At 39.0% G+C, this 57,671-nt stretch carries 55 protein-coding genes, 1 riboswitch and 3 other annotated features (2 of these 59 only partly in view); of the genes, 46 read left to right on the top strand and 9 right to left on the bottom strand.

From position 1 onward, the window contains the following. The 4 genes from accA to J7E67_RS11080 all read left to right on the top strand — a co-directional run. Positions 1-299 carry the final stretch of an acetyl-CoA carboxylase carboxyl transferase subunit alpha gene (gene accA, locus J7E67_RS11095; protein ID WP_214731908.1) on the top strand. It extends 679 nt beyond the left edge of the window, so 299 of the gene's 978 nt are visible here — the last part of the coding sequence; its start codon lies beyond the left edge, outside the window; the stop codon is at positions 297-299. Positions 300-611: 312 nt separating this feature from the next. Then, a complete protein-coding gene (pfkA, locus tag J7E67_RS11090) occupies positions 612-1,571 on the top strand; it encodes a 6-phosphofructokinase (RefSeq protein WP_214731907.1) in 960 nt (319 codons plus the stop codon). Between the two features lie 59 nt (positions 1,572-1,630). After that, the gene (gene pyk, locus J7E67_RS11085) at positions 1,631-3,394 is read left to right on the top strand and encodes a pyruvate kinase (RefSeq protein WP_214731905.1); all 1,764 of its coding nucleotides are present in this window, start codon (positions 1,631-1,633) and stop codon (positions 3,392-3,394) included. Positions 3,395-3,506: 112 nt separating this feature from the next. Then, on the top strand, positions 3,507-3,893 hold the full coding sequence (locus J7E67_RS11080; protein WP_214731903.1) for an FxsA family protein: 387 nt from the start codon (positions 3,507-3,509) through the stop codon (positions 3,891-3,893). 46 nt (positions 3,894-3,939) lie between these two features. Here J7E67_RS11080 and ytvI read toward each other — a convergent pair whose 3' ends face one another. Next, complete coding sequence (gene ytvI, locus J7E67_RS11075; protein WP_214731901.1) at positions 3,940-5,055, bottom strand: sporulation integral membrane protein YtvI; 1,116 nt, start codon at positions 5,053-5,055, stop codon at positions 3,940-3,942. Between the two features lie 227 nt (positions 5,056-5,282). On the opposite strand from ytvI, the gene J7E67_RS11070 reads away from it, so the two are divergent. From J7E67_RS11070 to J7E67_RS11050, 5 genes are all read left to right on the top strand, one after another. Next, positions 5,283-5,744 (top strand): DUF441 domain-containing protein, encoded by a 462-nt coding sequence (locus J7E67_RS11070; protein WP_214731899.1) that lies wholly within the window; start codon positions 5,283-5,285, stop codon positions 5,742-5,744. 282 nt (positions 5,745-6,026) lie between these two features. Next, positions 6,027-7,145 (top strand): citrate synthase, encoded by a 1,119-nt coding sequence (citZ, locus tag J7E67_RS11065; RefSeq protein ID WP_214731897.1) that lies wholly within the window; start codon positions 6,027-6,029, stop codon positions 7,143-7,145. Positions 7,146-7,280: 135 nt separating this feature from the next. After that, entirely contained in the window at positions 7,281-8,549 is a 1,269-nt protein-coding gene (gene icd, locus J7E67_RS11060; RefSeq protein WP_088089225.1) for an NADP-dependent isocitrate dehydrogenase, read from the top strand. Positions 8,550-8,652: 103 nt separating this feature from the next. Beyond that, on the top strand, positions 8,653-9,591 hold the full coding sequence (gene mdh, locus J7E67_RS11055; protein ID WP_088089224.1) for a malate dehydrogenase: 939 nt from the start codon (positions 8,653-8,655) through the stop codon (positions 9,589-9,591). Between the two features lie 90 nt (positions 9,592-9,681). Then, entirely contained in the window at positions 9,682-10,158 is a 477-nt protein-coding gene (locus J7E67_RS11050) for a MaoC/PaaZ C-terminal domain-containing protein (RefSeq protein WP_214731895.1), read from the top strand. Positions 10,159-10,824: 666 nt separating this feature from the next. Here the strand turns inward: J7E67_RS11050 and J7E67_RS11045 are convergent. After that, entirely contained in the window at positions 10,825-10,968 is a 144-nt protein-coding gene (locus tag J7E67_RS11045) for a hypothetical protein (protein ID WP_214731893.1), read from the bottom strand. Between the two features lie 396 nt (positions 10,969-11,364). On the opposite strand from J7E67_RS11045, the gene J7E67_RS11040 reads away from it, so the two are divergent. The 18 genes from J7E67_RS11040 to J7E67_RS10955 all read left to right on the top strand — a co-directional run bounded on the left by J7E67_RS11040 (position 11,365) and on the right by J7E67_RS10955 (position 29,175). Beyond that, positions 11,365-12,081, top strand: coding sequence for a response regulator transcription factor (locus tag J7E67_RS11040; RefSeq protein ID WP_214731891.1), 717 nt, complete (start codon positions 11,365-11,367; stop codon positions 12,079-12,081). Further along, positions 12,078-13,496 (top strand): two-component system histidine kinase PnpS, encoded by a 1,419-nt coding sequence (gene pnpS, locus J7E67_RS11035; RefSeq protein ID WP_214731890.1) that lies wholly within the window; start codon positions 12,078-12,080, stop codon positions 13,494-13,496. The genes J7E67_RS11040 and pnpS overlap by 4 nt, the downstream gene beginning before the upstream one ends. Before the next feature lie 20 nt (positions 13,497-13,516). Then, positions 13,517-16,153: a DNA polymerase I gene (gene polA / locus J7E67_RS11030; RefSeq protein WP_214731888.1), complete on the top strand. Its 2,637-nt coding sequence runs from the start codon at positions 13,517-13,519 to the stop codon at positions 16,151-16,153. 18 nt (positions 16,154-16,171) lie between these two features. After that, the gene (mutM, locus tag J7E67_RS11025; protein WP_214731886.1) at positions 16,172-16,999 is read left to right on the top strand and encodes a DNA-formamidopyrimidine glycosylase; all 828 of its coding nucleotides are present in this window, start codon (positions 16,172-16,174) and stop codon (positions 16,997-16,999) included. A gap of 104 nt (positions 17,000-17,103) precedes the next feature. After that, a complete protein-coding gene (ytaF, locus tag J7E67_RS11020) occupies positions 17,104-17,739 on the top strand; it encodes a sporulation membrane protein YtaF (protein ID WP_214731884.1) in 636 nt (211 codons plus the stop codon). A gap of 19 nt (positions 17,740-17,758) precedes the next feature. Next, positions 17,759-18,373: a dephospho-CoA kinase gene (gene coaE / locus J7E67_RS11015; RefSeq protein WP_214731882.1), complete on the top strand. Its 615-nt coding sequence runs from the start codon at positions 17,759-17,761 to the stop codon at positions 18,371-18,373. 166 nt (positions 18,374-18,539) lie between these two features. Then, positions 18,540-19,571, top strand: a complete 1,032-nt coding sequence (locus J7E67_RS11010; RefSeq protein ID WP_214731880.1) for a glyceraldehyde-3-phosphate dehydrogenase — start codon at positions 18,540-18,542, stop codon at positions 19,569-19,571. A gap of 344 nt (positions 19,572-19,915) precedes the next feature. After that, entirely contained in the window at positions 19,916-20,290 is a 375-nt protein-coding gene (gene speD, locus J7E67_RS11005) for an adenosylmethionine decarboxylase (protein ID WP_088089215.1), read from the top strand. 110 nt (positions 20,291-20,400) lie between these two features. Continuing rightward, positions 20,401-20,796: a hypothetical protein gene (locus J7E67_RS11000; RefSeq protein WP_214731878.1), complete on the top strand. Its 396-nt coding sequence runs from the start codon at positions 20,401-20,403 to the stop codon at positions 20,794-20,796. Between the two features lie 90 nt (positions 20,797-20,886). Then, positions 20,887-21,348, top strand: coding sequence for a transcriptional regulator NrdR (gene nrdR, locus J7E67_RS10995; protein ID WP_026563356.1), 462 nt, complete (start codon positions 20,887-20,889; stop codon positions 21,346-21,348). Between the two features lie 55 nt (positions 21,349-21,403). Continuing rightward, a complete protein-coding gene (locus J7E67_RS10990) occupies positions 21,404-22,792 on the top strand; it encodes a replication initiation and membrane attachment family protein (protein ID WP_214731876.1) in 1,389 nt (462 codons plus the stop codon). A 13-nt stretch (positions 22,793-22,805) separates the two neighbouring features. After that, positions 22,806-23,735 (top strand): primosomal protein DnaI, encoded by a 930-nt coding sequence (gene dnaI, locus J7E67_RS10985; protein ID WP_214731875.1) that lies wholly within the window; start codon positions 22,806-22,808, stop codon positions 23,733-23,735. Positions 23,736-23,995: 260 nt separating this feature from the next. Further along, positions 23,996-24,874 (top strand): sporulation protein YtxC, encoded by an 879-nt coding sequence (gene ytxC / locus J7E67_RS10980; RefSeq protein WP_214731873.1) that lies wholly within the window; start codon positions 23,996-23,998, stop codon positions 24,872-24,874. A gap of 96 nt (positions 24,875-24,970) precedes the next feature. Continuing rightward, positions 24,971-25,218 (top strand) — a binding site (T-box leader). Positions 25,219-25,304: 86 nt separating this feature from the next. Beyond that, positions 25,305-27,239 carry a threonine--tRNA ligase gene (thrS, locus tag J7E67_RS10975; RefSeq protein ID WP_214731872.1) on the top strand — a complete coding sequence of 645 codons (1,935 nt, stop codon included), beginning with the start codon at positions 25,305-25,307 and terminating at the stop codon, positions 27,237-27,239. A gap of 174 nt (positions 27,240-27,413) precedes the next feature. Further along, positions 27,414-27,546 (top strand) — a sequence feature (ribosomal protein L20 leader region). 135 nt (positions 27,547-27,681) lie between these two features. After that, complete coding sequence (gene infC / locus J7E67_RS10970; RefSeq protein ID WP_166257371.1) at positions 27,682-28,200, top strand: translation initiation factor IF-3; 519 nt, start codon at positions 27,682-27,684, stop codon at positions 28,198-28,200. A 17-nt stretch (positions 28,201-28,217) separates the two neighbouring features. Further along, on the top strand, positions 28,218-28,418 hold the full coding sequence (gene rpmI / locus J7E67_RS10965) for a 50S ribosomal protein L35 (RefSeq protein WP_066258063.1): 201 nt from the start codon (positions 28,218-28,220) through the stop codon (positions 28,416-28,418). 38 nt (positions 28,419-28,456) lie between these two features. Beyond that, positions 28,457-28,816, top strand: a complete 360-nt coding sequence (rplT, locus tag J7E67_RS10960) for a 50S ribosomal protein L20 (protein WP_214731871.1) — start codon at positions 28,457-28,459, stop codon at positions 28,814-28,816. 98 nt (positions 28,817-28,914) lie between these two features. Next, positions 28,915-29,175 (top strand): DUF1294 domain-containing protein, encoded by a 261-nt coding sequence (locus J7E67_RS10955; protein ID WP_168245285.1) that lies wholly within the window; start codon positions 28,915-28,917, stop codon positions 29,173-29,175. 18 nt (positions 29,176-29,193) lie between these two features. Here J7E67_RS10955 and J7E67_RS10950 read toward each other — a convergent pair whose 3' ends face one another. After that, on the bottom strand, positions 29,194-29,571 hold the full coding sequence (locus J7E67_RS10950; RefSeq protein WP_214731870.1) for a sigma-w pathway protein ysdB: 378 nt from the start codon (positions 29,569-29,571) through the stop codon (positions 29,194-29,196). Positions 29,572-29,741: 170 nt separating this feature from the next. Here J7E67_RS10950 and dut point away from each other — a divergent pair, with 170 nt between their 5' ends. Beyond that, positions 29,742-30,176: a dUTP diphosphatase gene (dut, locus tag J7E67_RS10945; RefSeq protein ID WP_214731869.1), complete on the top strand. Its 435-nt coding sequence runs from the start codon at positions 29,742-29,744 to the stop codon at positions 30,174-30,176. 348 nt (positions 30,177-30,524) lie between these two features. Here dut and J7E67_RS10940 read toward each other — a convergent pair whose 3' ends face one another. Genes J7E67_RS10940 through J7E67_RS10930 form a run of 3 tightly spaced genes read right to left on the bottom strand, consistent with a single transcriptional unit; the run spans position 30,525 to position 34,395 of the window. Beyond that, positions 30,525-31,679 carry a Ger(x)C family spore germination protein gene (locus J7E67_RS10940; protein WP_214731868.1) on the bottom strand — a complete coding sequence of 385 codons (1,155 nt, stop codon included), beginning with the start codon at positions 31,677-31,679 and terminating at the stop codon, positions 30,525-30,527. A 27-nt stretch (positions 31,680-31,706) separates the two neighbouring features. Further along, entirely contained in the window at positions 31,707-33,266 is a 1,560-nt protein-coding gene (locus J7E67_RS10935; RefSeq protein WP_251026693.1) for a spore germination protein, read from the bottom strand. 31 nt (positions 33,267-33,297) lie between these two features. Next, a complete protein-coding gene (locus J7E67_RS10930) occupies positions 33,298-34,395 on the bottom strand; it encodes a GerAB/ArcD/ProY family transporter (RefSeq protein WP_214731867.1) in 1,098 nt (365 codons plus the stop codon). Positions 34,396-34,640: 245 nt separating this feature from the next. Between J7E67_RS10930 and J7E67_RS10925 the strand changes: the two genes are divergently transcribed. Further along, on the top strand, positions 34,641-35,726 hold the full coding sequence (locus J7E67_RS10925) for a M42 family metallopeptidase (RefSeq protein ID WP_214731866.1): 1,086 nt from the start codon (positions 34,641-34,643) through the stop codon (positions 35,724-35,726). Between the two features lie 141 nt (positions 35,727-35,867). Here J7E67_RS10925 and sspI read toward each other — a convergent pair whose 3' ends face one another. Then, the gene (gene sspI / locus J7E67_RS10920) at positions 35,868-36,074 is read right to left on the bottom strand and encodes a small acid-soluble spore protein SspI (RefSeq protein ID WP_088089203.1); all 207 of its coding nucleotides are present in this window, start codon (positions 36,072-36,074) and stop codon (positions 35,868-35,870) included. Positions 36,075-36,193: 119 nt separating this feature from the next. Here sspI and J7E67_RS10915 point away from each other — a divergent pair, with 119 nt between their 5' ends. The 4 genes from J7E67_RS10915 (at position 36,194) to J7E67_RS10900 (ending at position 42,071) form a co-directional block, all read left to right on the top strand. Further along, on the top strand, positions 36,194-36,943 hold the full coding sequence (locus J7E67_RS10915) for a TrmH family RNA methyltransferase (RefSeq protein ID WP_214731864.1): 750 nt from the start codon (positions 36,194-36,196) through the stop codon (positions 36,941-36,943). 61 nt (positions 36,944-37,004) lie between these two features. Next, positions 37,005-37,252, top strand: a binding site (T-box leader). Between the two features lie 74 nt (positions 37,253-37,326). Next, positions 37,327-38,364 (top strand): phenylalanine--tRNA ligase subunit alpha, encoded by a 1,038-nt coding sequence (gene pheS / locus J7E67_RS10910; RefSeq protein ID WP_168245278.1) that lies wholly within the window; start codon positions 37,327-37,329, stop codon positions 38,362-38,364. Between the two features lie 51 nt (positions 38,365-38,415). Next, positions 38,416-40,830, top strand: a complete 2,415-nt coding sequence (gene pheT / locus J7E67_RS10905) for a phenylalanine--tRNA ligase subunit beta (RefSeq protein WP_214731862.1) — start codon at positions 38,416-38,418, stop codon at positions 40,828-40,830. Between the two features lie 266 nt (positions 40,831-41,096). Continuing rightward, positions 41,097-42,071 carry a nuclease-related domain-containing protein gene (locus tag J7E67_RS10900; RefSeq protein ID WP_214731860.1) on the top strand — a complete coding sequence of 325 codons (975 nt, stop codon included), beginning with the start codon at positions 41,097-41,099 and terminating at the stop codon, positions 42,069-42,071. Between the two features lie 255 nt (positions 42,072-42,326). Here J7E67_RS10900 and J7E67_RS10895 read toward each other — a convergent pair whose 3' ends face one another. Further along, entirely contained in the window at positions 42,327-42,662 is a 336-nt protein-coding gene (locus tag J7E67_RS10895) for a 4a-hydroxytetrahydrobiopterin dehydratase (RefSeq protein ID WP_374197125.1), read from the bottom strand. A 62-nt stretch (positions 42,663-42,724) separates the two neighbouring features. Next, positions 42,725-43,672, bottom strand: a complete 948-nt coding sequence (rnhC, locus tag J7E67_RS10890; protein WP_214731858.1) for a ribonuclease HIII — start codon at positions 43,670-43,672, stop codon at positions 42,725-42,727. Between the two features lie 107 nt (positions 43,673-43,779). Here rnhC and zapA point away from each other — a divergent pair, with 107 nt between their 5' ends. From zapA to J7E67_RS10825, 13 genes are all read left to right on the top strand, one after another. Further along, the gene (zapA, locus tag J7E67_RS10885; RefSeq protein ID WP_214731856.1) at positions 43,780-44,040 is read left to right on the top strand and encodes a cell division protein ZapA; all 261 of its coding nucleotides are present in this window, start codon (positions 43,780-43,782) and stop codon (positions 44,038-44,040) included. A 5-nt stretch (positions 44,041-44,045) separates the two neighbouring features. Then, a complete protein-coding gene (locus J7E67_RS10880) occupies positions 44,046-44,600 on the top strand; it encodes a CvpA family protein (protein WP_088089195.1) in 555 nt (184 codons plus the stop codon). Between the two features lie 75 nt (positions 44,601-44,675). Continuing rightward, positions 44,676-46,394 (top strand): DNA polymerase/3'-5' exonuclease PolX, encoded by a 1,719-nt coding sequence (gene polX, locus J7E67_RS10875; RefSeq protein WP_214731854.1) that lies wholly within the window; start codon positions 44,676-44,678, stop codon positions 46,392-46,394. A gap of 13 nt (positions 46,395-46,407) precedes the next feature. Next, positions 46,408-48,765: an endonuclease MutS2 gene (locus J7E67_RS10870; RefSeq protein WP_214731852.1), complete on the top strand. Its 2,358-nt coding sequence runs from the start codon at positions 46,408-46,410 to the stop codon at positions 48,763-48,765. A gap of 18 nt (positions 48,766-48,783) precedes the next feature. Beyond that, positions 48,784-49,191, top strand: coding sequence for a DUF350 domain-containing protein (locus J7E67_RS10865; RefSeq protein ID WP_214731850.1), 408 nt, complete (start codon positions 48,784-48,786; stop codon positions 49,189-49,191). A gap of 267 nt (positions 49,192-49,458) precedes the next feature. Then, positions 49,459-51,165 (top strand): AMP-binding protein, encoded by a 1,707-nt coding sequence (locus J7E67_RS10860; RefSeq protein ID WP_214731848.1) that lies wholly within the window; start codon positions 49,459-49,461, stop codon positions 51,163-51,165. A gap of 196 nt (positions 51,166-51,361) precedes the next feature. Continuing rightward, on the top strand, positions 51,362-51,946 hold the full coding sequence (locus J7E67_RS10855; RefSeq protein ID WP_214731846.1) for a fatty acid metabolism transcriptional regulator FadR: 585 nt from the start codon (positions 51,362-51,364) through the stop codon (positions 51,944-51,946). A 24-nt stretch (positions 51,947-51,970) separates the two neighbouring features. After that, positions 51,971-52,744, top strand: coding sequence for an enoyl-CoA hydratase (locus J7E67_RS10850; RefSeq protein ID WP_214731844.1), 774 nt, complete (start codon positions 51,971-51,973; stop codon positions 52,742-52,744). A gap of 106 nt (positions 52,745-52,850) precedes the next feature. Further along, positions 52,851-53,624, top strand: coding sequence for an electron transfer flavoprotein subunit beta/FixA family protein (locus J7E67_RS10845; RefSeq protein WP_168245266.1), 774 nt, complete (start codon positions 52,851-52,853; stop codon positions 53,622-53,624). A gap of 38 nt (positions 53,625-53,662) precedes the next feature. Next, positions 53,663-54,640 (top strand): electron transfer flavoprotein subunit alpha/FixB family protein, encoded by a 978-nt coding sequence (locus J7E67_RS10840; protein ID WP_214731842.1) that lies wholly within the window; start codon positions 53,663-53,665, stop codon positions 54,638-54,640. A 156-nt stretch (positions 54,641-54,796) separates the two neighbouring features. Next, entirely contained in the window at positions 54,797-55,111 is a 315-nt protein-coding gene (gene trxA, locus J7E67_RS10835) for a thioredoxin (protein ID WP_088089186.1), read from the top strand. Between the two features lie 142 nt (positions 55,112-55,253). After that, positions 55,254-57,026: an excinuclease ABC subunit UvrC gene (uvrC, locus tag J7E67_RS10830; protein WP_214731840.1), complete on the top strand. Its 1,773-nt coding sequence runs from the start codon at positions 55,254-55,256 to the stop codon at positions 57,024-57,026. Positions 57,027-57,096: 70 nt separating this feature from the next. Continuing rightward, positions 57,097-57,274, top strand: a riboswitch (Lysine riboswitch). A 114-nt stretch (positions 57,275-57,388) separates the two neighbouring features. Continuing rightward, a protein-coding gene (locus tag J7E67_RS10825; protein ID WP_214731838.1) for an aspartate kinase crosses the window boundary here: on the top strand, positions 57,389-57,671 show its start. 935 nt of this gene lie beyond the right edge of the window; 283 of the gene's 1,218 nt are visible here — the first part of the coding sequence; the start codon lies at positions 57,389-57,391; its stop codon lies beyond the right edge, outside the window.

Below are 57,671 nucleotides of genomic sequence, written 5' to 3'. Positions count from 1 at the left end.
AGGGTGCTGCGGCAATATTATGGAAAGATGCAGCTCTGGCTAAAAATGCAGCCGAAACAATGAAAATAACCGCACCGGATTTAAAAGAACTAGGCGTCATTGATGGGATCATTCCCGAAATTAAGGGCGGTGCCCAAAGAGACGCAATCAAGCAAGCAGAAGAAATTGATAATGTACTTAAGACAGCGTTGCAGCAGCTGCTGAAGCTTTCAGAAGATGAATTAATTGCTGATCGTTACAACCGTTTCAGGACTATCGGTGAATTTGCAATTGTCAATGATTACATCGGGGTTAATTAATGAATTAAACGTGCTCATAATGATGGGCACTTTTTTTGTTGAATTCACCTAGTGTTCACGAGAAATCCATAAAATGTTTGTTGATGACGCTTACAAGAGTAAATAAAGCGTTTCCAGTTAATAGACTATTCTGCCTATTATAATTACTTATACCATAAGGTTGTTATAGTTATTTCTTCATGTTATTTTATAAATATTCGAGGGTTTTAAGTAAATAATAAAAGAAGTAATTTTTAATAAGATCGTAACTTTATTTTCTTTTTCAAATGAGGATATACATATTTTTTTAAATTAAAAATTGAGGTGGTAACCATGAAAAAAATAGGAGTACTTACAAGTGGTGGAGATTCCCCAGGGATGAATCCAGCCATTCGTGCTGTGGTTCGGAAAGCAATTTATCACAATCTTGAGGTTTATGGTATTTATGGTGGTTATACGGGATTAATTTCTGGAAATATTAAAAAGCTTGAACTTGGTTCTGTTGGAGATATTATTCAGCGCGGCGGGACAATGCTCCAATCGGCACGCTGCCCAGAATTTAAAACAAAAGAAGGACAGCAAAAAGGGATCGAGCAGCTAAAAGCACATGGAATTGAAGGCCTAGTGGTTATCGGTGGAGATGGTTCTTACCGTGGGGCAAAAGCGTTAACAGAACATGGCTATCCGTGCGTTGGGGTTCCGGGTACGATTGATAATGATATTCCTGGGACAGAACTTACGATTGGGTTTGACACAGCTTTAAATACAGTTATTGATTCATTAGATAAAATTCGTGACACTGCGACTTCTCATGAAAGAACTTTTATTATTGAAGTAATGGGGCGAAACGCTGGGGACATTGCTCTTTGGGCAGGACTTGCCGGCGGCGCAGAAACGATTTTAATACCTGAAGAAGGCTATGACATGAATGATATCGTTGAAAAACTTCGAAAAGGGCAGGAACGCGGGAAAAAGCATAGTATTATTGTTGTTGCTGAAGGTGTGTGCAGTGGTGTTGAGCTTGGGAAGCAAGTTCAGGAGGCAACGAACTTTGATACGAGAGTTTCTGTCTTAGGTCATATTCAACGCGGCGGCTCACCAACTGCTGCTGACAGAGTTCTTGCAAGCAGATTAGGTGCAAGAGCAGTTGAGCTTCTTATTGAAGGGAAAGGCGGCCGAGCAGTAGGGATTGAAAAGAATAAGCTTGTAGATTATGACATCATTGAAGCCCTTGGCCGACAACATACTTTAGATCATGATCTTTACAAACTTTCTATGGAATTATCGATTTAAGGATTTATGAATTTAAGAAATGGCAAAATTGCTTTTCTAATACGGGAGGAAAAATAAGAATGTTACGAAAAACAAAAATAGTTTGTACGATTGGTCCAGCTAGTGAAAGCGTTGAAAAATTAACACAATTAATCAATTCGGGTATGAACGTAGCTCGATTAAATTTTTCACATGGAGATTTTGTAGAACATGGTGCACGAATCCAAAATATTCGCGAAGCATCCAGACAAACTGGCAAAATCGTTGCCATCCTATTAGATACAAAAGGTCCTGAAATTCGGACAAACAACATGGAAAACGGTGCACTTGAGCTAACGGCTGGAGAAAATATTATCGTTTCCATGACTGAAGTAGAAGGAACACTTCAAAAGTTTTCAGTTACATATCCAGGGCTAATTGAAGATGTCCATGTAGGCTCAAAGATACTTTTAGATGATGGCTTAATTGGCTTAGAAGTAACGAATGTGGATAAATCGGCGAATGAAATCCATACCAAAATTTTAAATAGCGGTACATTGAAAAATAAAAAAGGCGTAAACGTTCCGGGTGTATCAGTGAACCTGCCTGGAATCACAGAAAAAGATACTCAAGATATTCTTTTCGGAATTGAACAAGGTGTTGATTTTATTGCTGCCTCTTTCGTTCGACGTGCAAAGGATGTTTTAGAAATCCGTCAGTTATTAGAAGAAAATAATGCTACACATATCCACATTATTCCTAAGATTGAAAACCAGGAAGGCGTCGATAACATTGACGAAATCTTAGAAATTTCTGATGGCTTAATGGTTGCTCGTGGAGATCTTGGCGTAGAAATCCCTGCTGAAGAGGTTCCACTTGTCCAAAAGATGTTAATTAAGAAATGTAATGCACAGGGCAAACCAGTTATTACTGCGACTCAAATGCTTGATTCCATGCAGAGAAATCCTAGACCAACTCGTGCAGAAGCTAGTGATGTAGCGAATGCGATATTTGATGGAACTGACGCAATCATGCTTTCTGGTGAAACTGCTGCAGGACAATATCCTGTGGAAGCAGTCCAAACGATGCACAATATTGCTTCCAGAGCAGAATCAGCTTTAGATCATAAAGAAATACTCTCAAGCCGCAGTAAAGATACAGAACATAATCTTACAGATGCGATTGGACAATCTGTCGCACATACTGCTTTAAATCTTGATGTAAAATCGATTATTACTCCAACGGAAAGCGGTCATACTGCTAGAATGATTTCTAAATATCGTCCAAAAGCAGCGATTGTTGCGGTAACTTCCGTTGAACATGTATGCCGCCGTCTATCCCTTGTTTGGGGTGTTTACACGCAGTTTGGAAGGGTTGCAACCACAATAGACGAAATGCTTGATATTGCCGTTGAAGAAAGCTTAAATAGCGGTATCGTTAAACGTGGTGATTTAGTTGTTATTACTGCTGGTGTGCCAGTGGGTGAGGCCGGTACAACAAACCTAATGAAAATCCATGTTGTCGGCGATATTATTACAAAAGCACAAGGAATTGGCCGTAGAACAGCCTTTGGTAAAGTGGTAGTTGCCCATGATGCGAAGGAAGCTTTAGAAAAAGTAAAGCAAGGTTCGATTCTTGTGACAATTGGTACGGATCGCGATATGGTGCCAGCACTTGAAAAATGTGCGGCCGTTATTACCCAAGAGGGTGGATTAACAAGCCATGCAGCAGTGGTTGGACTAAACCTTAGCATCCCAGTGGTTGTTGGGGTAGATAATGCCTTAGAATTGTTTAAAGATGGCCAAGAAATAACCGTAGATGCTACTAGTGGAGTTATCTACAATGGACATGCTAGTGTCTTATAAGAGCAGATAATGAAAGGAAAAAAGAAGGGGAGACCCCTTCTTTTTTTAATAACCACAAAATCATCCCCATTGGTAATATAATAAGAATGAGCCGTTTGAAAGGGGACAATCTATGCGTTATTTATTTTTGTTGATCATTGTAATTCCTGCTATGGATATTGGTGTTTTACTTTTTTCAGGTAAAGCTATCGGTGTTTGGCCAACCATTGCCCTAATTTTATTAACAGGAATCATTGGGGCTTATTTAGCTAAAAGAGAGGGACTCCAGACAATCAGAAGGGTGCAGGAACAACTAAGCTACGGTCAGATTCCAGGAGAAGCTCTTTTAGATGGAATTTGTATCTTAATTGGCGGAACACTTTTATTAACGCCAGGATTTATCACTGATGTTACCGGGTTCCTATTTCTTTTCCCGCCAACAAGAAAGCCGATAAAATTTCTAATCCTCAAAGCGTGGCGTAGACGGATTAATAAAGGAAATATTAAAATCATAAAATAAGAAAAGTCAGCATCCAACTGGGGCTGACTTTTCTTATTAAGAAGTCTCAAACCTCTTTTCCTTTTATAAAAACCCATAAATCATGAAAAACATTAGCACGATACAAGGTGCTAATAATGACAAGGGTGACGGGGCCAACAATTAATCCTAAAAGACCAATCAATTTAAAACCGACAAATAACGCTATTAGTGTGGCTAATGGATCAAGTCCAATATTAGAAGAAAGGATTTTGGGCTCCATGACTTGCCGTTGAACGATGACAACAATATAAAGAACCCCTAAGCCAATGGCAAGACCTGTATTGCCTCCAATCGCCACATAAATAATCCATGGGACAAAAACAGCACCCGTACCCAGGTAAGGAATAACATCCACTATTCCTGTTACTAAAGCGATAGTTATCGCGTAATCAACACGAAGAATAAGTAGGCCAATTAGAATAATAACCGTGGTAATCGATATCAGTGTTAATTGGGCTTTAATAAAACCAAACAGCGCCTTTTTTAAATCAACAAAAACTGACCGGCTGCTTGTTTTTGCTTTCTCAGGTAAGAGTCTGCCGCCCAATGTCGATAAACGGTACCAATCCTTACTGATAAAAAAAGTAGCCAATAAGGAAAAGATTAACACGGTTGCAGCATTAGGAAGCCAAGCGATGATATTTGGAATTATACCAAAAAGATTCTGAATAAAATTGCCAACGGTTGAGCCAATTCTCGTCCCAACATTCTGTATATTACCAATAATCGTGTCCTGCTGCCCTGATTCAAGTTTATTAAACACACTTGTTAATTGATCATATATCGGAAGAATTTGAGCAGTAAAATATTTCTCTATATATTCAATTAACGTATCTAGATGATCTGGGACTACCGTAGACAAGTAATTTGCACCAGAGACAATCTCGGCTATTAGTAGTGTAATTAAACCTGCAAATAAGGCAAAAATAATAATAAGTGCAATAAAAACAGCTAATACACGAGGCATTCTAGCCTTTTTTTCAAAAATATCTACAAGTGGATTAATCATAAACGCAATAATTAGTCCAATTAAAAATGGATAGGTCACTTTTGACAGAAAGTAAAAAGAGTAAAGCGCCAAAACAATAGCACCTATTACAACTAGGAATCGTATTGTCCGGTATAAGTACATTAGATTCAAAGACAAACCTCCTTTAACCTTTTATATGTATGTTTGGTAGTTCTAGTTTAACATTTTATGAAATAAACTGCATAACTTTTCCAGATAAATATAACAGTCTTAAAAATATTACGAACATTTTATTTGAAGGATTCGCAAGGAGATAGAACAGAAACTTATTGTAATCATTAATTTCATGCCTTAGCAGGTATTATGTTACGATAATTTGGATATGGGATGGTGAGAACATGCTAAATGAGTCATTTTTATTTTTACTGTTATTGCTCGTTATTGGTTTTATTGCGAAAAACAGTTCCTTAATGGTTGCTATTGCAGTGCTCATTACCTTAAAGGTAGTAGGATTGGATACAAAGGCATTCTCATTTATACAGTCCAAAGGTATTAATTGGGGTGTCACAATTATTACAATTGCGGTATTAGTCCCGATTGCAAGTGGAGAAATTGGTTTTAAAGACTTAACAGGAGCATTTAAATCATCCTATGCTTGGATTGCCCTGATCTCGGGCATGATTGTCGCTATGCTGGCAAAAGGAGGGGTTAAGTTACTAGCAGATGATCCACAGATTACAACAGCACTAGTTCTTGGCACTATTTTATCTGTGTCAATTTTTAAAGGGGTCGCAGTTGGCCCTCTAATTGGAGCTGGAATTGCCTATACAGCAATGAAAATTTTTAGTTTTTTTACCTAGATTTTTTGTAAAATAATATTTTTTTTGCATTTTTCGGTTCCTTTTCATTCACAAAAATCTGATAATTGTTTATAATAGGCTTGTAAGCGTATCCTTTTTTTACATAAACCACATAGATATGCTGATTTGTTTATAAATCAATTTATGCCTCTAAAAGGAATCTCATTTTAACTATTTACTTTTTACCCGAGCAATCGCTCAGTCAATTTAAAGGATGAAATAAGGGGAATAATTTTTACTTAAAGGTGTGGGGAAATTAAGAATGTGAAGGAGAGATATACTATGACAGTAACACGCGGTTTAGAAGGGGTAGTGGCAACAACTTCCTCAATCAGTTCAATTATTGATGACACGCTAACATATGTTGGCTATGACATTGATGATCTAGCTGTGAATGCTAGTTTTGAAGAGGTAATTTATTTATTATGGCACTTAAAGCTGCCAAATGAAGAGCAGTTAACAGAATTGAAAAAACAACTTTCTGAGAATGCAGCACTTCCACAGGAAGTAATTGAGCATTTTAAAATGTACCCAATCCAAAAGGTCCACCCAATGGCAGCCCTTCGTTCAGCCGTCTCCCTTTTAGGTTTATATGACGAAGAAGCTGATTTAATGGACACAGAATCAAATTACCGAAAAGCAATTCGCCTTCAAGCAAAAATGCCAGCCATTGTTGCAACATTTGCACGTGTTAGAAAAGGACTTGAGCCAATTCCTCCTAAAAAGGAATTAAGCTTTGCAGCGAATTTCTTATACATGTTAACTGGCAAGGAACCAGAACCAATTGCTGAAGAAGCAATAAATAAAGCGCTCGTATTACATGCGGACCATGAATTGAATGCATCTACATTCACAGCACGTGTTTGTGTAGCTACGTTATCAGATGTTTATTCTGGAGTAACTGCCGCAATTGGAGCCCTAAAAGGACCACTTCACGGCGGGGCAAATGAAGCTGTAATGAAAATGCTAAAAGAAATTGGCACGCTTGAAAATGTAGAGCCATTCGTCCGTGGTAAACTTGAGAAGAAAGAAAAAATCATGGGCTTTGGCCACCGTGTATATCGACAAGGTGACCCACGTGCCAAGCACTTAAGAGCAATGTCTAAAAAGTTAACTGAACTAACGGGCGAACCACACTGGTATGATATGTCTGAAAAAATTGAAAGCATTGTCACAGGTGAAAAGAATTTGCCACCTAACGTGGATTTCTATTCAGCCTCTGTTTATCACAGTTTAGGGATTGATCATGACTTAATGACACCAATCTTTGCTGTCAGCAGGGTATCAGGATGGCTTGCACATATTCTTGAGCAATATGAGAACAACCGGTTAATTCGACCGCGTGCAGATTATATTGGTCCTGGAATGCAAAAATATGTTCCAATCGAGCAACGAGGTTAATATTTTACTTTTGTTAGAATAATTGGTCTAATAGATATGTATGAAAAGGTTAGAGACTAACCTCTCTAACCTTTGATAAGACAAAGGGTGTAAGTTTTTTAGTTTTCTTTTACATAATAGGAGGGAGAATCAACTATGTCAGGCGAAAAAATCACGGTTACAAACGGAGTATTAAATGTACCAAATAATCCAATCATCCCATTTATTGAAGGTGACGGTATCGGTCCAGATATTTGGGCAGCTTCCGAGCGAGTTTTAAATGCAGCAGTTGAAAAAGCCTATAAAGGCGAGCGTAAATTGATTTGGAAAGAAGTTTTAGCTGGAGAAAAGGCATTTAACCAAACAGGTGAATGGCTTCCAAGTGAAACGCTTGACGTGATCAGAGAGTATTTAATTGCCATTAAAGGTCCATTAACCACTCCTGTTGGCGGAGGAATTCGTTCATTAAATGTCGCTCTTAGACAAGAATTAGATTTGTTTGTCTGCTTACGTCCAGTTAGATGGTTCGAAGGTGTTCCTTCCCCTGTTAAGCGCCCACAAGATACGGATATGGTTATTTTCCGTGAAAACACTGAAGATATTTATGCGGGTATTGAATATGAAAAAGGTACTGAAGCAGTTAAAAAGGTTATTGACTTCCTACAAAACGAAATGGGTGTTAAGAAAATCAGATTCCCTGAAACTTCAGGTATCGGTATTAAACCAGTTTCGGAAGAAGGAACAAGCCGTCTAGTACGTGCAGCGATCAATTATGCTATTAAAGAAGGCCGTAAATCCGTTACACTCGTGCATAAAGGAAATATCATGAAATTCACTGAAGGCGCGTTTAAAAACTGGGGTTATGAGCTTGCTGAGAAGGAATTCGGCGATAAAGTATTTACATGGTTACAGTATGACCGCATTAAAGCGGAACAAGGTTCTGAAGCTGCTAATAAGGCTCAAACTGATGCAGAAGCTTCAGGCAAAATCATCGTAAAAGATGCTATTGCTGATATCTTCTTACAGCAAATCCTTACACGTCCACGTGAGTTTGATGTAGTTGCAACAATGAACTTGAACGGAGATTTCATTTCTGATGCACTTGCAGCGCAAGTAGGCGGTATTGGTATTGCACCAGGCGCTAACATCAACTATGAAACAGGACATGCTATTTTTGAAGCAACACATGGTACTGCACCTAAGTATGCGGGTCTTGATAAAGTAAACCCTTCTTCTGTCATTTTATCAGGTGTGTTATTACTTGAGCACTTAGGTTGGAATGAAGCGGCTACAATGGTTATTAAATCTGTTGAAAAAACAATTGCTTCTAAAGTTGTAACTTATGATTTTGCTCGTTTAATGGACGGAGCAACTGAAGTAAAAACTTCTGAATTCGGTGACGAGCTAATTAAGAACATGGAATAAGAATGGAAAGTGAAGAGCAGATGCGGGCTGTTAATAAAAATAGCCCCTTCTGCCTTTTCTAGATTCAAGTGAAACATTAAAAAGTTCAAGGGGGAGAATTAAAATGTCATTAAAACGTAAAAAGGTATCTGTTATCGGCGGCGGATTTACAGGAGCAACCACTGCATTTTTACTGGCACAAAAGGAACTTGGCGATGTAGTTCTAGTTGATATCCCACAAATGGAAAACCCAACAAAAGGTAAAGCGTTAGATATGCTTGAAGCGAGTCCAGTACAAGGCTTTGATTCTAATATTACAGGTACTTCAAATTATGAAGATACTCGTGATTCTGATATTGTCGTTATCACTGCTGGTATTGCCCGCAAACCTGGAATGAGCCGCGATGATTTAGTCCAGACAAACCAAAAGGTAATGAGAAGTGTTACACAGGAGATTGTAAAGTATTCTCCAAACTGTACGATTCTTGTTCTAACCAACCCAGTAGATGCAATGACATATACTGTATTTAAAGAATCAGGATTCCCTAAAAACCGTGTAATTGGTCAATCTGGGGTTCTAGATAGTGCTCGTTTCCGCACATTTGTTGCTCAAGAATTAAATCTTTCTGTTAAAGACATTACAGGATTTGTATTGGGTGGACATGGAGATGACATGGTTCCACTTGTACGCTACTCCTATGCTGGTGGTATTCCATTAGAAACATTAATTCCTAAAGACCGTCTAGAAGCAATTGTAGAACGCACAAGAAAAGGCGGCGGTGAAATTGTAAACCTTCTAGGTAATGGAAGTGCTTATTATGCGCCTGCAGCTTCTTTAGTAGAAATGTGTGAAGCAATCCTTAAAGATCAACGTCGAGTGATTCCTTCCATTGCTTATCTTGAAGGCGAATTTGGTTACGATGGCATTTACCTCGGAGTACCAACGATCCTTGGTGCAAATGGTATTGAAAAAGTAATTGAGCTTGAGTTAACTGCTGACGAAAAAGCTGCATTAGATAAATCAGCGGAATCCGTTCGCAATGTAATGCAAGTGTTAGCATAAAAAATTATAATAGAGAAATTCGGGGCTGCAAGGATTTCCCCGAATTTCTTTGCATTCATATGAAATCGCTTACAACAGAGGTGGAGTTATATGCTTTTAGGAAAAAAAAGAAAGTTAGGCAGAAGGATTGAAGAAATTACTGTCGGTGAAAAATTGTCTATGTCTGAAAAGATAGAAGACAAGGATATCCTTCTTTATTTAGGTTTAACAGACGATGCCAACCCTCTCTATATTCAACATGATTATGCTTCACAGACTCCTTTTGAAAAACCAATCGTTCCTAGCATTATGCTTACCGGAATGATAACCTCTGCCATCTCAAAATATTTACCCGGACCTGGGAGCCATATCATAAGCCAAGATATTGAGTTTCCTAAGCCTGTATATCATTATGGAACCGTCGAGTTTTTGTTTGAAGTGATTGAGGTAACAAGAGATGAACATACCATATTGATAAGTGTCATAGGAATGAATGAAAAAAATGAGACTGTCATACTGGGAAGGGTTAAAGTTTGTCCTCCACATCGTTTGGAGGAAATACATGGTAAGACGTTGGATAATTTTTAATAAAATAGATAAGGTTCCGGTATTTTTACTGAAATGATGCTGGCAAACTGGATCTCTAAGTAAAAATCTGTGTTCAATAGTGGTCCATGAGGACAAAAAATGTTTGGGAAGAGCCAAAGTTGTCCTCATGAGGAGTTCATGAGGACAAAAAATGCAAGAGAAGAGCCAAAGTTGTCCTCATGAGGAGTTCATGAGGACAAAAACCGCAAGAAAAGAGCCAAGGTTGTTCTCATGAGTTGCTATTAATTAAAAAAACATAACCCTAAAGAAAAACTAGTGGGTCTTGTCTCTTTCATTCATGTATCAACATAGTAAGAAAACCTACCTTGCCCCATTCTTTTATAATATTTTGTTAATATCCTATTGATTTTCTTTTTAGACACAACCTCCCCACACCAATCATAAACACAATTGGTGGTAATCTTCTTTTCCGGAAATAGTAGTTTAATTTCCTCCACGCTGTGCAGAACAGCCGACTCTATCCCTTCTTGGTGCCCACATTGGTTACACTCTAAATGATTTCCATTTACAAAAAGTGAAAATGAATTACATTTCGCACAAGTAAACCCCTTTCTTAGATGCTCATACTTATATGGTGGTAGCCTCCTATAATGTGATTCAACTTGATGAAAGGAAACAAGCTTGTCAGCCAGCTTCTTATGCCGACTAGTTAGTTTGGAGGGCTGCATATCTAATTTTTTCATGAATCGATGTAGTTGTGAATGATAAACAATGGGTTCGTTCAGGGGCGCTTGATATAATTCTTAGGATTAATAATTCTCCTGTTTCAAAACGTGGTTTGTAAGCCATATTCCACTCCCTTTCATCGTTAATTTTATAAAAAAATATGGCGAAATTTGGCACCAAAAATGGATATTTTGTTAATTATTTAGCTCTGTTTTACTTGGCTGTTGATTTCCGCTCCAAGCGCTTCGCTTTCCGCGGGCGGTCCGGGGAGCCTCCTCGGCGCTACGCGCCTGCGGGGTCTCCCCTGCCCCGTCCTCCCGCAGGAGTCTTCGCGCCTTCCGCTCCAATCAACATGTGCCAAAATCAAGAATGAGCATTAACATAACCAATTATTTAAAAAAATTCAAACTCATTTTGATGGCTATGTCCACATTCCTTTAATGTTAAAGTTTTGTAAAACTAGATAATATGTAATTTTTATTATTATAATGGAGGTAACTTATTTGAGTGGGGGATATTATGAAAAATAAAATACTTGTTGTCGATGATGAACAGTCAATTGTTACTTTGCTTCAATATAATTTGGAGCAGGCCGGGTATGAAGTGATCACTGCAATGGATGGTGAAGAGGGGAAACATCTTGCAGAGACACAAGGCCCTGATATCATTGTATTAGACCTCATGTTACCGAAGTTGGATGGAATGGAAGTATGTAAGCAGCTCCGTCAAAAGAGTATAATGACACCAATTTTAATGCTAACTGCAAAAGATGATGAGCTCGATAAAATATTAGGTTTAGAGCTTGGTGCAGATGATTATATGGTTAAGCCCTTTAGTCCTAGAGAAGTGATCGCCCGCGTGAAAGCAATTCTTAGGAGGACACAAGTCCAAGCGGAGGCAATTGACGTAGGTGAAAAAGAGACGGGTCAACTAGTGATCGCTAATTTAAGAATCGATCCTGAAAAATATGAGGCTTATTTTAACGACCAACTTTTGGAGTTAACCTTAAAGGAATTTGAATTACTTCTTTATCTCGCGCAAAATAAAGGCCGCGTCTTGACGCGTGATCAATTACTTAGTGCTGTTTGGAATTATGACTTTGCTGGAGATACTAGAATTGTGGATGTACATATATCACATTTAAGAGAGAAAGTTGAAGTGGATACGAAAAAGCCGGCCTATATTAAAACGTTACGGGGCTTGGGCTATAAATTGGAGGAGCCGAAAGGAGAATGACCAAATACCGAAAAGGTCTGCTAATTACACTAATCTTATTAATTATGGCGGTTTTAGTTGGATTAGGAATATTGCTTGGCCAATTTTTTAAAAGCTATTACTTAGAGTCACTAAATGAACATTTTAAAGTTGAAATCTTGTGGGTCCTTTCCATCTGTCTAGGGATTGCAATAATAATAATTATTTTTCTATCCATTAGAATTACCTCAAAGTATACAAAACCAATTGAAGCTGCCACAAATGTAGCGATTGAACTGGCAAACGGAAACTACCGGGCACGAACAAAAGTAGATCGATTGGATGAAACCGGCATGCTTGGGTCATCGATCAATATGCTGGCTGAAAACCTCCAAGAACTTGTTAAAGCACAAGAAATGCAACAGGACCGGTTAAGTGCTTTAATTGAAAATATGGGAGCAGGATTAGTCTTAATAGACAGTCGCGGTTACATTAATCTCATTAATAAAGGGTTTATTGATATTTTTCAGGTTAATCCAAGTGATTATTTAAATAAACTCTACTATGAAGTGATTGAATATGAAGGAATTTGTCATTTAGTAGCAGAGGTTTTTCGGACTGAAAAGAAGGTAAGTGAACAATTACTTATGCCTTTTTTGATCGAACGAAGGTATTTTGTTGTGTATGGTGTCCCGATAATTGGAACAAATAATGTTTGGAAAGGGGTACTGCTTGTTTTTCATGATATAACCGAAATAAAAAAACTCGAGCAAATGCGGAAGGATTTCGTCGCCAATGTTTCGCATGAATTAAAAACCCCAGTAACTTCTATTAAAGGATTTACTGAAACATTGCTGGACGGTGCTATGAACAATAAAGAAACATTAGAAGCGTTTCTTTCGATCATTTTAAAAGAGAGTGATCGCCTGCAAACACTTATACAAGACCTGTTAGAGCTTTCGAAAATAGAGCAGCAAGGCTTCAGATTAAACATTCAAGAAATAGATTTGCATATGTTATTTAAAGAAGTAATCACGATTCTTACAGGAAAAGCAGAAGCAAAGAATATCAAGCTTGAATTTTACAGCAAGCAAAATCAAGTGTTAATTAATGGCGATTCGGACCGTTTAAAACAAGTATTTATCAATTTAATCGGCAACGCAATTAACTATACCCCGCCAGAAGGGGACGTAAAAATTATCCTTCTCGAACATGGTGAGAACGTACGGATCCATGTGAAAGACTCAGGGGTAGGAATTAGTAAAGAAGAGATTCCACGTATTTTTGAACGATTTTACCGAGTGGACCGTGCCAGAAGTCGTAACTCGGGTGGGACAGGCCTTGGATTAGCAATCGTAAAACACTTAATAGAAGCGCATCATGGTAACATAAGTGTCAGAAGTAATTTGGGTGAAGGAAGCGACTTTATTATTGAACTACATAAATATTCGATATGATTTTCGGAAGGTGGATATAAATGAAAAAAAAGAAACTTGTCCTGATTGACGGTAATAGTATTGCTTACCGAGCATTTTTTGCATTACCCCTGCTTAATAACGATAAAGGAATCCACACGAACGCGGTATATGGCTTTACGATGATGTTGATGAAAATTCTTGAAGATGAAAAGCCAACACATATACTTGTCGCATTTGATGCTGGAAAAACTACTTTTCGCCATAAAACCTTTAGTGAGTATAAAGGTGGAAGGCAAAAAACCCCACCCGAACTATCCGAACAATTTCCGTTTATCCGTGATCTTCTTGATGCTTATGGGATTTCCAGATATGAGCTTGAAAATTATGAGGCCGATGATATCATTGGTACCCTTTCATTAACTGCAGAAAAGGATGGGTACGAAGTAAAAGTGATTTCAGGAGACAAAGATTTAACCCAACTCTCTTCCGCCACTACAACCGTAGGAATTACTCGAAAGGGTATTACGGATATTGAAGAATATACCCCTGAACATGTAGCCGAAAAATATGGACTTACACCAGAACAAATCATTGATATGAAAGGGCTAATGGGGGACCCTTCCGATAATATTCCTGGTGTTCCTGGGGTAGGTGAAAAGACAGCGATCAAATTGTTGAAGGAGTTTTCAACCCTCGAAAATTTATTAAACTCCGTTGAACAAGTAACTGGGAACAAACTGAAAGAGAAGCTTGAAGAATTTAAGAACCAAGCATTAATGAGTAAAGAACTTGCTACGATTGAAAGACAAGCACCTGTCGAAGTGGATATAGAAAACGTCGTATACGAGGGCTTTACGCGCGAAAAATTAGTAGCCTTATTTAAAGAATTAGGCTTTCATTCATTATTGGGCAAGCTTGGAGAAGGTCCAGACACTATTGAAGAGCAGGAACTTGAAGATATTGATTTTCAAATTCCAACTGAAATAACAGAAGAACTGTTTGCAGACACTAATTATTTTTACGTTGAAATGCTGGATGATAATTATCATTATGCAGAGATTATCGGTTTCTCTCTTGTCAATGAAATAGGACATTTCTACCTGCCAACTGACTTGGCATTACAGTCAGAAGCTTTTAAAAAATGGGCGGAAGATGAGAGTAAAAAGAAAACAGTTTATGATGCCAAGCGATCTGAAGTTTCATTAAGAAGACATGATATTCATCTAAAAGGGGCCAATTTTGATATTCTAATGGCTTCCTATATCATAAATCCTTCAGAAAACATTGAAGACCTCGCTGCAATAACGAAAAGATTCGATCTACATAATATTCAATCTGATGAATCGTTTTATGGGAAAGGGGCGAAACGAAAAGTCCCTGAAGTGTCTAAGCTCGCAGAACATCTAGTCCGGAAAAGCCTAGCAATGTCTGATATTAAAGAAAAACTAGAAGATGAATTAAGAAAAAATGAACAATATGAGTTATTTACTGAGCTTGAAATGCCTTTATCGCTGATTTTGGCTGATATGGAATCGTGCGGGATCAAGGTGGAACAGGAACGCCTTCAGACAATGGGTAAGGAGCTTAATGATAGACTCATCGAGATTGAAGAGAAGATTTGTGAATTAGCAGGTGAAAAGTTTAATATCAATTCACCGAAGCAACTAGGTGTAATTTTATTTGAAAAATTAAACCTTCCTTCGTTTAAGAAAACGAAAACAGGTCATTCAACTTCAGCAGATGTATTGGAAAAATTAGCAGAAGATCATGAAATCATCGAGCATATTCTTCTATACAGACAATTAGGTAAGCTTCAATCCACCTATATAGAAGGATTACTGAAGGTTATTAATCCCAAAACGGGAAAAGTCCATACCAGGTATCAACAAACTTTAACTGCGACTGGCAGATTAAGTTCAATTGATCCTAATTTGCAAAATATACCGATTCGCCTTGAAGAGGGACGCAAAATCCGCCAAGCCTTTGTTCCATCAGAGGAAGGCTGGATCATTTTTGCAGCCGACTATTCACAAATCGAACTGCGTGTCCTTGCGGATATTGCTGGTGATGAAAAGCTGATTCAAGCCTTCAAAGAGGACATGGATATTCATACAAAAACAGCAATGGAAGTTTTTCATGTCAATAAGGATGAGGTAACTTCCAATATGAGGCGTCAGGCCAAGGCTGTTAACTTTGGAATTGTTTATGGAATCAGTGATTATGGTCTGTCCCAATCTTTAGGAATTACAAGGAAAGAAGCTGGTCAATTCATTAATCGTTATCTAGATACCTATCCAGGTGTCAAAGAATACATGGATGATATTATTCACTCGGCAAAACAAAAGGGCTATGTCTCCACTTTGATGCAGCGAAGAAGATACCTTCCTGAAATTACAGCTCGTAATTTTAACATCAGAAGCTTTGCAGAAAGGACAGCCATGAATACACCAATTCAGGGCAGTGCCGCTGATATCATAAAAAAAGCAATGATTGATATGGACGATGCATTGAAGGACAAGGGTTTAAAGACGCGCCTCTTACTTCAAGTGCACGATGAATTGATATTTGAAGCACCTGAGGACGAATTGGAAATTTTAAAGAAGTTAGTCCCAGACGTGATGGAAAATGCCCTCGAATTGAAGGTGCCGTTGAAAGTGGACTATGCCTATGGACCAACATGGTTTGACGCCAAATAAAAGGGGGACCCCTCAGCAATGCCGGAGCTTCCAGAAGTAGAAACCGTAAGGAAAACGTTAAAAAAATTAGTTGTTAATAAAACCATCAAAGATGTAACCGTCTTTTGGCCAAAAATCATTAAAAGCCCACTTGAAGTGAAACAATTTGTCGATGCTTTAGCAGGGGAGACCATTGTTGATGTAGGCAGAAGAGGGAAATTTTTAATCATTTATACGGATCATTTCGCGTTAGTATCGCATTTGAGAATGGAAGGAAAGTACGGGCTTTATCCTAAGGAAGAACCCTTTGATAAACATACACATGTACTCTTTCACTTTACAGATGGAACAGAATTAAGGTATAGGGACGTTCGGAAATTTGGAACGATGCATTTATACAAAAAAGGGGACGAATTCTTAACGGAACCGCTCATAGGGCTTGGTCCTGAACCTTTTTCAGAGGAATTTACGGTGGAGTACTTGGCTAAGAAGGTTGAAAAAACGAATCGAAAAATTAAAACAGCCCTATTGGACCAAAAACTTTTTGTGGGGCTCGGTAATATCTATGTGGATGAGGCACTTTTTCGGGCAGGTATACACCCAGAACGTATTGCTAACACATTAAATAAAAATGAACTTGCCCTTCTTCACCGTGAAATTGTTGCGACCTTAAGCGAAGCCGTCAAAAAGGGCGGAAGTACGATCCGCTCATATGTTAATTCCCAAGGAGAAATAGGTATGTTTCAGCTTGAATTATACGCTTATGGTCGTAAAGGGGAAGAGTGTAAACGATGTGGAACACCTTTAGAAAAAACCACCGTAGGGGGCAGAGGGACCCATTACTGCCCGCAGTGCCAAAAGATTTAAGTGGGATAAAAAAGTAGAAAAAGTGAGAATTGAATATATTAACCTTTGATAGGCTCCTGCCATATACTATCGTAATGATTTTGGAGGAAGGAGCCCTAGACATCATGGTTCAGTTGTTCTCACTTCTCATACTTGCTTTTGCTCTCAGCCTTGATAGCTTTAGCGTGGGTTTTACCTATGGACTAAGGAAAATGGTCATGCCGATCAGATCAGTGATTATTATTGCAAGTTGCTCGGCTATTTCTTTAATGATTGCCGTGTCAATTGGGCATGGACTTGAAAAAGTTCTATCTCCAAGTATTACGGCAAGCCTAGGGGGAATCATTCTAATTGCCCTTGGTGCATGGGTTTTGTTTCAATTTTTCAAACCAGAAAAAGAAAAAGACGTACTAGAACATGAAAAAACAATCGTAAATTTTGAAATTAAATCCCTAGGATTAGCCATCAACATCTTGAAAAAGCCGATGTCGGCTGACTTTGACCAATCGGGTACGATTACGGGGATCGAAGCTTTAATGTTAGGCTTTGCCTTGTCGCTGGATGCCTTTGGAGCCGGGATTGGTGCAGCGATGCTTGGTTTCTCTCCCTTTTATTTAGCATTTACTGTCGCGATTATGAGCTCGTTATTTGTTCTATTAGGGATAAAAAGCGGAACTTTTTTTCATAAGTTTAATTGGATCCAAAAGTTCACGTTTTTGCCAGGGATTTTATTAATCATAATTGGAATATGGAAGTTATGAATCTAGAAAGGAAAAGACCATGTCATTAGTTATCGGTTTAACAGGCGGAATCGCCAGTGGAAAAAGCACAGTCTCAAACTTTTTCAAAGAAATGGATATCACTGTAGTCGATGCTGATATAGAATCACGCCTAGCGGTAATGAAAGGTGAATCCGCTTATTTTAAGATTATTGAAGAGTTTGGCCGTGATATTTTATTGGAAGATGGTGAAATTGACAGGCAAAAGCTTGGCGCAATTATTTTCCACCACGCTGAAAAACGGCAAATTTTAAACGAAATCGTCCACCCTGAGGTTAGAAAAAGAATGAGGGACCAAGTCGATCAGGCAATAAAAAATAGTGAAGAAGTGGTTGTTCTTGATATCCCTTTATTATTTGAAAGTAAACTTACGTATATGGTGGATAAAACGTTACTTGTTTATGTTGACGATGAAACACAATTAAAAAGATTAATCGAGAGAAATAATCTATCAGTTGAGGATGCCGAAGCAAGGATTCGTTCTCAGATGCCCCTGTCTGAAAAAATAAAGCTTGCGGATGCTGTAATTGATAATAATGGTTCGATCGCAGATACAAAAAAACAACTTCTTGAAATTTTAGCCCAGTTTGGCATCGATATAAATAATCTTAAGTAATGGGAGAGAAGGGCAACCTTCTCTTTTTTTCTGTTTCTAAGTTGCCTGAATTGTAAAACATTTTAAAAATCCGCAGTTTATTCATCACAATTAAACCTAAATATGTTATACTAATTACAACAATACAAGTATTAAGTATGACATTAATACGAAAAGGGGATGTAAAATGAAGACGAGAGTTGCAATAAACGGATTTGGGAGAATTGGCAGGATGGTTTTTAGAAAAGCGATCCTTGAAAATAAGCTTGAGGTTGTTGCCATAAATGCAAGCTATCCAGCGGAAACATTAGCACATTTACTTAAATATGATACAAATCATGGACCATTTCAGGGAGAAGTTATCCCATTAGATGACGAGTTAATCGTCAATGGCAAAAGAATTAAACTTTTAAGCAGTCGTAATCCAGAGGAGCTTCCCTGGAGAGAGTTTGGTATTGATATTGTTATAGAGGCGACAGGAAAGTTTAATGCTCGTGAAGCGGCGGCACTACACTTAGAAGCAGGAGCCAGGAAAGTGATCTTAACTGCACCAGGGAAAAATGAGGATGTCACAATTGTAATGGGTGTTAATGAAGAAATGCTTGATATCAATCATCATGACATTATCTCAAATGCATCATGTACCACCAACTGCCTTGCACCTGTTGCAAAGGTGTTAGATGAAAAATTTGGCATTGAAAGCGGATTAATGACAACGATTCATGCCTATACAAATGATCAAAAAAATATCGATAACCCTCATAAAGATTTACGAAGGGCTCGTGCATGTGGACAATCTATCATTCCAACAACAACAGGAGCGGCCAAGGCAATTTCACTTGTGTTACCGCACTTAAAAGGTAAATTACATGGGATGTCACTTCGTGTGCCAACACCAAACGTTTCACTTGTTGACTTAGTAGTTGATCTTAATCAAGATGTGACCCTTGATGATGTCAATAACGCATTTATTGAAGCGGCAAATGGCCCATTAAAAGGCATTTTGGATTTGACGATGGAACCATTAGTATCCGTTGACTTTAATACCAATGAACATTCTGCCATCATTGATGGTCTTTCCACAATGGTGATGGGAACAAGAAAAGTAAAGGTTTTAGCATGGTATGATAATGAGTGGGGGTATTCTTCACGTGTCGTGGATCTTACAATGTATGTTGCACAGGAAATAGCAAAATCATCACAAATCAAGGTCGGATAAAATGCTGTCGATAGACGGCATTTTTTTTTGCCTTGCTTGAGCCATTTGGGTGTTTTTTGCATAAAATAGCTTTGATTTAGTGTGTTTTTATCGAATGAAAAATGGAACATGCCCATTAACCTTGTTACAAAATAAACATATAAAGTTTTTTATATTGATAGGTTGCAAAAAAAATATAAACAAAGTATACTAGTCATCGTGAACTTCTTGAAATCAGGTAGCTATTAATTACTTAAAGGGTTAGGACCTCTCTGGACTAACTTTCCCCCGTGGTAGTTACTCGGATACCGTCAATAACAGGATTTCAAGAAAGAACATAAAAGGTTAGAGGGGGAAAAATGAATATGGAAACAATGGGACGTCACGTGATCTCTGAGCTTTGGGGATGCGACTTTGAAAAATTAAATGATATGAATTTTATTGAAACAACTTTTGTTGAAGCAGCTCTTAGATCAGGTGCGGAAATCCGTGAAGTAGCATTTCATAAATTTGCCCCACAAGGTGTAAGTGGTGTGGTTATTATCTCTGAATCACATCTTACCATTCACAGCTTCCCTGAACATGGATATGCCAGCATAGATGTATACACTTGCGGCGATTTGAATCCTAATGTTGCGGCAGATTATATTGCTGAGGCATTAAATGCACAAACACGTGAAAATATTGAAATTCCGCGTGGCATGGGTCCTGTTCATGTAAAACAGGCAAAGGTTTTATAATCACTTTAAAAACAATTAACGTAGAGGTGTATTTATACATACACCTCTTTTTATATTTTCTAGAGTAATGTTGTACAATAAGAACAAAGCTACATCATGGGAGGAATAGTATGGCTATGTTAGGTAATCTATTTGTTCGTTTTAAAAAGCAAATTGAGACTTCAGATCAGATTAAGGATGATTCCTTAAAAACGCATTATTATAAGGCGATGTTTAATCAATTATTTGCATCTGTTGAAAAGTTATTCCGTGAAGATGCTGATTGCCGGGTCACCACGGTTTCTAAAGAACATGGAGAAATTGCTGTTGAAATCAGTAAACCAATCCCCTGCTTTCTAATTGTTACAATTGTGGGAGTAAAGCCAATGGAAACAGCGGTAGACTTTAATATTTCATCTGAAAAATTTTCATTACTCGGCACCTATCCCGATTTAAAAAAGAGGATTAATTCTTATTACGAGCGGATTAATCAATTACATACCTTTATAGGAATAAAAAACTCCTAGTACTACTACTTGTATAAAGATAGTCTTTTTTATAAGATGAAAGTAAGCGTTTTTGTTCGGGAGTAAAGTGTAGATTTGGAGTTGATTACAATGAAATGCCCATCTTGTCAAAATTATGGTACACGCGTCCTCGACTCTCGCCCAGTTGATGAAGGTCGAGCAACACGGAGGAGACGCGAATGTGAAGAATGTGGGTATCGTTTTACTACGTTTGAGAAGATTGAAGAGATCCCGCTGATTGTAGTCAAGAAAGAAGGGACCCGAGAAGAGTTTAGCCGTGATAAAATATTACGTGGCTTGATTAAGGCATGTGAGAAGCGGCCGGTAGCCTTAAAGGAATTAGAAGATATAACGCATGGTGTTGAAAAGGATCTGCGGAGTCAGGGTATTTCTGAAATAAAAAGTGAAGCAATCGGTGAAATGGTAATGGACAGGCTGGCACATGTGGACGAAGTCGCCTATGTACGGTTTGCATCCGTTTACCGTCAGTTTAAAGATATTAATGTTTTTATTGATGAATTAAAAGAATTAATCAAAAAAGAAAAATCTTAAGAGCTAAAGAGTTTTTGGCTCTTTTTGATTTTATAACAAGAAAGGTTGGAGTGATATGGCGCAGCATTGGCAGGAAATTCTCCCTATCGACCGTTATATAGTTGCGGCTGATGGGCTGCTGCATGAGTATGACCGTAAAGTGCTGACGTTTTTATATCAGCCCTTGATTGGGTCAACTTGCTTTAGTTTGTATATGACGCTCTGGGCGGAGTTAGAGGAAAATCGGCTCTGGTCTGAGTCTTCCACTCATCATTTATTGATGAATCTCTTAGAGATGAACTTAAAGGATATTTACGAAGCCAGATTGAAGCTAGAAGGCATTGGTTTATTAAAGACTCGTGTCAAAACAGATGAAGGGGGACGGTCCTTCATCTATGAACTGCATCCACCTTTAAGTCCTGAGCAATTCTTTTTAGATGGGATGTTAAATATTTATCTTTATCGAAAAATTGGAAAAAACCATTTCTCTCGTCTGAAGCGCTTTTTTAGTGATCAACAAAAGCCAAGGGAAGACGAGTATGTAGATGTTACAAGAGCCTTTCAGGACGTGTTTGCATCAGCGGCCCCTGGCAGTATGCAATATATTCAAGCCCTTTCCGAAGAATTACAAGAGGAAGAAAATCAACAGTTTATTGGTCGAAATGAACCGAGTCCGATCCAAATTGGTGTGGACACGTTTGATTTTGATTTGTTAACAGCAGGGCTGAATGAATCACTTGTTCCCAAAAAAGCGCTAACACCAAAAGTAAAAAGTGTAATTAGTAATCTTGCATTTCTGTACCAAATTGATGCAATCGAAATGAAAAATTTCATCTTAGGTGCTATTAACGAGCATGAAGAAATTGATATTGAGGACTTGAGAAAGGGGGCTCGTGATTGGTATCAATTTGTCAATTACGACCAGCTTCCGAGTCTTATTAACCGAACACAACCAATTGTTCATCAAACTCAAATCACCGAACCTAAAACACAGGAAGAAAAATTAATTCGCTCGTATGAGACGACCCCGCCACTCATCGTTTTTAAAGAAATCTCGGGCGGTGTTGAACCTTCGAATGCCAATTTGAAAACCTTAGAAGAGATCATGATTAAATATAAACTTCCCCCAGGTGTGGTAAATGTCCTAATTGAAGTGGTTATGAGAAAAACGGACATGAAATTTACAAAGGGTTTTGTCGAGTCAATCGCTAGTCATTGGGCAAGGAAACAAGTGAAAACGGTGAAAGAAGCGATGGAGCTCGCGAAGAATGAGGAACACAAGGTAACAGAAAGCAAAAAAACTACAAGATCGTCTAATAAAAAACCAATTCGGACAGAGTTAATTCCTGACTGGTTTGATGAAAGTACGAAAGATGCGGGCAAAGATCCCGCGCAAGGAAACAACAGTGAAGTTGAAGCGAAAAAGCGTGCGATTGAAGAAAAGTTAAAAGCGTTTCGCAAATAGGGGGTGACCAAAATTGGAAAAAATCAATCGAACATTGAAAAGATTAGCTTCTAATGAAAGCTTTCAAAAACGATATGAGCAACAACGCAGGCAAGTCCTTGAGAATCCGGATATTCAAGACTTTTTAGAACAACATCAAAATGAGATTGATCAATCCATGATTGATAAAAGCATGAGTAAACTGTACGAGTATACGAACCAAAGCAAAGAATGCCACAAATGTGAAAGTCTGGATAGCTGCATCAATTTCATGAAGGGATATCACCCAGAATTGGTATTATCCCGAAACTCCATTGATGTTGTTTATAAACGCTGTCCTCGAAAAATCATGGCAGATGAAAAAAAGAAAAATGAAAAACTAATCAAAAGTCTATATGTGCCAAGAGACATACTTGAGGCCACCTTTGAAGACTTTGAAGGAGACTCAGGCAGGCTTGATGCCGGAGATAAGGCCGCAACCTTTTTAATGAATTATGAGGCAGGTAAAAAACCAAAGGGCCTCTATCTTTACGGGAAATTCGGTGTTGGGAAGTCCTATCTATTAGGGGCAATCGCCAATGAATTGGCAAAAAAACAGATTTCTTCGATGATTGTCTATGTCCCTGAACTATTAAGGGAAATGAAAAGTTCGATTGCTGATTCGACTTTGAATGAAAAAATTGAAGCATTAAAAAAAGAACCGATCCTAATGCTTGATGATATTGGTGCAGAAGCTGTCTCGAGTTGGACCAGGGATGAAGTTTTAGGGCCAATATTGCAGTTCCGTATGCTTGAAAGCCTGCCGACATTTTTTACCTCAAACTTTAATTTTGGGGAGCTGGAGCATCATTTAACCTACAGCCAGCGGGGCGAAGAAGAAAAAATGAAAGCCCGACGAATCATGGAGAGAATCCGCTCCCTGAGTGTGCCAGTGATGGTCGATGGTCCAAACAGACGGGAATAAAACGTGTTTTCCGGATTGCTGAAACAGGTCAGCAGTCTTTTTTTTGCTAATAAGAAAGTATAAACTTTCGGTGCGAAAGTTCATACTTTCTAATTTCGCATAAGTGCAACTACGACTCTGTCTTCGCCTAACGGCTCGCCAATCGTCGAGTTTTCTTTATATTTTTTTCTGTAAATAACAAAAGCAACTGTCAGCTAACTTCTATTTTAGCCAAGTCCCCCATATATATTAACAAAGATTGGCTTAAAGGGGGGATTTGGTTGGCGGAAATCATCTTCCAAAGCAAGCTGGATGCTCAAAAGTTTTATTACCACTTGCTGGAGTACTTACCAAATAATTATGATAAAGAAACTATTCTTCTAATAGAAGATCAACATATAGTAAAATTTTTAGGTAGCTTCTTATCCATTGAAATTTCTACTATGGTTAAAAATGCATTTTACGAATTTATTACGAACATAAAACGTGACGATTGGTTTAGGGAAATATTAAAAAACCGTTATTTTTATGAGGATCTAGAAGTACAGCAACAAATAATGGAAATTATCTATTCCATTCTTGAAGGTCAAAGAGAAGATCTGATTGTATTTTTGAAGGATTCAAATGAAGAGCCTAATATTAAAGCAGCCATCGAGTATATCTTTCAGGATGATATTTCTTTTTCGTTTGACTCCTTTCATAAATTTCGTTTGCGGCCATACCTCCAGTTACTGGAAGGTTATGTTGAGATTGCCATTGATGAATATAAAATGGAGCAGGAGTATCAAATGTTTGTGCAAATGCTCAGGGACTTTTTACTGAACAGGGAACCAAAAATGGATGTTCTTCATTTATTGTTTGACGAGGAAATTACTTTTTATAACGACCAGTTTGTAGAGATGAAAAGAGCTGAATTAATTAGATTGATTGACCGAAAGTTACTTGTTAATCATCCTGTTTATGTCGATTCTGCTTCGATTGCACCACTTTTATCGCTTGCGCCTACAACTATTTTTCTGTATACAAAAGACCCAGAAGAACCCTTAGTTCGAACAATCAAAAACATCTTTGAAGAAAGAGTAACTGTGAAATCGTTTGCGTCCCTCCGTGAAGTTAAAAAATGGGCAACAGATAATAATTCTTCGGAAAACCATGCTTGAGATACAGGAATTTTTGTAATAATTTGTTTTTGTAGGTTGATGTCCCTTGATTTTTAGGGAATTAGTCATTATAATAACGTACATAGAATATTCATAGCAAAAGTAATGATAAGGATAACAGTATTTTTTACGGTTTCTAGAGAGGGAGGACAGGGCTGAAAGCCTCCTAACACGAAAATAATACTTACCACCTTTAAACTTCAGCAGTGAACACTTCATGTTTCCGTGAAGTCAGTAATTGTTGACGGCCACAGCCGTTAACTGACCAAAGTTATTTTCAATGTGTGTCATTCGAAAATGAAAAATTGGGTGGAACCACGTGTTTATCAAAACTCGTCCCTATTCCAGGGACGGGTTTTTTTATTTTTCAAAAGCGAATTTTCTGGGCAAAAATGACCCGAAGACGCTTCATTACAAAGGAGGAATTACCATGTCAGACGTTGTTAAGATTTCGTTTCCAGATGGGGCAGTAAAGGAGTTCCCACGTGGAACAACAACGGAAGATATCGCCGCTTCCATCAGCCCCGGCCTAAAGAAAAAAGCGATTGCCGGTAAATGGAACGGTCAACTTTATGATCTTCGCCGTCCAATTAATGAAGACGGTTCAATAGAAATCGTCGTCCCTGATTCCGTAGACGCATTAGAGGTTTTACGGCACAGTACAGCACACTTAATGGCACAGGCTGTTAAAAGGCTTTATCCTGGTGTGAATTTAGGAGTAGGTCCTGTTATTGAGGGTGGTTTTTATTATGATATGGACCTTGAGGAATCATTAACTCCAGAAGATCTGCCAAGGATTGAAAAAGAAATGGCGAAAATCGTCAATGAAAATATTGAAATTGTTCGTAAGGAAGTAAGCCGTGCGGATGCTGTTCAGCTATTTAAAGAAGCGGGGGACCCTTACAAGCTGGAACTAATCGAGGCGATTCCTGATGAGGAAACAGTGACAATCTATGAGCAAGGTGACTTTTTTGACCTTTGCCGTGGTGTCCATGTTCCATCGACAGGAAAAATTAAAGAATTTAAATTGTTAAGCATTGCAGGTGCCTATTGGCGCGGTGACAGCAAAAATAAAATGTTACAACGTATTTACGGAACAGCCTTTTTTAAGAAAGAGGATTTAGCTGAGCATCTTCGCTTGCTTGAAGAAGCGAAAGAACGTGACCACCGTAAAATTGGTAAAGAGTTAAACCTTTTCACTAGTAACCAATTGGTAGGACAGGGATTACCGTTATGGCTTCCGAAAGGCGCAACAATTCGTCGTGTGGTTGAACGTTATATTGTTGACAAAGAACAGCGTCTGGGTTATGACCATGTGTACACTCCGGTCATGGGCAGTGTTGATTTATATAAGACTTCAGGTCACTGGGATCATTACCAGGAAGATATGTTCCCGATCATGGAAATGGACAATGAACAATTGGTTCTTCGTCCAATGAACTGTCCACATCATATGATGGTGTACAAGAACAGCATTCACAGCTATCGTGAACTTCCTATCCGAATTGCCGAACTTGGAACAATGCATCGCTATGAAATGTCTGGTGCCCTTTCAGGACTACAGCGTGTTCGTGGAATGACTTTAAATGATGCACATATTTTTGTTCGTCCAGACCAAATTAAAGATGAATTCAAACGGGTTGTTAACCTAATCTTAGCGGTATATAAAGACTTTGATATTAATGACTATTCCTTCCGTCTATCTTACCGTGACCCGCAAGATACTGAAAAGTATTTTGACGATGACGCGATGTGGGAAAAAGCACAATCGATGCTGAAGGATGCCATGGATGATCTTGGTCTTAACTACTATGAGGCAGAAGGAGAAGCAGCATTCTACGGTCCTAAGCTTGACGTTCAAGTTAAGACAGCTCTAGGGAAAGAAGAAACACTTTCCACTGTTCAATTAGACTTCTTATTACCGGAACGTTTTGATTTAACATATGTTGGTGAGGACGGCAAGCAGCATCGTCCAGTCGTTATCCACCGTGGCGTTGTGTCAACAATGGAACGATTTGTTGCCTTCTTAATTGAAGAATACAAAGGCGCTTTCCCTACTTGGCTGGCTCCAGTACAGGTACAGGTTATTCCAGTATCTCCTGGTGCACATTATGAGTATGCTAAGCAAGTACAGGAGCAACTTCAAAATGAAGGCTTACGTGTCGAATTGGATGGCCGTGATGAAAAAATCGGCTATAAAATTCGCGAAGCTCAAATGCAAAAAATACCATATATGCTGGTTGTTGGTGATAAAGAAGTCGAAGACCAAGCTGTCAATGTCCGTAAATATGGTGAACAAAACTCAGAAACAAAGCCATTTTCAGAGTTTTTAGCAGCAATCGTTGCTGAAGTGAAAAGAGGATAATTTTTATTCGGAAGAGGGAGCAATCTCTCTTTCTTTTTTTAAAATAAAAAAATATATTGAATAATTTTCAGTTTCTTGCTAAAATAAATTTCGTTGTCAAAGGAAATAGTTTGTTTGACATTACGTCTTTGCTTATGTTATATTAACTAAGGTGAAAAATTGAATACTTGTTTTTGGGAAAAGAAGAAGCACCCGCTTCTCACCTGATTGACGCAATTGGCAGTTGGCAGGTTTTACGTGAACTTTTTGGTTTTATTACTTTTGTTCTGTAAAGTGTGGGTGCATTCATCCGCACTTTTTTGTTTGTTCACTTAATAGCACTGCTAAAAAGCTTAAATACCTGTTGATTCAATAGGGTGTCAGACGTTTAGGTTTGAAAAGGGTTCCTTATGATTTTCTTGACCAAAACGTTGTATTCGTGATAAAACCTTGGAGGTGGCTAATTATTAGCAAAGACATGTTGTTAAATGAGGGCATTCGCGCTCGCGAAATCCGCCTAATTGATCAAAATGGCGAACAGTTAGGGATTAAAACCAAAACTGAAGCCTTAGAGATTGCCGGAAGAGTGAATCTTGATTTGGTACTAGTAGCACCAAATGCAAAGCCTCCAGTCGGCAGAATTATGGACTATGGCAAGTTTAAATTCGAGCAGCAAAAGAAAGATAAAGAAGCTCGGAAGAATCAAAAAATCATTACTACTAAAGAAGTTCGTCTAAGCCCAACGATTGATGAGCATGACTTTAATACAAAGTTACGTAATGCGATTAAGTTCTTGGAAAAAGGCGACAAGGTAAAAGCTTCAATCCGTTTCAAGGGCCGGGCGATTACCCATAAAGAGATTGGTCAACGTGTGTTAGACCGTTTTTCAGAGGCGTGCAAGGAAGTTGCAACGATCGAATCACATCCTAAAATGGATGGCCGGAGCATGTTCCTGGTTTTAGCACCTAAAATCGACAAGTAATAAGGAGGATATCCCAAATGCCAAAAATGAAAACTCACCGTGGCGCTGCAAAGCGTTTCAAGAAAACTGGTTCAGGTCAACTTAAACGTGACCACGCTTATACAAGCCACTTATTTGCTAACAAATCTACTAAAGCAAAGCGTAAGCTTCGCAAAGCATCCCTTGTTTCTAAAGGTGATTTCAAACGCATTCGTCAAATGTTAACTTACATGAAGTAAAAATTCAGTGATCGATTTATATATTGGAGGGAAATTACATGCCACGTGTAAAAGGCGGTACAGTTACGCGCAAGCGTCGTAAAAAAGTTCTTAAATTAGCAAAAGGTTATTACGGTTCAAAACATACATTATACAAAGTTGCTAACCAACAGGTTATGAAATCATTAATGTATGCTTTCCGCGATCGTCGTCAGAAAAAACGCGACTTCCGCAAATTATGGATTACTCGTATCAATGCAGCAGCTCGTATCAACGGTCTTTCTTACAGCCGTTTAATGCATGGCTTAAAGCTTGCTGGTATCGAAGTAAACCGCAAGATGCTTGCTGAATTAGCAGTAAGCGATGCAAACGCATTTGCTGAATTAGCAAACGTTGCAAAACAAAACATTAACAATTAATTTGAAAAGCTAAAAGCGCCCTTAGGCGCTGGAGCTAGACATATGTAAAGGCCATTCTCTTTGATGAGGATGGCTTTTTCTATAAGGGGGTATTGGATATGAAAATATGGTTATTGGCCTATCTAATCATGAATATCGCAGGACTCGTGATTATGTGGGAGGATAAGAAGCGGGCAAAAAAACATGAATACCGAATCCGAGAGAGGACCTTGTGGCTGGTGGCATTATTTGGGGGCGCTGTCGGTACGACGGCAGGGATGCAGCTTTACCGCCATAAAACGAAGCATACATCGTTTAAAATTGGTTTTCCTGTCCTAGCAGTAATCGAACTCGTTCTTCTCATAAAGTTTCTGCTATAAAAAGGGTATGAATGGCGGCTAATCCTGCAAAAATTCCTTCACCGGACTTTTCCAATGGATTTCAGCATTCGGATAACACTCAAGGATTTTTTTATCCATATAAAAAAAGTCATCCTTAACTAGCCCTTTTAGCGAGACTGCATTTTCAGGCCAGATGATGATCGAGACAACGTCAAATGTGTTGTCAGCAGGACCCATGTATTTCTCACCAGCAAATATAGCACCTTTATAGGTAAGTAAGAAATTCTTTCTGACATCCTGATCATCAATTAATAAAAAACGTTTATGTTTACGGGCAGCTTCTAGTTTTCGTTTCGATGTAAAAAGGGATTTTAACACATAGCTAAATAAGAAGAATATAAAAAACAACAATACGAAGCGCAGCAACCATATCATGGCTAAGCCTCCTACACCTTTTTTCCTTCTAATACGATTCATCAGGAAAAAAGTTTCACTTTTATCATTTATGGAAATTGGCGGGCTTGATTATTTAACAATATAAAAAACAAGTCAATATATTTATCAACAATTAAGCTACATAAAAATTTCTTGAAACGAGGTTCGAAATGGAATATAAATTGAAAGTTAAATTAATAAATGATGATGCTTTATTACCCTATCGAGCGCATGATGGTGATGCTGGATTAGATTTATTTTCTATAGAGGAAAAAATAATCAAAGCAGGGGAAGCTGGTTTAATAAGAACGGGTATACAAATTGAATTACCTAAAGGAACGGAGGCACAGATTAGGCCTAGAAGCGGTCTAGCCTTAAATCACTCCATAACTGTGCTTAATAGTCCTGGGACTATTGATGAAGGGTACCGAGGGGAAATAAAAATTATCCTTATTAATCATGGGAAAGAGGATTTTACAATTGAAAAACAAATGAGAATTGCCCAAATGGTTATTGCCCCAGTATTAAAAGTTAACCTTATAGAAACAGAAATATTATCGGATACGGGTAGATCAGAAGGTGGATTCGGTTCTTCCGGTAAATAAAAGTATTATTGGACATTCGTTCCTTAATTAGAATTTGGGCTTTGCAGCATCAAATTTCTTTAATAAGGTGAGAATGTCCCTTTTCTACTATTTTAATCGATAATGTTCTGAGAATAAAAATAGGTATGGTTCCCCTTTTATACAAAATTTAATCATTAGATAAATGATCGAATAACTACCAAAATACTCAAAGCTAATCCAATTAATGAAAGAATAGAAAAAACAACTAATTCTTTTATTTCCTTTTTTCGTATTAACCGTAAAGCTTCCCAGGCAAAGAGTGTAACAAAAGTAAAAATTATCAAAAAAGTCTTGAACATTTTCCATTCCTTTTTATGAAGTATTTCTTCACTTACTTAAGCCGATTCTTCTTACAAAAACTTTTGAATTGATGGTTACGTCTACTTGTGAAAACTCCTGGTTCCAATTCTTCTTATAAAATGTATTCCATGCTTTTGGATATTCTCTGTAAACGGCTTGGCCAAATCCAAATATGTCTGATTGAAAGTCTTTTTGAGCCTCATTTACTACCAATTGAATTCGATTCTTAATCTCCTTTTCAATATTTTTTTGGATCCCTTCGATTACTTTTGGATTAAATAATACTAGCTTTGAAGTATTTTCAATTGCACTCATTTCTGAGGTCACATTAACAGTAAATTTCATGTGTCCATGTACAAGATGGGGAAGGATTTTGGTTTTTGATCTAATAATATCAAAACTAATATTTCCCCCGCCTTTTTCCTTTGGGACTTTAATGGAAATGACTCCTCCTTCTATTTCATTACGAAGCCATAAAATTCCACGGGTCTCAGCTTCATCCATCCAACCTATTAGCTTGTCTTTTTTAAATACAGCAGCCCCATTAATAGCCTGTGTTTTTCCTGATTCATTTTTTGTATCTACTTCTAATGAAGTTAAGTTATACTGAGGGGCATATGCTTCTAATCCGTCTGTAAGAAGCATGTTCAAAAAGTCTCTGACATAAACCTTTAAACCTACACTTAGCTTTGCAAGTTCCTTCGTTTCTTCAGCCGAAATACTTTCTAAATTTGGTATGTTTTTAATAACTTCGGAAGCCTCTCCTTTTGTAAACATGATAAAACTGTTCATTCGAGGTTGATGGAACCTTGTATAAAAATCAATAATATTAGAAACTCCCTTTCTAGCTAAAGCCTCACCGATTAACAAGACCCTGCTTTGAGAAAAGAATACGCGTCTTGATAGCTTCATTTGTAAATTTCGGTAAGCTTCAGAAACGGTCACACCTTTCTCTGAAATGACAAATGTACTGCGTTCTTTTCCTCCGCCATTACTTCCTCCAGAAGGTCCTAACTTTGTTGGTATGGCTACTTGAAGGGTTAAGCGAATCATATCGTCTTCAACAAGGTCTAATCCGATCGCACTAACAATGGCAATATCATTCACTTCAATCCGGTTCCAACAACCTGTAAGCAAAAAAACGTTTATGCCTACTATTAGCAGCTTTCTAATCGCTTTCATAATCCCATCCCGTCCTTTTAAAACGAACTAGTATTTACGGTTCCGGGGACCTAATCTCTTCAAATTCCTTTTTCCTGTTTGTTCTGGGCGTTCATTCATCTTCCACCAAGGAGCACGAATAAAAACGTCTTTAAGGTTGTTAAAATTAAGTGGGGCAACAGGGGCCAAATAAGGAACACCAAAGGAACGAAGTTGAACAAGGTGAACTAAAATAAAGAAAACCCCTAACAGGATCCCATAAAACCCTAACGTTGCGGATAAAAAAATCATTAAAAACCGAAGGATCCGAATAGCTCCTGTTAAGGTATAACTAGGAAACATAAATGATGCAATGCCTGTAGTGGATACAACTATGACTAATGGAGCAGAAACAATTCCCGCCTCAACAGCTGCTTGGCCGATTACTAATGCCCCAACAATACTAACTGTTGATCCAATTGGCCGCGGCAACCGTAAACCTGCTTCACGCAATGCTTCAAAGGTTATTTCCATTAATAGGGCTTCGATAACCGCTGGAAAGGGCACCGTTTCCCTTGAAGCTGCAACACTAAACAAAAGATTGGTTGGCAGTAATTCCTGATGGAAGGTAGTCACAGCAATATAAATGGAGGGAAACAACAGAGCGACCAATAAAAATAGATAGCGGATGAAGCGAATAAACGTTGCCATGATAAACTTTCCATAATAGTCTTCAGGGGAGCTCATCATTTGAAAAAAAGTCACAGGAACAACAAGAGCAAAAGGGCTATTTTCAACGATAATCCCAATCCTGCCTTCAAGAAGGTTACCGACCACTCGATCTGGTCGTTCAGTTTGCAATATTTGCGGAAACACTGAGAAAGGATGATCCTCAATAAGCTCTACAATGTAGCCGCTGTCCTCAATCGCATCGATATTAATCTGGTTTAATCTGCTGCGAACTTCTTCTACGATTGAATGCTGTGCAATCCCATCAAGATAGGTAATGACAACTTCGGTTTGGGAAAGGTTTCCGATCATTATACTTTCGAATTTAAGTTTAGTTGTTTTTAAACGTCTTCGAATCATACTTGTATTGGTTCGGATATTTTCAGTAAAGCCTTCTCTTGGTCCTAAAACGACCGCTTCGGATAGGGGTTCTTCAATTGAGCGCTTTTCCCATGCTTGTTCACTAATAAAAAGGGATTGTTTAAATCCATTAATCAGTAAAACGGTGTCACCTGACAAAATATGATTAATCACTTCCTGGATTGTTTCCCCTTGTTTTACTTGAGCTGAACTTAGTTCTTCTATTATGGTACCAATTGTCGGTTTAGGGTTATTTAGTAATACATCATTGTGTTTAACCAGAGGGGTTATGACATTTAATTCAATTCTTTCTATACCCACTAATCCATCGAGATAAAAAATCATAGCCGAGTATGTAGAGTTTACTACGAGCTCACGATATCTGAAATCTGAAGCCCCTTCAAAATAATGCTTTATCTGTAAAAAATCTTCCTGAAGAAATCCTGATAATTGATCGTTTCCTTTTTCCTCCTGAATTTTGTCTCGGTTTTGATTTTGGATAGTCGAATTTAATTTTTTAATCCGTCTTAAATTTCTCAATGAACGTACCACCCTTATTGATTAAATGAGACTATAGAAGGCCCAATTTTTTACGTATCATTGCGATGAAAAGTAATAAAATCGGCACAATGATTTGTAATAGAGTCTGAAAATATGGAACATAAAACTTAAATCCAAAATCTAAATGTTCAACATAATTAGGTGAGCTTATGAGCGATAAGGGGGTAATAATTAACCCTAGTGCAATCAATACGGAACGAGTTTGTTTTAACTCGAATAATTGAGAAATGGCAATGGAAGCACCGAATGTAAATCCTCCCACTTTAAAAAATACTCCTGCTACCATCATTAAAATAACAAGGGCATCAAACCGTTCAAGAAAGTCTGCAACAGAAACCATTTGAGTTGCAGCAAGCAGAGTAAAAAGATCCTTGTTGTAAATTTCCGGTCCTAACGTAGAAAGCATCATAATAGAATTAACTGTTAACAGGATTCCTCCGATGACTAGACTGGACAATCCTATCTTTCTGATATTTTGTTTATTGCTTAGAAAAGGAAAAAACATCATAATGACAATGATTTCGCCAAATGGGAAGTTTATGGCTTTTGGAACTGCTTTTTTCAATAAGGGCGTTACACCATTACCTAATATAGGAGTTAAATTTTTTACATCAAATGGATCAACACTTAGTAATAGAATCCAAATCAGGATAAGAGCAAAAATATATATAGGAAAGACGATTTCCGCCATTCGCCCCAAAGTCTCTACTCCGCCCAGCAAGCAATATATCATTAACACCATAAAGCTTCCTATTACCACTAAGATTGGGGTTTCAGTTAAGATGGTTGAGACAATCAGATCTCCCAATTCTCTGCACCCTCTTGCAGCAGAATAGGTAAAATGCGCAATATAAAGCAGGATAACGGGATAGGAAAGAAACTTTCCGATTATCTTTGGAAGCATCTGAACGAGTGTATCCCCTGAATAATAGGTTGATAATTGAGTATAAACAACCATTAATAATAGACTGGATATCATGCCAATTAGGATATAGATCCATGCATCCTGCTTCGTGTCTGCCCCTAATCCCAAAATCATCGCGGTGCCTAATACATAGCCTGCCATTAAATAAAAAAGCTGGATTGCACTGATTTTTTCCTTAATCATTAATTTATCTCCCTTTTGCAGTAAGAAAAGCTTATGACATACAAAAGCAAACCCGCCCTTAACAAAGTATTCCTTTTTACTTAATATTCTCCATAAAGATACATGTTATCCATGAAGACTAGATTCCGTAAACCTCTTAAAGATTCAAAGGATGCTGAGTTATTTAAACCAATCAGAGAGAAATTTGTAACTTTACAATTTACTTCTGTATAATAAAATTGTACCTATACAAAGGGGGCGAAATAATGGTAAAACTTGATGAAACCTTGACGATGTTAAAAGAGTTAACCGATGCCAAAGGGATTCCCGGCAATGAGTGTGAAGTACGCGAGGTCATGAAAAAATACATAGCTCCATTCGCCGATGAAATCACAACCGATGGACTTGGCAGTTTGATTGCACAAAAGGTAGGTAAAGAGGGCGGCCCGAAAATCATGGTGGCTGGTCACTTAGATGAAGTCGGCTTCATGATTACTCAAATCGATGACAGAGGTTTTCTTCGTTTTCAAACGGTTGGCGGTTGGTGGGGGCAGGTAATGCTTGCACAGCGCGTGACGATTGTTACGAGAAAAGGAGATGTAACCGGGATTATCGGTTCTAAGCCTCCGCATATTTTATCAGCGGAAGCTCGCAAAAAACCGATTGAAATTAAAGACATGTTTATTGATATTGGTGCATCTAGCCGTGAGGAAGCCACTGAATGGGGCGTTCGTCCAGGCGATATGGTTGTGCCATATTTTGAATTTACAGTGATGAACAATGAAAAAATGCTATTAGCCAAGGCTTGGGATAACCGGATTGGCTGTGCAATTGCCATTGATGTCCTGAAACAATTAAAGGGTGTAGATCATCCGAACGTTGTTTATGGGGTAGGTAATGTTCAAGAAGAGGTAGGGTTGCGTGGTGCCAAGACAGCCACTGCAAAAATCAAACCGGATATCGGCTTTGCTGTTGATGTCGGTATTGCTGGGGATACACCTGGAATTTCGGAACGAGAAGCAATGAGTAAGATGGGAAAGGGACCACAAGTTGTTATCTATGATGCCTCACTAGTAGCGCATAAAGGTTTACGCGATTTAGTGACCGATACAGCCGATGAATTGAACATCCCCTATCAATTCGAGTCCATTCCTGGCGGTGGTACAGATGCAGGTTCGATCCACTTGACACATCATGGAGTTCCGGCGCTTCCGATTACGATTGCGACGCGATATATTCATTCACATGCGGCTATGCTCCATCGTGATGATTATGAAAACGCAGTGAAGTTGATTGTCGAAGTCATTAAGCGCTTAGACCGGGAAACTGTTGATAAAATTACGTTTGAATAATAGCTTATCGAATCCTCGGTCAGATGGCCGGGGATTTTTTTACCCTTCCGCTCAAATCAACATTGTGCCAAAATCAACAATGAGTTTTAACATATCCAATAAAAAAACTGCCGATAAATTATCGACAGCCTCACGAAACGATTACTTTAACCCACTCTCAAGGGTTGTAAGCATTTCTTTTTTCTCATCTTCGGATGAATTTTTCCAAATGATTTCAAATAAAACACCAAGACCTGGGAGCATTTTTTCTTCCCCATTTTGAATAGCATCAACAATGGTATCTTCTAATTGATCTTGTGTATTTCCTGAAACATTGTGAACAATGGCATTACGTAAATTTAAATTCATGTATATGCACTCCTTTTTATCCTGTATTTCTTAAATAGTTTTTCTACTTTTGGTTTTATTATGTATTTTTGTTAGGCTATAATTAAAAAATCATCGTTATTGTAAAAGGAGAGCGGGTTTTGAAATATATTGAATCGATAAATAACCCTAAAGTAAAACAGTGGAAAAAGCTTTTAACCAAAAAAGAACGGGATAAGTCAGGAACATTTTTAGTTGAAGGCTTTCATTTAGTGGAGGAAGCGCTAAAACAAGGTGAGCAAATTTTAGAAATCATTGTTTCTGAAAAAGTAGATTTACCTTCCCGCTTCGATACTGGTTCGACGCCAGTAATACAAGTCACGGAAGAGATATCGAATGCATTAACAGATACAGAGGCACCACAAGGAGTTTATGGGGTTTGCCGAATAGCAAATGCTGAAGTAGTAGATGCCAAAACCTTCCTATTTATCGATGCCGTTCAGGACCCAGGAAATCTCGGAACAATGATTCGCACAGCAGATGCAGCAGGGATCGACGCCGTTGTGGTAGGACGGGGAAGTGTGGATATTTACAACTCAAAGGTCCTTAGGTCGGCACAAGGAAGCCATTTTCACCTTCCGATAATAAGAGGCGACCTTCATGAATGGATGGACAAACTTCAGGAAAAAAATATTCCTGTATACGGTACAGCACTTGAAGGGGCATCTGCATATACTGACATTTCCACGGGAGATTCTTTTGCTCTGATTGTCGGAAACGAAGGGAATGGCGTCGGGAAAGACATTCTCTCAAGCACCACAGCCAACCTGTATATCCCGATTTACGGCAAAAGTGAATCCTTAAATGTTGCCGTAGCAACAGGGATTCTGCTCTATTATTTGAAAAAATAGGCGGAAACTAGTTTGACCTTTACAGGGAAATTATTATATAATAATGAACAATATTGAATATTAAAGAACGATGACGGAGAAAAGTACCTTATTTAGTGACCATTTAGGGAGAAAGTGCCGCGACTGAAAGCACTTTTATGGGAGAGATAAGCGAAGTTCACCTCCTGAGTTGGCATCGGGACCATTTTCGCGAACGAAAATGTAAAGATGCACCGGCAGATGCCGTTATCCGAATGAAGCGAACACAATGTTTCTTTACATAACGTGTTTACAAGGGTGGTACCGCGAACTATAAACCTCGTCCCTTTCCAGGGATGGGGTTTTTTTGTTTTTTCATTGGTGCCTGACACCGATTAACCGATTAATATTAAGGAGGAATTGACATGCAAGAACGTTTAAAGGAATTGCAGGAAGAGGCTATTCAAAAAATTGAACAGTCGGTAAGCTTAAAAGAATTAAATGACATTCGTGTTGCCTACCTAGGAAAAAAGGGCCCAATCACGGAAGTACTACGCGGAATGGGAAAGCTTTCTGCTGAGGAGCGTCCAGTTATGGGGGCATTAGCAAACGAAGTCCGTGAAGCGATTGCTGTTAAAATTGAAGCCAAACAAACAGGGTTAGAAGAGGCGGCTGTTTTAGAAAAATTAGCTTCTGAAAGCATCGATGTTACCCTCCCAGGACGACCAGTTAAGGTTGGAAACCACCATCCACTGACAAGAATCATCGAAGAAATTGAGGATTTATTCATTGGCATGGGGTATCAGGTAGCGGAAGGTCCTGAAGTAGAGCAGGATTATTATAACTTCGAAGCGCTTAATTTACCGAAGGGGCACCCGGCCCGCGACATGCAGGACTCTTTCTATATCACAGAAGATATCCTGCTTCGTACCCATACCTCACCAGTTCAAGCGCGGACGATGGAAAAGCACCAAGGCAAGGGCCCAATCAAAATTATCTGCCCAGGAAAGGTGTACCGTCGTGATAATGATGATGCGACACACTCCCATCAATTTATGCAAATCGAAGGCCTTGTGGTCGGTGAGAACATCCGCATGAGTGACCTTAAAGGAACATTAGAAGTTTTTGCGAAAAAAATGTTCGGCGAAGATCGTGAAATCCGCCTGCGTCCAAGCTTTTTCCCATTTACTGAACCTTCAGTAGAAATGGATATTTCTTGTAAAATCTGCGGCGGTCATGGCTGTAGCGTTTGTAAGCGAACAGGATGGATCGAAATTCTCGGTGCCGGTATGGTCCATCCTAACGTTCTTGAGATGGCTGGATATGACTCTAAAAAATACACTGGCTTTGCTTTCGGTATGGGACCAGAGCGGATTGCGATGTTAAAGTACGGTGTGGATGATATCAGACATTTCTATACAAATGATGTTCGTTTCTTAAAACAATTTTCAAAACACGAGTGAAACTGAATGCTTCAACCCGTTGAAGCTGGATAATAAAAGGAGGATGACGACATGTTCGTTTCATATAAATGGCTCCAGGATTATATTGATTTAACTGGAGTAACAGCAGCTGAATTAGCTGAAAAAATTACAAAAAGCGGTATTGAGGTCGAAGGAGTAGAAATCCTTAACGACGGCATCCAAGGCGTAGTCGTTGGTCATGTCCTTGAACGAGAGCAGCACCCAAATGCTGATAAATTAAGTAAGTGTCTTGTTGATGTCGGCGGGGAACAACCGGTCCAAATTATTTGTGGTGCTCCGAATGTGGCCCAAGGTCAAAAGGTTGCAGTGGCCACAGTTGGCGCAGTTCTTCCAGGTAATTTTAAAATTAAACGGGCGAAACTACGTGGCGAAGAATCAAACGGAATGATTTGTTCGCTTACTGAGTTAGGGATGGAAGGAAAAGTTGTACCGAAAGAATATTCTGAAGGAATCTTTGTTTTTCCAGCAGATGCTGAAGTGGGTGTTGATGCACTTGCCATGTTAAATCGAGACGATGAGATCCTTGAACTGAGCTTAACTCCAAACCGTGCGGATTGCTTAAGCATGCTAGGAGTTGCCTATGAAGTGGCGGCAATCCTTGGAAGAGAAGTTAAACTTCCGGAAACGAACCTTCAGTCTGCAACTGAAAAAGCATCTGATTATGTAAAAATTGTCGTTGAGGCAAAAGAAGATAACCCATTATATGTGGCAAAAATCATTGAAAATGTAAAAATCGGCCCATCACCGTTATGGATGCAAACGCGCTTAATGTCAGCTGGGATTCGTCCACACAATAATGTGGTTGATATTACTAACTATATTCTTCTTGAATACGGTCAGCCGCTTCATGCGTTTGATTATGACCGCTTAGGTTCAAAAGAAATCCTTGTCCGCCGTGCAGCAGATGGGGAGAAATTTGTCACGCTCGATGATGTAGAACGCACACTTACAGCTGATCATTTAGTCATTACAAATGGAACTGAACCTGTTGCTCTTGCTGGTGTTATGGGGGGAGCAAATTCAGAAGTAATTTCAGACACAACGACTGTTTTACTTGAATCAGCTTACTTTAACGGGGCTACGATCAGAAAAGCTTCGAAAGATCATGGTTTAAGAAGTGAAGCGAGCGCTCGGTTTGAGAAAGGTGTCGACCCGAATCGTGTTCGTGCTGCTGGAGAGCGTGCCTCCTATTTAATGGCAAAATACGCGGGCGGTGAAGTATTAGAAGGTGCTGCTGAGGCAGACACAATGACGGTTGAGCCGGCAGTTGTTTCGATAACTTTAGAAAAAATTAATCGTGTTCTTGGTACAGATCTTGTGATGAAGGACGTGAAGGAAATTTTTGATCGTCTTCAATTCGGTGTAAGTATTGAGGAAGATACCATCACCGTAACGGCACCAACACGCCGCGGCGATATTAAAATAGAAGAAGATTTACTGGAAGAAGTAGCTCGCCTTTTTGGTTATGATAATATTCCAAAAACGTTGCCGATTGGATCAACTACACCAGGTGGTTTGTCTGAGTATCAGAAAAAACGCCGTGTGGTTCGTCAATATCTTGAGGGTGCCGGCTTGTACCAAGCTGTAACGTATTCCCTAACTAGCGAGGAGAAAGCAGCACAATTTGCGCTTGAAAAGCGGGATACGATTCGTCTTTCGATGCCAATGAGTGAAGAGCGCAGCATTCTTCGTTTGAGCATCATGCCACAGCTTTTGGAAGTATTAAAATATAACAGTGCTCGCCAAAACGATAGTTTGGGTGTATATGAAACAGGTGCGGTGTTCTTAGCAAATGGCACTGACACGCTTCCAACAGAAAAAGAACATTTAGCAGCAGCCGTTACCGGGCTTTGGTCCAGTCATTCTTGGCAAGGGGAGAAGAAGGTTGTTGACTTCTTCGTTGTTAAAGGCATTTTAGAAGGAATGTTTGCTAAACTCGGACTGATTGAACAAGTTCAATTTGTGCAGGCACAGGTAGACGGCATGCACCCTGGCCGTACCGCAGAAATTCACCTAAACGGTGAGAAAATCGGCTTTATCGGTCAAGTCCACCCAACTGTTCAAAAAGACCTGGATTTGAAAGATACCTATGTATTTGAACTTTCACTAAAAGCAGTACTTGAAGCTGATACTCCGGCATTACAATACGAAGCCATCCCTCGCTTCCCGTCAATCACAAGAGACATTGCCCTTGTGGTAAACAAAGAAACGGTGTCAGGCACCCTAAAAGAAATTATTTTAACAACTGGTGCACCGCTTCTGAAAGAAGTTAACGTGTTTGATTTATATGAGGGAGACAAGATGGAAGAGGGCATGAAATCGATCGCGTTCTCTTTGAAATATGTTGATCCAGTCCGTACGTTGACTGATGAAGAGGTAACAAAAGTTCACAACCGAGTACTTGACGCCTTGAAAGAAAAGGCAGGAGCTGTTTTAAGAGGTTAAATCAATAGAAGCCAGCCCGAATGTGTAGATTTTCGGGCTGGCTTTTTTTGTGTGTCTGAGGGGGAAATTTTGCTTCGCTGATATATTAAATTTATCGCTGATAAATCGTGCGTAATCGCTGATATATAGGCTTGCTTCGCTGATAAATTAATCATTCGCGCTGAAAAAATAAATAGACAAATATTATTAACAAATTTCGCTAAAATTCGGCAGGGATTTCATTCTTTGGTCAGAATTATATTAGTAAAATGAAAGGGGTGTTAAGTTTGATCATAAAAGCAAGGACAATTCCATTAGTAATTCTAATTTTAGAGGCATTATGCCGGCGTCTCCCTCTAAATTACCCAAAGTATCAGCAAATTTTAGAGGAGCTGGGGAGGAGGCATGCCGGATACAAAGGTGAGGTGAGTCTTGATTATTATTTACGTCTCCTTTCCATTGATAAATACCAGATCCTTCACGATTTAAACCTTCCTGATGGTGACTACAACTGCCAAATTGATACCCTTATCCTCACACCAGAATTCGCCCTAATTATTGAAGTGAAAAATATGACTGGTAAATTAATATTTGATACAGATAATGAGCAGTTTACCCAAATAAACAATGACAAGGAAAAAGGTTACCCTGATCCGATTGCTCAATCAGAAAGGCATAAAGAGTATATAGAAAAACTGATGGCAGAACATAAATTTCCTAAAGTTCCAGTTGATTATCTAGTAGTTATCAGCAATGGATATGCTTCATATGTCATCACCGGGAAAAATGCTCATAAAGTGAAGCCGCGAATATGTAAGTCAGATGCTTTCATAAATAAAATTCAGTTTTTTGAAAAACAATATACTAATCCTCTCCTTCGTGCGAAAGATCTCCGAAAACTAAGCCGACTCCTTGTAAAGATGAATAAGGTACCGACAAGCTATATTTTGAATAAGTATGGAATTAACAAAGCGGATTTATTAACCGGTGTTTGCTGCCCTGACTGCAATTATGTTCCACTTATTCGAGTGAAAAAGAAATGGTACTGCTCTTCATGCGATAAATTTTCAAAAGATGCTCATATTAATGCCCTGAGAGATTACTTTCTCCTCTTTGATTCGAAAATTACAAATAAGCAGTTTCGTGAGTTTGCGCAAATAAAATCACATGATACAGCAAAAAGATTACTGCTTTCTGTAAATCTGAATTTTTCGGGAACAAAAAAGGGACGCATTTACTTTCCGAAGACTTTACCATGGTAAACTTCCATTTCGCTGATAAAAATTTATAATCGCTGATATATCGGATTTATCGCTGATAAATGGTTCGGAATCGCTGATAAAACTCTATTTTTCGCTGATATAATTAAAAATTTCTATTATGGTAGTAAATTTGTGCATTTTTTATGAGAATTTGCTTTTTAAAAAGAGTAAATATCATATTTTTAAGAAAAAATCGTTAAAAATCACAAAAAGAGATTGCACCAAAGGGCAACCTCCTTCAAATTCCGCATTAAATTATATTTTCTCAAAAATGAGGTCATAGTTTTTCGCTAAGACCATGTCTAAATCGGTCAATCCGCCTGCATTCCATGAGGTTAGTCTAAGTGTCACTAATTTATAATCGATCGCAATAAATGGGTGATGATTTTTTTCTTCCGAGAGCTGGGCAATGACATTTACGAACGCCACGCCTTGTAAAAACTCACGGAAGCGGTACTTTTTCACGATGAATTTTCCGTCCAGTTTCCAGCCTGATAATCCCGCAACAGCGGTAGTAATCTCCGCTTCACTTAGTCGATTTGCCACCACTATCCCTCCAAACACCGTTTCTATTATATCGATTTGCCACACTAAATCCCTCCAAAAACCGTTTCTATATATCTATTCTATTTGCAACAACCCCAAAAAACATGTCAATTTCGTTTTTTATTAACAAGCGCCATCGCTTTATAGGTATTGGCAAAGTGAAGCTTAACAAAAGACGGAAGGATGTCGCGGCCTTTGCTCATAATCAGCTTTGCTGCAGCTACATCCACCTGTGCCCCGGCACCTTTTGGAATCTTAAAGTCGGCAGCCTCGCTAAGTTTATCGATATATTGGATAAAGGCATAGCGGGCGAGAATACTTGCAGCAGCGACAGCTAAATGGATACCTTCAGCTTTCGTACTAAAATAAACATTCTCTTTGGCAATCGCTTTTTGGCTTTTTAAATGCTGAAAATAGGTACTAGCTTGAACAAATTGGTCGATGAGAATCGCCTCAGGTTTCTCAGGTGAAATTTTGTCTAACACATTTAAGATCGCTTGATTATGTAAAATTGCCTTCATTTTCCCTTGCGACATGCCCGACTGCTGGACCTGATTATATTTTTCGTTTTTTAACGTCATCAAACTAAATGGAATAATATCTTTAATGACCTTTGCGATCGCAATGATTTTTTCATCGTTTAAATCCTTCGAGTCGCGCACACCTAATTCTTTTAATAAAGGGATATTTTCCTTTTTCACGTAGGCTGCCACCACTGTAATCGGCCCGAAGAAGTCTCCCGTACCGACTTCATCTGAACCAATAGCAGACATTTGACCGATGCCAGTTGGAAGGTCACCTTTCGCAACAGATTTCGAATGGGAAGAGCTCGGCTTCTTTGAGGACGCGCTTGCACTGCCCCATCTACCTGCCTCTTTTTCACTATCATTTCCCTGAAATAAAACTTTACCTGATTTATAAGCTGTGATCATACAAGCAGACGTTTTCGCTGCAAACACACTTCCAGGGATGTTTTTATCTAATAAATTTTTTCCGTAAAAGTTTCTCATTTCCATTATCTTATTCATTTCTAAATTCAATACAACATTACCCATACTACAAACACCACATTTCTAAATAATATAAAATATGCTTTAACTTTTCCACAGATAACGGTTCATGTTATGATATAGAGTAGGATTCTCTGAATGGAGGCAGGACGTTGTCGAATAATCAAAAAAATAGAACAACCGTAGATATATACGGTCAAGCTTACGTTATTATGGGCACGGAAAGTCCAAGCCACATCCGGCATGTGGCTTCATTAGTTGACAATAAAATGCGCGAAATCAGTTCTAAGAATCCAAATTTAGACGCAAGTAAACTCGCCGTTTTAACAGCCGTAAATGCAGTCAATGATTATCTCAAAATGAAAGACCAATTAGATCGGCTCCAATCAGAACTACTAAAAGAAAAGGACTAAAAAATATGTTGGATTTAGCAATTATCATCTTTTTAATTATTGGATTCTTTGTAGGCCTAAAAAGAGGCTTAATACTGCAGCTTGTTCATTTAATAGGTTTTATTATTGCATATGTAGTAGCAAATTCATACTACGAACAGTTAGCACCCAAGTTAACATTATGGATTCCTTATCCAAACTTTGGAAATATTGCTACATTAAAACTTCTAACTGATAGCAGTAATATGGAGGCAGCTTTTTACCGAGCGATCGCCTTTGTTATTATCTTTTTTGCTGTAAAAGTGTTATTGCAAATTATTGGTTCAATGCTTGACTTTATTGCCCATTTGCCAGTACTTAGGCAGTTAAATGTTTGGGCAGGAGGCCTTTTTGGTTTCATTGAAGTATATTTAGTTATTTTTATTTTATTATATATTTCAGCCCTGGTACCAATTGAATTTTTACAAAATGCTTTGGATCATTCGATTATGGCAAAAGCAATTGTGAATCACACTCCTATCCTTTCACAGCAAATAAAGAGCATGTGGATTGAATATACAGCTGCTTTAACTTCTCTGTAGCAGAGAAGTTTTTCTATTCATGCCTTAAAGTAGGATAAAATGAAAATGCTAAATAGTAGGTAGGTGGATAATTAAATGGAAGTTAATAAAAAAGAAATCATTCGTTTGCTGGAAACGATTGCGGTTTATATGGAGTTAAAGGGGGAAAACCCTTTCAAGGTTTCAGCCTTTCGGAAAGCGGCTAACGCATTGGAAACCGACGAACGCGACGTAACAGAGATTGAAGACTTTACCGCCATATCTGGAATCGGTAAAGGCACGGCTGCTGTCATTGATGAATACATAAAGGATGGTACTTCTTCGGTATTAAAGGAGTTGAAGGAGGAAGTCCCAACAGGACTAATCCCGTTATTGCAGCTTCCGGGGCTTGGCGGAAAGAAAATTGCTAAACTATACAAAGAATTAAAGGTCGTTGATGTTTCCAGTTTAAAAGAAGCCTGTGAAGCAGGGCAAGTACAAGCGCTTGCTGGCTTTGGTAAAAAAACAGAAGAAAAAATCCTAAGTGCGATTGCCAATGTCGGCTCAAGACCGGATCGATTGCCGTTAGCATACATGCTTCCGATTGCAGAGCAAATTGAAGCAACATTAACCGAATTACCAGATATTCATCGGTTTTCACGTGCGGGAAGTTTGCGCCGGATGAGAGAGACGATCAAAGACCTTGATTTTATTATCTCCACTAATGAACCTGAACGAGTGCGCGGGCATCTATTGGAATTGCCAAATATAAAAGAAGTGATTGGTGCGGGCGATACAAAGGTTTCGGTAGTTTTTGGATATGATTATGATATTTCCGTTGATTTCCGTCTGGTTAAGCCGGAAGAATTTACAACCACCTTGCACCATTTTACCGGATCAAAAGAACATAATGTCCGGATGCGACAATTAGCGAAGGAACGCGGTGAAAAAATCAGTGAGTATGGCGTGGAAAACGTCGAGACGGGAGAAATTCGCACGTTTTCTTCTGAAGAGGAATTTTTCAAGCATTTTGATCTTCCGTTCATTCCTCCGGAAATTAGAGAGGACGGTAGGGAAGTAGAAACGTTCTCTGCTACTGAGGAATTAATTGAGCTCGAAGATATCAAGGGTGACCTTCATATGCATTCCACTTGGAGTGACGGTGCTCATTCAATCGAACAAATGGCTGAGGCTTGCCGGGCTAGAGGTTATCAATATATGGCGATTACTGACCATTCACAGTATTTAAAGGTGGCAAATGGTCTGACTCGTGAAAGACTGTTAAAACAAAGAGAAGAAATTAAAAAATTAAATGAAAAGTACGACGATTTTCTTATTCTAGCCGGTGTAGAAATGGATATTCTTCCTGATGGCACGCTCGACTATGACGATGAATTCCTTGCTGATATGGATTTCGTTATTGCCTCCATACATTCTGCTTTTTCCCAATCAAAGGAAAAAATTATGGAGCGGCTTAAAAACGCGTTGACGAATGCTCATGTCGATTTAATTGCCCATCCAACCGGGAGAAAAATCGGCCGCCGCGAAGGGTACGATGTCGATATTGATTTACTTATCCAACTAGCCAAAGAAACCAATACGGCGCTAGAATTAAACGCCAATCCTAACCGTCTTGACCTTGCGGCTGAATATTTACGGAGAGCACAGGATGCAGGGGTGAAAATTCTCATCAATACCGATGCTCATAAAATGGATACATTAAAGCATATGGAAATCGGTGTTTCTGCAGCCAAAAAGGGCTGGATCAAAAAATCGTCCGTAATAAATGCACTAGATAAAAATGACCTGCTAGAATTTTTGCATAATCGAGGATAAGGAGGTTATCTCCATGCAAGAAAAAGCTTTAAAGGTATTAGAATTCACCAAGGTAAAAGAGCAACTTTTAGAACATGCTGCTTCGTCACTTGGTAGAAAAAAAATAAAGGACTTAGTCCCCTCCACTGATTTTGATGAAGTGGTCAAACTTCAAGCAGAAACAGATGAGGCGGCAACCGTGTTTCGTGTAAAAGGAAATGTTCCACTCTCAGGTGTCCATGATATTCTTGCACACATCAAACGTTCCGTAATTGGCGGTGTGTTAAGTCCGCATGAACTGGTCCAAATTGCTAGCACCATCCATGCCAGCCGGCAAATGAAACGATTTATTGAGGATTTCGCTGACGAAAGAACAGAAATTCCGATTTTGTCTGAACAAGCAGAGCGGATTATTCCGCTCACCAATCTCGAGCAATCGATCAAACAAGCGATTGATGAAAGCGGCGAGGTGTTAGACAGCGCAAGTGACCTGCTGCGTTCATTAAGGCATCAACTTAGGTCCAATGAGTCACGGGTTCGGGAAAAACTTGAAAGTATGATTCGGTCATCAAATGCCAGCAAAATGCTTTCCGATGCCATAGTCACCATTCGTAATGACCGCTTTGTTATTCCAGTTAAACAGGAGTATCGCGGTCACTACGGCGGAATTATTCATGACCAGAGTGCATCCGGACAAACACTTTTTATTGAACCCCAAGTCATTGTCCAGTTAAATAATCAACTGCAGGATATTCGTGTCAAGGAACAGCTGGAAATCGATCGAATTCTAACAGCACTATCTGCTGAAGCAGCCGAGCATGAGAGCGAACTCAAAGTGATCGTGGAAGTCCTGGCTAATTTGGACTTTATTTTTGCAAAAGCAAGATATGGAAAACGAATAAAAGCATCGATGCCGATTATGAATAATGAGGGGAGAATTGCTTTATATAAGGCAAGACACCCGCTCATTCCGATCGATGAAGTAGTTGCTAACGATATTATGCTTGGGAAAGACTTCACAACTATTGTGATTACTGGCCCGAATACGGGCGGTAAAACAGTTACCTTAAAAACACTGGGATTATGTACATTAATGGCTCAGGCAGGATTGCGGGTTCCGGCCTATGACGGATCTGAACTTGCCGTCTTTGATGCTGTGTATGCTGATATTGGCGATGAACAGTCGATAGAACAAAGTTTAAGTACATTTTCCTCCCATATGGTCAATATCGTCGAAATCTTAAATAGGGTTGATTTTAATAGCCTTGTATTATTTGACGAGCTAGGTGCAGGAACGGATCCACAGGAAGGCGCTGCCTTAGCTATTTCGATTTTAGATGAGGTCCACAAACGCGGGGCAAGGGTGATTGCTACGACCCACTATCCGGAGTTAAAGGCATATGGTTATAACCGTGAGGGTGTGTTGAACGCGAGTGTTGAGTTTAATGTTGAGACATTAAGCCCAACATATAAACTACTGCTTGGAGTACCAGGGCGGAGTAACGCCTTTGAAATCTCGAAACGGCTGGGCTTAAATGAACGGGTCATTCTGGCTGCCCGTTCCCATGTGAGTGAAGATACGAACCAAATCGATAAGATGATTGCATCCTTGGAAGATAGCAAACGGCTGGCAGAAAAAGAGCAGGAGGAAGCCCGCGATTATTTAAAATCTGCTGAAAAGCTTCATCAAGACCTGCAAAACCAACTGATGGAGTTTTACGAGAAAAAAGACTCTATGCTCGAAAAGGCAGCAGAAAAAGCTGGGGAAATCGTGGAAGAGGCGAAAAGTGAGGCCGACAAGGTAATCCGCGACCTGCGTAAAATGAGAACAGAAAAGCACGCAGAAATTAAGGAGCATGAATTAATTGATGCAAAGCGGCGTCTAGAAGGAGCAGCACCGGAAGTACCAAAATCAGCCAAGCTCGCAAATAAGAAAGTGAAAAAGCATACGTATATGCCTGGTGACGAGGTGAAAGTGCTTACCTTTGGTCAAAAAGGCACGCTGGTTGACAGAGTATCTTCGAATGAATGGCAGGTTCAAATCGGAATTCTCAAAATGAAAGTAAAAGAAAAAGACATCGAATATATGAGTACCCCGAAACAAGTAGAAACCAAGCCGATGGCGATTGTAAAAGGTCGGGATTCATTTGTTAAACTGGAGTTAGATCTACGCGGGGAAAGGTATGAAGATGCTCTCCTTAAGGTGGAAAAATATATTGATGATGCCCTGCTATCCAGTTATCCGCGTGTATCGATTATCCACGGGAAAGGTACTGGTGCATTAAGACAGGGAGTTCAGGAATACTTAAGAAACCATCGTCAAGTTAAAAAAATTCGGTTTGGGGAAGCCGGCGAAGGTGGATCAGGCGTAACCATCGTTGAGTTTAAATAATGTCGGGGAGTTTTGGCAATGGACCAGTTTTGGGAGAATGAATATATCCAAATAGCTGCTTATTATAGCGTCGTGATTTTATGCTTGGTTGTCTTTTTAGCTATTTTTGAAATGGTAACCAAATATAAAAATTGGGAAGAAATTAAAAAAGGTAATGTGGCTGTGGCGATGGCAACCGGAGGGAAAATTTTGGGCGTTGCCAATATCTTTCGCTATACGATTGAGCAGAATAATTCGCTGCTTGCGATGGTTGGTTGGGGGATCTATGGCTTTATACTATTAGTAGTCGGTTATTTTATCTTTGAATTTTTAACGCCAAAATTCAAAATTGACGAAGAAATCCAAAAGGATAACCGCGCAGTTGGTTTTATTTCGATGGTTATTTCAATTGGCTTATCGATTGTAATCGGTGCAGGAATTACATAAGGGGAGAATAAAAAAGTGGAGACCTTAGCTAAAGTACTTCTTGGATTATGCGGCTTGTTTTTGCTAATCGGCTTGATCTATATGTTGTTTTTTGCTTAACTCAAAATCATCGCTGAGAGATATCAGCGGTGATTTTTTTTATTCTTACACCGCTAAACGGACGCCTCCGCTTTTCTTGCAACTTCAATTGTTAATTGTCAAATACTGTACTATAATAAAAGAGAAGTGTGAATTTTTAAAATTATCCAAATAGAAAAGGGGGATATTATGTATGAATCAAAACCGTGGCTGGCCCTGTACCCAAAGGAAATTCCCGCCACACTGGAATACACCTCAGAGCCAGTACAGCAATACTTAGTGAATTCTGCTCGGAAATTTCCAGAAAAAGTGGCCATTCATTTTATGGGAAAAGAAATTACCTACATGAAGCTTTATGAAGAAGTAATGAGTTTTGCTGGCTATTTGCAGGGAAACCTTGGCATTTCCAAAGGGGACCGCGTTGCTATTATGCTTCCTAATACACCTCAGGCTGTAATTAGTTATTTTGCAATATTAATGACAGGCGGAGTTGTCGTCCAAACCAACCCATTATATACGGAACGTGAACTTGAATACCAAATGAAAGATTCAGGCGCGAAGGCTATCATCACACTCGACATCCTCTACCCACGCGTATCTAAAGTGATGCCGCAAACAGAATTACAGCATGTAATTGTAACCGCTATCAAGAGCTACTTACCATTCCCTAAAAATCTAATTTATCCCTACATCCAGAAAAAACAATATGGAATTGTCGTTAATGTTCAACACAAAGGAAGCACGCATTTACTTTCGGAAATATTAAAAATGAAACCTCAAAAAGTGAGGAATTATGATTTCAACCCTGAGGAAGATGTAGCACTCCTTCAATATACAGGAGGGACGACAGGATTTCCAAAAGGAGTTATGTTAACACATAAAAATTTAATTGCCAATACAAAGATGTGCCAGGCATGGCTTTACAAATCCAAGCCAGGTGAGGAATCAGTTCTCGGGGTTATCCCGTTTTTCCACGTCTATGGAATGACTACCGTTCTTATTTTATCTGTGTTGCAGGCAAATAAAATGATATTATTACCTAAATTTGATGTTGAGACCACATTAAAAACCATTCAAAAACAGCGCCCGACTCTGTTTCCTGGTGCACCGACGATTTATATTGGAATATTGAATTATACTGATTTAAGAAAATATGATTTATCATCAATTCATTCTTGTATAAGTGGTTCAGCTGCGTTGCCAATTGAAGTACAAGAGCAGTTTGAGGCCGTAACAGGAGGGAAACTAGTTGAAGGTTATGGTTTAACGGAAGCATCGCCTGTAACACATGCGAACTTTTTATGGGATGTACCAAGGGTGAAGGGAAGTATTGGTGTGCCTTGGCCAGATACTGAGGTAAAGATCGTATCGATCGAAACAGGTGAACCCGTTCCAGTAAAGGAAATAGGCGAATTTGCCATAAAAGGTCCGCAAATCATGAAAGGGTATTGGAATCGTCCTGAGGATACTAAGGAAGTCTTACATGATGGTTGGCTGTATACAGGTGACCTTGGTTATATGGATGAACAAGGATACTTTTATGTGGTGGACCGCAAAAAGGACATGATTATTGCAGGAGGTTACAATATATATCCTAGAGAGATAGAGGAAGTATTATATGAACATCCAGATGTTCTTGAAGCGGTGGCAGCAGGTATTCCTGACCAGTACCGCGGAGAAACGGTAAAAGCATATATTGTCTTAAAAGAAGGTTCATCGGTTACCGCAGATGAAATGAACCAATTTTCAAGAAAATATCTTGCTGCATATAAAGCCCCGAGATTATATGAATTTAGAAAAGAATTGCCTAAAACAGCTGTAGGGAAAATTTTAAGAAGGATGCTTGTGGAAGAAGAAAAACAAAAAATAGAAGAAGAAAACCAAAAACATGCATAATTGCTTCCTCTTTTTTTTGACAGATTTAGCCTGTCCCTATGTTGGGAATATGAAAAAGGTATAGAGTATATCTTGACAGATATACGAATAATAACTATTATGAAAATATGAATGATTATTCATTCATATTTTCTTTTATTTAATTAAGATTAACAGTATAAACTGTAACAGAATTTTCTTCAAAGGAGGGATATAGTTGAAAAAAAATAAACCAAAATATATGCAAATTATTGATGCTGCGGTGATTGTGATCGCAGAAAATGGCTATCACCAAGCCCAGGTTTCAAAAATTGCCAAACAGGCAGGAGTGGCTGATGGAACCATTTATCTATATTTTAAAAACAAGGAAGACATCCTTATCTCTCTCTTTGAAGAAAAAATGGGAAGTTTTATTGAAAAAATAGATACAATGATAGCAGGAAAAGGGACGGCGGCAGAGAAATTATTAATGATGATAGAAGCTCACTTTAGTATGCTTTCTGACGACCATCACATGGCGATCGTAACGCAATTGGAGTTACGGCAATCCAATAAGGAATTGCGACTCCGAATTAATGATGTTCTAAAAGGTTACCTAAAGGTAATCGAAAAGATTGTTATTGAAGGCAAAGAAACAGGGGAGTTTTCAATCGACCTCGATATTCGTCTCGCCCGGCAAATGATATTCGGTACAATTGATGAAACCGTTACATCGTGGGTGATGAATGAGGAAAAGTATGATTTGCTTGCACTGGCGTCTCCAGTCCATCGCCTCTTGATCAATGGCTGCGGAAGCCGGTAGAATTTAAAATAGGGGGGAGTTTTTTTGGAATACTTAAAATGGTCCTATCAAGACAGTATTGCCACGATCACAATTGCTCGTCCACCGGCAAATGCCCTTTCTTCAGGTCTTTTAAGGGAATTGTCGACAGTGCTTGATGAAATCGAACCAAACCGTGAAATTAGAGTCCTTGTCATTCACGGGGAAGGGCGGTTCTTCTCGGCTGGGGCAGATATTAAAGAATTTACAACGGTTTCTTCATCTGAAGGTTTTTCTAATCTTGGTAAGTTTGGACAGAATTTATTTGACCGGATGGAAAAATTTCCAAAACCGATCATTGCGGCAATCCATGGTGCGGCGCTTGGCGGTGGTCTCGAACTTGCCATGGCTTGTCACATTCGCCTTGTCAGTGAAACCTCAAAACTCGGTCTTCCGGAGCTGCAACTCGGCTTAATTCCTGGATTTGCCGGTTCGCAGCGTCTGCCGAAATATGTAGGTGTGGCAAGAGCTGCTGAAATGCTGTTCACATCCGAGCCAATTACAGGTATTGAGGCCGTAAAATATGGCTTAGCGAATCATGCCTATGTAGAGGCAGAAGTATTAGAGCAGGCGTATAAGCTCGCTGGAAAAATTGCTAAGAAAAGTCCAGGCTCTATTAAAGCAGCCATCGAATTATTAAATTATGCAAAAACAGAAGAGTTCTATGAAGGTTCGAAAAGAGAATCTGAGTTATTTGGTCAAGTTTTTGTCTCTAGCGATGGTAAAGAAGGCATTCAGGCTTTTATTGAAAAAAGGGAACCACAATTTAAAGGTGAATAAACTTATCTTTGTAGTATAATTGAAAAGGAAGCCCTTTTTTTTTCTAGGAAATTTTCTTAATCTTTCAAACTGAGCGAATGCTCGAAATTTTATTAGGAGGGAAACCATGAATATTTATGTATTACTGAAAAGAACCTTTGATACTGAAGAAAAAATTACGATTAGCGGCGGAAAAATCAATGAGGACGGTGCTGAATTTATTATCAATCCTTATGACGAATATGCGATTGAAGAAGCCATCCAAGTTCGCGATGCTAAGGGCGGAGAAGTAACTGTCATTACTGTAGGTACGGAAGAGTCTGAAAAGCAATTACGTACAGCACTTGCGATGGGCGCTGACAAAGCGGTCCTTATTAATACAGAAGATGATGTGGAAAATGGGGATCAATTTACTACAGCAAAAATCCTTGCTGAATATTTAAAGGATAAAGATGCTGATTTAATCATTGGCGGAAATGTGGCGATTGACGGTGGTACAGGTCAGGTCGGACCACGTGTCGCGGAACTACTTAACATCCCTTACGTAACAACGATCACAAAGTTAGAAATCGACGGTACAAATGTAACCGTTACCAGAGACGTTGAAGGCGATTCCGAAGTTATAGAAACGAGCCTTCCTCTATTAGTAACTGCACAACAAGGTCTAAATGAGCCGCGCTATCCTTCATTACCTGGGATCATGAAGGCAAAGAAAAAGCCGCTTGAGGAATTAGAATTAGACGACCTTGATCTTGAAGAAGACGATGTGGAAGCAAAAACAAAAACAATCGAAATTTATTTGCCGCCTAAAAAAGAAGCAGGCAGAGTATTAGCCGGCGATTTGAATGATCAAGTAAAAGAACTGGTTCAGCTACTTCATACCGAAGCAAAAGTAATTTAATCGATTTTTTACAAATATGTTTTCAGGAGGTATATGGAATGTCAAGAAAAGTATTAGTATTAGGAGAAGTTCGTGACGGTTCATTACGTAATGTTTCTTTCGAAGCGATTGCAGCAGCAAAAACGGTTGCTGAAGGCGGAGAAGTGGTTGGTGTTTTAGTAGGTACTTCTGTAAGCGCTTTAGGTACGGAGTTGATCCACAACGGAGCAGACCGCGTAGTAGTTGTTGAAGATGAAAAATTAAATCTATATACTTCAGATGGATACGCTCAGGCGCTTTTAGCAGTGCTTGACCAGGAAAAACCAGAAGGGTTAGTGTTAGGTCATACCTCACTAGGCAAAGACCTATCTCCAAGAATTGCTGGAAAATTAGCATCAGGTTTAATATCAGATGCGACTGCTGTTGAGGTTGCAGGTGGAAATGTCGTGTTCACAAGACCCATCTATTCTGGGAAAGCATTTGAAAAGAAAATTGTAACGGATGGCTTAATTTTTGCAACGGTCCGTCCAAATAATATTGCGCCATTGGAAAAAGATGAAAGCAGAAGCGGCGAGGTTTCTACCCTTTCTGTAAACATCAAAGACTTACGTGCCATAATTAAAGAAGTCGTTAGAAAAGCAAGCGAAGGTGTAGACCTAAGTGAAGCAAAAGTGGTTATCTCAGGAGGACGCGGGGTTAAGAGTGCGGATGGTTTTGAACCGCTTAAAGAACTTGCGAATGTCCTTGGCGGAGCGGTAGGAGCTTCACGTGGTGCCTGTGATGCCGACTATTGCGATTACTCTTTACAAATTGGTCAAACTGGCAAGGTAGTGACACCAGACCTTTACATTGCTTGTGGTATTTCTGGAGCAATCCAGCACTTAGCCGGCATGTCTAACTCAAAAGTAATTGTGGCCATTAACAAAGATCCTGAGGCTAATATCTTCAAAGTAGCTGATTACGGAATCGTAGGCGACTTGTTTGAAGTGGTGCCATTACTAACAGAAGAGTTTAAAAAACTGAAAGTGCACTCATAATAAGAAGAGCGAGCGGAGGCTTCCGCTCGTTTTTTTAGGGGATACTTAGGTTAATAACAGGGTAAAATGATCGATGAAGCAATTTATTAGCTTGATTTTCCAAACGATGTTATACTTTCGGTAAGTAATTCAGTAATCATTAGGAGGGCAATATAAATGGCAATTTCACACTTAACAGATCAAAACTTTTCTGCTGAAACAGGTTCAGGCCTTGTTCTCGTAGATTTTTGGGCACCATGGTGCGGACCTTGTAAAATGATAGCTCCAGTTCTTGAAGAACTTGACTTAGAAATGGGCGAAAAAGTTAAAATCACTAAACTTGATGTGGATGATAACCCGCAAACTGCAGCAAATTTCGGTGTTATGAGCATTCCAACATTATTAGTAATGAAAAATGGCGAAGTGGTAGACAAAGTAGTCGGCTTCCAACCAAAAGATGCATTAGCAAGTGTTTTAGAAAAACACGTGTAAGTATAGAAAGACAAAACCTTAGCTGGAACCAATCCAGCTAAGGTTTTTCTTTTTTGCAAATGACTACCACTTTCATTTATGAGCCTTTTCCTTTAAAATTTTAACAGGCACTATATATAGAGACGGGAGTGGAGTGGCCGGAATGAATGAAATAATCAAGCAAAAACTGACGCTGCTGCCGGATCAACCTGGCTGCTACTTAATGAAAGACCGTCAGGGTACGATTATTTATGTGGGGAAGGCAAAAGTATTAAAGAATCGCGTACGTTCTTATTTCTCTGGGTCACACGATGGAAAGACGCTTAGACTAGTCAATGAGATTGAGGACTTTGAATATATTGTAACCTCTTCAAATATTGAAGCACTTCTACTTGAACTCAACCTAATAAAAAAATACGATCCGAAATACAATATCATGCTGAAGGATGATAAAACCTATCCATTTATTAAGCTGACAGCTGAAAAGCATCCGAAACTCATCATTACAAGAAAAGTAAAGAAGGACAAAGGTAAATACTTTGGTCCGTACCCAAATGCGACTGCTGCCAATGAAACCAAAAAGCTTCTTGACCGAATATATCCGCTGCGAAAATGCTCAACCCTGCCTGACCGAGTATGCTTGTACTACCATTTAGGGCAGTGCCTGGCACCATGTGTCAATGAAATTCAGGAACAACAGTATAAGCAAATGACGGATGAAATTACTCGCTTTTTGAATGGTGGTTATAAAGAAATAAAAAAAGAGCTTCAAGCAAAAATGTCAGCAGCTGCTGAAGAGTTGGACTTCGAACGAGCGAAAGAGTTCCGTGATAAAATCATCCATATCGAAACCATCATGGAAAAACAGAAAATTTCCATGAACGATTTTACGGACCGTGATGTATTTGGCTATGCCGTCGATAAAGGCTGGATGTGTGTGCAAGTTTTTTTTGTCCGCCAAGGGAAATTAATTGAGCGGGACGTCTCCATGTTCCCCTTCTATAATGAACCAGAGGAAGAAATACTAACTTTCCTCGGACAATTTTATTCGAAAGCTAATCACTTCAAGCCGAAGGAAATTCTGATTCAAGATGAAGTCGATTTAAGTTTGGCGGAACAACTACTTGAAGTAAAGGTGCTCCAGCCACAACGAGGGCAGAAAAAGGATATTGTCCAATTGGCGATCAAAAATGCAAAAATAGCCTTAAATGAAAAGTTTTCCTTGATCGAGAAGGATGAAGACCGCACCATTAAGGCTGTCGAGAACTTGGGAGAGTTACTGGGAATTTATACGCCGCACCGAATCGAAGCATTCGATAACTCCAACATCCAAGGAACAGACCCAGTATCAGCCATGGTCGTTTTCATTGATGGAAAGGCAAATCATCGGGAATACCGGAAATATAAGATCAAAACCGTTCAAGGACCTGATGATTATGAATCCATGCGTGAAGTGACAAGAAGAAGGTATTCACGCGCCTTAAAAGAAGAACTTCCCCTCCCAGATTTAATCATCATCGATGGTGGTAAAGGCCATGTTGAAGCCGTAAGAGATGTGTTGGAAAATGAGTTAGGACTGGATATTCCTCTCTCGGGACTCGTCAAAGATGATAAACACAAAACTTCCCAATTGCTGTACGGCAATCCTTTGGGAATTGTTCCATTAGGCCGAAACAGCCAGGAGTTTTATTTACTGCAAAGAATTCAAGACGAGGTCCATCGCTTTGCCATTACGTTTCATCGTCAGCTTCGTGGAAAAAGTGCCTTTCAATCCTTGCTCGACGATATTCCTGGAATCGGTGAGAAACGGAAAAAGCTATTGCTAAAACAATTTGGCTCTGTGAAAAAAATGAAAGAGGCTAGTATGGAGGAATTTACAAATATCGGAATTCCTATGAATGTAGCCGAAGAATTAATTAAAAAACTTCAATCCTAGTGATTGTAAGAAAAAATAGAACATGCTATAATAAGTGAAAATTTAATTTACTATCACTTTTACGTATTAAAGTGAAGGTAGAGGTGCGAGCTTCAAGAGTAATGGTTCTGAGAAGGATGAGCTTCTAAGACGGATCATGAAAGGGAATGTTCGCCGAAGTAAAGAAAGTCTCATTTCTTTCTTTGCTGGTCCTGTATTGAATAAATGCCGGATTGTCAGGACGAATGTCTTGGAGAGCTATCTTACATTGTAGGTGCGAGAATATTTTTTCGTGTTCTAAAGCAATGAGATGCCCTTCTCATTGCTTTTTTTGTTTTTTGGGGGATAAATAAGGTATTCACTTGAAAGAAGGAGAAACAAATATGGGGATTATTGTGCAAAAATTCGGAGGCACCTCCGTTGCGAATGTAGAAAGAATACTAAATGTTGCATCCTGTGTAAAAGAGGAGACAGACCGTGGCAATAATGTAGTCGTTGTTGTTTCTGCGATGGGAAAATCAACGGATACATTGGTCGGATTAGCAAAAGAAATTTCCGCACAGCCAAATAAGCGGGAAATGGACATGTTGTTATCAACAGGAGAACAGGTAACCATTGCGTTATTGTCAATGGCTTTAAATCAGCAAGGGCTTTACGCCGTTTCTT

The sequence above is a fragment of the Bacillus sp. ISL-46 genome, assembly GCF_018613205.1.
This window is presented reverse-complemented; position numbering and strand designations above follow the sequence as displayed.

Excerpts from the sequence above, each read along its gene's own strand:
- pfkA (WP_214731907.1), top strand. The coding sequence starts at position 612 with ATGAAAAAAATAGGAGTACTTACAAGTGGTGGAGATTCCCCAGGGATG.
- pyk (WP_214731905.1), top strand. The coding sequence starts at position 1,631 with ATGTTACGAAAAACAAAAATAGTTTGTACGATTGGTCCAGCTAGTGAA.
- J7E67_RS11080 (WP_214731903.1), top strand. The coding sequence starts at position 3,507 with ATGCGTTATTTATTTTTGTTGATCATTGTAATTCCTGCTATGGATATT.
- J7E67_RS11070 (WP_214731899.1), top strand. The coding sequence starts at position 5,283 with ATGCTAAATGAGTCATTTTTATTTTTACTGTTATTGCTCGTTATTGGT.
- citZ (WP_214731897.1), top strand. The coding sequence starts at position 6,027 with ATGACAGTAACACGCGGTTTAGAAGGGGTAGTGGCAACAACTTCCTCA.
- icd (WP_088089225.1), top strand. The coding sequence starts at position 7,281 with ATGTCAGGCGAAAAAATCACGGTTACAAACGGAGTATTAAATGTACCA.
- mdh (WP_088089224.1), top strand. The coding sequence starts at position 8,653 with ATGTCATTAAAACGTAAAAAGGTATCTGTTATCGGCGGCGGATTTACA.
- J7E67_RS11050 (WP_214731895.1), top strand. The coding sequence starts at position 9,682 with ATGCTTTTAGGAAAAAAAAGAAAGTTAGGCAGAAGGATTGAAGAAATT.
- J7E67_RS11045 (WP_214731893.1), bottom strand. The coding sequence starts at position 10,968 with ATGGCTTACAAACCACGTTTTGAAACAGGAGAATTATTAATCCTAAGA.
- J7E67_RS11040 (WP_214731891.1), top strand. The coding sequence starts at position 11,365 with ATGAAAAATAAAATACTTGTTGTCGATGATGAACAGTCAATTGTTACT.
- pnpS (WP_214731890.1), top strand. The coding sequence starts at position 12,078 with ATGACCAAATACCGAAAAGGTCTGCTAATTACACTAATCTTATTAATT.
- polA (WP_214731888.1), top strand. The coding sequence starts at position 13,517 with ATGAAAAAAAAGAAACTTGTCCTGATTGACGGTAATAGTATTGCTTAC.
- mutM (WP_214731886.1), top strand. The coding sequence starts at position 16,172 with ATGCCGGAGCTTCCAGAAGTAGAAACCGTAAGGAAAACGTTAAAAAAA.
- ytaF (WP_214731884.1), top strand. The coding sequence starts at position 17,104 with ATGGTTCAGTTGTTCTCACTTCTCATACTTGCTTTTGCTCTCAGCCTT.
- coaE (WP_214731882.1), top strand. The coding sequence starts at position 17,759 with ATGTCATTAGTTATCGGTTTAACAGGCGGAATCGCCAGTGGAAAAAGC.
- J7E67_RS11010 (WP_214731880.1), top strand. The coding sequence starts at position 18,540 with ATGAAGACGAGAGTTGCAATAAACGGATTTGGGAGAATTGGCAGGATG.
- speD (WP_088089215.1), top strand. The coding sequence starts at position 19,916 with ATGGAAACAATGGGACGTCACGTGATCTCTGAGCTTTGGGGATGCGAC.
- J7E67_RS11000 (WP_214731878.1), top strand. The coding sequence starts at position 20,401 with ATGGCTATGTTAGGTAATCTATTTGTTCGTTTTAAAAAGCAAATTGAG.
- nrdR (WP_026563356.1), top strand. The coding sequence starts at position 20,887 with ATGAAATGCCCATCTTGTCAAAATTATGGTACACGCGTCCTCGACTCT.
- J7E67_RS10990 (WP_214731876.1), top strand. The coding sequence starts at position 21,404 with ATGGCGCAGCATTGGCAGGAAATTCTCCCTATCGACCGTTATATAGTT.
- thrS (WP_214731872.1), top strand. The coding sequence starts at position 25,305 with ATGTCAGACGTTGTTAAGATTTCGTTTCCAGATGGGGCAGTAAAGGAG.
- rpmI (WP_066258063.1), top strand. The coding sequence starts at position 28,218 with ATGCCAAAAATGAAAACTCACCGTGGCGCTGCAAAGCGTTTCAAGAAA.
- rplT (WP_214731871.1), top strand. The coding sequence starts at position 28,457 with ATGCCACGTGTAAAAGGCGGTACAGTTACGCGCAAGCGTCGTAAAAAA.
- J7E67_RS10955 (WP_168245285.1), top strand. The coding sequence starts at position 28,915 with ATGAAAATATGGTTATTGGCCTATCTAATCATGAATATCGCAGGACTC.
- J7E67_RS10950 (WP_214731870.1), bottom strand. The coding sequence starts at position 29,571 with ATGATATGGTTGCTGCGCTTCGTATTGTTGTTTTTTATATTCTTCTTA.
- dut (WP_214731869.1), top strand. The coding sequence starts at position 29,742 with ATGGAATATAAATTGAAAGTTAAATTAATAAATGATGATGCTTTATTA.
- J7E67_RS10940 (WP_214731868.1), bottom strand. The coding sequence starts at position 31,679 with ATGAAAGCGATTAGAAAGCTGCTAATAGTAGGCATAAACGTTTTTTTG.
- J7E67_RS10930 (WP_214731867.1), bottom strand. The coding sequence starts at position 34,395 with ATGATTAAGGAAAAAATCAGTGCAATCCAGCTTTTTTATTTAATGGCA.
- J7E67_RS10925 (WP_214731866.1), top strand. The coding sequence starts at position 34,641 with ATGGTAAAACTTGATGAAACCTTGACGATGTTAAAAGAGTTAACCGAT.
- sspI (WP_088089203.1), bottom strand. The coding sequence starts at position 36,074 with ATGAATTTAAATTTACGTAATGCCATTGTTCACAATGTTTCAGGAAAT.
- pheS (WP_168245278.1), top strand. The coding sequence starts at position 37,327 with ATGCAAGAACGTTTAAAGGAATTGCAGGAAGAGGCTATTCAAAAAATT.
- pheT (WP_214731862.1), top strand. The coding sequence starts at position 38,416 with ATGTTCGTTTCATATAAATGGCTCCAGGATTATATTGATTTAACTGGA.
- rnhC (WP_214731858.1), bottom strand. The coding sequence starts at position 43,672 with ATGGGTAATGTTGTATTGAATTTAGAAATGAATAAGATAATGGAAATG.
- J7E67_RS10880 (WP_088089195.1), top strand. The coding sequence starts at position 44,046 with ATGTTGGATTTAGCAATTATCATCTTTTTAATTATTGGATTCTTTGTA.
- polX (WP_214731854.1), top strand. The coding sequence starts at position 44,676 with ATGGAAGTTAATAAAAAAGAAATCATTCGTTTGCTGGAAACGATTGCG.
- J7E67_RS10870 (WP_214731852.1), top strand. The coding sequence starts at position 46,408 with ATGCAAGAAAAAGCTTTAAAGGTATTAGAATTCACCAAGGTAAAAGAG.
- J7E67_RS10865 (WP_214731850.1), top strand. The coding sequence starts at position 48,784 with ATGGACCAGTTTTGGGAGAATGAATATATCCAAATAGCTGCTTATTAT.
- J7E67_RS10860 (WP_214731848.1), top strand. The coding sequence starts at position 49,459 with ATGTATGAATCAAAACCGTGGCTGGCCCTGTACCCAAAGGAAATTCCC.
- J7E67_RS10845 (WP_168245266.1), top strand. The coding sequence starts at position 52,851 with ATGAATATTTATGTATTACTGAAAAGAACCTTTGATACTGAAGAAAAA.
- J7E67_RS10840 (WP_214731842.1), top strand. The coding sequence starts at position 53,663 with ATGTCAAGAAAAGTATTAGTATTAGGAGAAGTTCGTGACGGTTCATTA.
- trxA (WP_088089186.1), top strand. The coding sequence starts at position 54,797 with ATGGCAATTTCACACTTAACAGATCAAAACTTTTCTGCTGAAACAGGT.
- uvrC (WP_214731840.1), top strand. The coding sequence starts at position 55,254 with ATGAATGAAATAATCAAGCAAAAACTGACGCTGCTGCCGGATCAACCT.